This window comes from Silvania confinis (assembly GCF_025564085.1).
Taxonomy (GTDB): domain Bacteria; phylum Pseudomonadota; class Gammaproteobacteria; order Enterobacterales; family Enterobacteriaceae; genus Enterobacter; species Enterobacter confinis.
Genome location: NZ_JAMGZJ010000076.1, coordinates 1 through 56,777 on the forward strand (window position 1 = coordinate 1; position 56,777 = coordinate 56,777).

Annotated in this window: 55 protein-coding genes and 1 tRNA gene (1 of these 56 running past the window's edge); 24 read left to right on the forward strand and 32 right to left on the reverse strand. The window is 56.8% G+C overall.

What is annotated here, in order from left to right:
- Window positions 1–167 precede the first annotated feature (167 nt).
- From M8013_RS12355 to trmB, 3 genes are read right to left on the reverse strand one after another with little or no spacing between them, the layout of a single operon-like run.
- Window positions 168–887 (reverse strand): YggN family protein, encoded by a 720-nt coding sequence (locus tag M8013_RS12355; protein ID WP_271268104.1) that lies wholly within the window; start codon window positions 885–887, stop codon window positions 168–170.
- Window positions 888–939: 52 nt separating this feature from the next.
- Window positions 940–1,266: a YggL family protein gene (locus M8013_RS12360; protein ID WP_271268105.1), complete on the reverse strand. Its 327-nt coding sequence runs from the start codon at window positions 1,264–1,266 to the stop codon at window positions 940–942.
- Entirely contained in the window at window positions 1,266–1,985 is a 720-nt protein-coding gene (trmB, locus tag M8013_RS12365; RefSeq protein WP_271268106.1) for a tRNA (guanosine(46)-N7)-methyltransferase TrmB, read from the reverse strand. The genes M8013_RS12360 and trmB overlap by 1 nt, the downstream gene beginning before the upstream one ends.
- A gap of 144 nt (window positions 1,986–2,129) precedes the next feature.
- On the opposite strand from trmB, the gene mutY reads away from it, so the two are divergent.
- The 4 genes from mutY (at window position 2,130) to M8013_RS12385 (ending at window position 6,167) form a co-directional block, all read left to right on the forward strand.
- Window positions 2,130–3,182, forward strand: coding sequence for an A/G-specific adenine glycosylase (gene mutY / locus M8013_RS12370; protein ID WP_271268107.1), 1,053 nt, complete (start codon window positions 2,130–2,132; stop codon window positions 3,180–3,182).
- Between the two features lie 26 nt (window positions 3,183–3,208).
- A complete protein-coding gene (locus tag M8013_RS12375) occupies window positions 3,209–3,481 on the forward strand; it encodes an oxidative damage protection protein (protein WP_271268108.1) in 273 nt (90 codons plus the stop codon).
- 124 nt (window positions 3,482–3,605) lie between these two features.
- Window positions 3,606–4,685, forward strand: coding sequence for a membrane-bound lytic murein transglycosylase MltC (gene mltC, locus M8013_RS12380; RefSeq protein WP_271268109.1), 1,080 nt, complete (start codon window positions 3,606–3,608; stop codon window positions 4,683–4,685).
- A 225-nt stretch (window positions 4,686–4,910) separates the two neighbouring features.
- Window positions 4,911–6,167: a nucleoside permease gene (locus tag M8013_RS12385; RefSeq protein WP_271268110.1), complete on the forward strand. Its 1,257-nt coding sequence runs from the start codon at window positions 4,911–4,913 to the stop codon at window positions 6,165–6,167.
- Between the two features lie 39 nt (window positions 6,168–6,206).
- Here the strand turns inward: M8013_RS12385 and M8013_RS12390 are convergent, their stop codons facing one another.
- Window positions 6,207–8,342, reverse strand: coding sequence for an ornithine decarboxylase (locus tag M8013_RS12390; RefSeq protein ID WP_271268111.1), 2,136 nt, complete (start codon window positions 8,340–8,342; stop codon window positions 6,207–6,209).
- Window positions 8,343–8,740: 398 nt separating this feature from the next.
- On the opposite strand from M8013_RS12390, the gene M8013_RS12395 reads away from it, so the two are divergent.
- Window positions 8,741–9,451 (forward strand): DUF554 domain-containing protein, encoded by a 711-nt coding sequence (locus M8013_RS12395; RefSeq protein ID WP_271268112.1) that lies wholly within the window; start codon window positions 8,741–8,743, stop codon window positions 9,449–9,451.
- Window positions 9,452–9,546: 95 nt separating this feature from the next.
- Window positions 9,547–9,622 (forward strand) — tRNA-Phe (locus M8013_RS12400).
- Between the two features lie 62 nt (window positions 9,623–9,684).
- Here the strand turns inward: M8013_RS12400 and M8013_RS12405 are convergent.
- The 5 genes from M8013_RS12405 to M8013_RS12425 all read right to left on the reverse strand — a co-directional run bounded on the left by M8013_RS12405 (window position 9,685) and on the right by M8013_RS12425 (window position 13,004).
- Window positions 9,685–11,025 carry a type II toxin-antitoxin system HipA family toxin gene (locus tag M8013_RS12405; RefSeq protein WP_271268113.1) on the reverse strand — a complete coding sequence of 447 codons (1,341 nt, stop codon included), beginning with the start codon at window positions 11,023–11,025 and terminating at the stop codon, window positions 9,685–9,687.
- Complete coding sequence (locus M8013_RS12410) at window positions 11,015–11,356, reverse strand: helix-turn-helix domain-containing protein (RefSeq protein ID WP_271268114.1); 342 nt, start codon at window positions 11,354–11,356, stop codon at window positions 11,015–11,017. Before M8013_RS12410 ends, M8013_RS12405 begins: the two co-directional genes overlap by 11 nt.
- A 118-nt stretch (window positions 11,357–11,474) precedes the next feature.
- Entirely contained in the window at window positions 11,475–11,663 is a 189-nt protein-coding gene (locus M8013_RS12415; RefSeq protein WP_271268115.1) for a hypothetical protein, read from the reverse strand.
- A gap of 57 nt (window positions 11,664–11,720) precedes the next feature.
- Complete coding sequence (locus M8013_RS12420) at window positions 11,721–12,062, reverse strand: TehB family protein (RefSeq protein WP_271268116.1); 342 nt, start codon at window positions 12,060–12,062, stop codon at window positions 11,721–11,723.
- A 102-nt stretch (window positions 12,063–12,164) separates the two neighbouring features.
- Entirely contained in the window at window positions 12,165–13,004 is an 840-nt protein-coding gene (locus M8013_RS12425) for an alpha/beta fold hydrolase (protein ID WP_271268117.1), read from the reverse strand.
- Between the two features lie 190 nt (window positions 13,005–13,194).
- On the opposite strand from M8013_RS12425, the gene M8013_RS12430 reads away from it, so the two are divergent.
- Both M8013_RS12430 and M8013_RS12435 read left to right on the forward strand, forming a co-directional pair.
- Window positions 13,195–15,894 carry an autotransporter family protein gene (locus M8013_RS12430; RefSeq protein ID WP_271268118.1) on the forward strand — a complete coding sequence of 900 codons (2,700 nt, stop codon included), beginning with the start codon at window positions 13,195–13,197 and terminating at the stop codon, window positions 15,892–15,894.
- A gap of 116 nt (window positions 15,895–16,010) precedes the next feature.
- On the forward strand, window positions 16,011–16,637 hold the full coding sequence (locus M8013_RS12435) for a DUF2238 domain-containing protein (protein ID WP_271268119.1): 627 nt from the start codon (window positions 16,011–16,013) through the stop codon (window positions 16,635–16,637).
- 4 nt (window positions 16,638–16,641) lie between these two features.
- On the opposite strand, the gene cobT is transcribed toward M8013_RS12435, so the two are convergent.
- The 10 genes from cobT to M8013_RS12485 all read right to left on the reverse strand — a co-directional run bounded on the left by cobT (window position 16,642) and on the right by M8013_RS12485 (window position 26,590).
- Entirely contained in the window at window positions 16,642–17,691 is a 1,050-nt protein-coding gene (cobT, locus tag M8013_RS12440; RefSeq protein WP_271268120.1) for a nicotinate-nucleotide--dimethylbenzimidazole phosphoribosyltransferase, read from the reverse strand.
- Between the two features lie 11 nt (window positions 17,692–17,702).
- The gene (cobC, locus tag M8013_RS12445) at window positions 17,703–18,302 is read right to left on the reverse strand and encodes an alpha-ribazole phosphatase (RefSeq protein WP_271268121.1); all 600 of its coding nucleotides are present in this window, start codon (window positions 18,300–18,302) and stop codon (window positions 17,703–17,705) included.
- 2 nt (window positions 18,303–18,304) lie between these two features.
- A complete protein-coding gene (cobS, locus tag M8013_RS12450) occupies window positions 18,305–19,063 on the reverse strand; it encodes an adenosylcobinamide-GDP ribazoletransferase (RefSeq protein ID WP_271268122.1) in 759 nt (252 codons plus the stop codon).
- Complete coding sequence (gene cobU / locus M8013_RS12455) at window positions 19,060–19,605, reverse strand: bifunctional adenosylcobinamide kinase/adenosylcobinamide-phosphate guanylyltransferase (RefSeq protein ID WP_271268123.1); 546 nt, start codon at window positions 19,603–19,605, stop codon at window positions 19,060–19,062. Before cobU ends, cobS begins: the two co-directional genes overlap by 4 nt.
- A complete protein-coding gene (locus M8013_RS12460; protein WP_271268124.1) occupies window positions 19,602–21,125 on the reverse strand; it encodes a cobyric acid synthase in 1,524 nt (507 codons plus the stop codon). The genes cobU and M8013_RS12460 overlap by 4 nt, the downstream gene beginning before the upstream one ends.
- Before the next feature lie 66 nt (window positions 21,126–21,191).
- Window positions 21,192–22,169 carry an ABC transporter ATP-binding protein gene (locus M8013_RS12465; RefSeq protein WP_271268125.1) on the reverse strand — a complete coding sequence of 326 codons (978 nt, stop codon included), beginning with the start codon at window positions 22,167–22,169 and terminating at the stop codon, window positions 21,192–21,194.
- Entirely contained in the window at window positions 22,166–23,143 is a 978-nt protein-coding gene (locus tag M8013_RS12470; protein WP_271268126.1) for an ABC transporter ATP-binding protein, read from the reverse strand. The genes M8013_RS12465 and M8013_RS12470 overlap by 4 nt, the downstream gene beginning before the upstream one ends.
- Window positions 23,136–23,981: an ABC transporter permease gene (locus M8013_RS12475; protein ID WP_271268127.1), complete on the reverse strand. Its 846-nt coding sequence runs from the start codon at window positions 23,979–23,981 to the stop codon at window positions 23,136–23,138. Before M8013_RS12475 ends, M8013_RS12470 begins: the two co-directional genes overlap by 8 nt.
- A gap of 5 nt (window positions 23,982–23,986) precedes the next feature.
- On the reverse strand, window positions 23,987–24,940 hold the full coding sequence (locus M8013_RS12480) for an ABC transporter permease (RefSeq protein ID WP_271268128.1): 954 nt from the start codon (window positions 24,938–24,940) through the stop codon (window positions 23,987–23,989).
- Between the two features lie 60 nt (window positions 24,941–25,000).
- Window positions 25,001–26,590, reverse strand: a complete 1,590-nt coding sequence (locus M8013_RS12485) for an ABC transporter substrate-binding protein (RefSeq protein WP_271268129.1) — start codon at window positions 26,588–26,590, stop codon at window positions 25,001–25,003.
- A gap of 256 nt (window positions 26,591–26,846) precedes the next feature.
- On the opposite strand from M8013_RS12485, the gene yghU reads away from it, so the two are divergent.
- The 3 genes from yghU to fucR all read left to right on the forward strand — a co-directional run bounded on the left by yghU (window position 26,847) and on the right by fucR (window position 29,579).
- Entirely contained in the window at window positions 26,847–27,716 is an 870-nt protein-coding gene (gene yghU, locus M8013_RS12490; RefSeq protein ID WP_271268130.1) for a glutathione-dependent disulfide-bond oxidoreductase, read from the forward strand.
- Window positions 27,717–27,882: 166 nt separating this feature from the next.
- Complete coding sequence (locus M8013_RS12495) at window positions 27,883–28,866, forward strand: sensor domain-containing diguanylate cyclase (RefSeq protein WP_271268131.1); 984 nt, start codon at window positions 27,883–27,885, stop codon at window positions 28,864–28,866.
- Window positions 28,863–29,579, forward strand: a complete 717-nt coding sequence (gene fucR, locus M8013_RS12500) for an L-fucose operon activator (protein WP_271268132.1) — start codon at window positions 28,863–28,865, stop codon at window positions 29,577–29,579. Before M8013_RS12495 ends, fucR begins: the two co-directional genes overlap by 4 nt.
- A gap of 20 nt (window positions 29,580–29,599) precedes the next feature.
- Here fucR and M8013_RS12505 read toward each other — a convergent pair whose 3' ends face one another.
- On the reverse strand, window positions 29,600–31,150 hold the full coding sequence (locus M8013_RS12505; RefSeq protein ID WP_271268133.1) for a methyl-accepting chemotaxis protein: 1,551 nt from the start codon (window positions 31,148–31,150) through the stop codon (window positions 29,600–29,602).
- Window positions 31,151–31,653: 503 nt separating this feature from the next.
- Here M8013_RS12505 and M8013_RS12510 point away from each other — a divergent pair.
- Window positions 31,654–34,248 (forward strand): autotransporter domain-containing protein, encoded by a 2,595-nt coding sequence (locus M8013_RS12510; RefSeq protein ID WP_271268134.1) that lies wholly within the window; start codon window positions 31,654–31,656, stop codon window positions 34,246–34,248.
- 41 nt (window positions 34,249–34,289) lie between these two features.
- Here M8013_RS12510 and yghX read toward each other — a convergent pair whose 3' ends face one another.
- Window positions 34,290–35,177 carry a YghX family hydrolase gene (gene yghX, locus M8013_RS12515; protein WP_271268135.1) on the reverse strand — a complete coding sequence of 296 codons (888 nt, stop codon included), beginning with the start codon at window positions 35,175–35,177 and terminating at the stop codon, window positions 34,290–34,292.
- Between the two features lie 83 nt (window positions 35,178–35,260).
- Here yghX and M8013_RS12520 point away from each other — a divergent pair, with 83 nt between their 5' ends.
- Entirely contained in the window at window positions 35,261–36,301 is a 1,041-nt protein-coding gene (locus tag M8013_RS12520) for an aldo/keto reductase (RefSeq protein WP_271268136.1), read from the forward strand.
- Between the two features lie 79 nt (window positions 36,302–36,380).
- On the opposite strand, the gene M8013_RS12525 is transcribed toward M8013_RS12520, so the two are convergent.
- A complete protein-coding gene (locus tag M8013_RS12525; RefSeq protein ID WP_271268137.1) occupies window positions 36,381–36,878 on the reverse strand; it encodes a TIGR00645 family protein in 498 nt (165 codons plus the stop codon).
- Between the two features lie 81 nt (window positions 36,879–36,959).
- On the reverse strand, window positions 36,960–37,463 hold the full coding sequence (locus M8013_RS12530; protein ID WP_271268138.1) for an ESA_00282 family adhesion-associated protein: 504 nt from the start codon (window positions 37,461–37,463) through the stop codon (window positions 36,960–36,962).
- A gap of 103 nt (window positions 37,464–37,566) precedes the next feature.
- On the opposite strand from M8013_RS12530, the gene M8013_RS12535 reads away from it, so the two are divergent.
- From M8013_RS12535 to M8013_RS12545, 3 genes are all read left to right on the forward strand, one after another.
- Complete coding sequence (locus tag M8013_RS12535; RefSeq protein ID WP_271268139.1) at window positions 37,567–37,971, forward strand: hypothetical protein; 405 nt, start codon at window positions 37,567–37,569, stop codon at window positions 37,969–37,971.
- On the forward strand, window positions 37,964–38,416 hold the full coding sequence (locus tag M8013_RS12540; protein WP_271268140.1) for a cytoplasmic protein: 453 nt from the start codon (window positions 37,964–37,966) through the stop codon (window positions 38,414–38,416). Before M8013_RS12535 ends, M8013_RS12540 begins: the two co-directional genes overlap by 8 nt.
- Before the next feature lie 97 nt (window positions 38,417–38,513).
- On the forward strand, window positions 38,514–39,410 hold the full coding sequence (locus tag M8013_RS12545; RefSeq protein WP_418939536.1) for an SDR family oxidoreductase: 897 nt from the start codon (window positions 38,514–38,516) through the stop codon (window positions 39,408–39,410).
- A 103-nt stretch (window positions 39,411–39,513) separates the two neighbouring features.
- Here the strand turns inward: M8013_RS12545 and exbD are convergent, their stop codons facing one another.
- A complete protein-coding gene (gene exbD, locus M8013_RS12550; protein WP_271268141.1) occupies window positions 39,514–39,939 on the reverse strand; it encodes a TonB system transport protein ExbD in 426 nt (141 codons plus the stop codon).
- Between the two features lie 6 nt (window positions 39,940–39,945).
- Complete coding sequence (gene exbB, locus M8013_RS12555; protein ID WP_271268142.1) at window positions 39,946–40,677, reverse strand: tol-pal system-associated acyl-CoA thioesterase; 732 nt, start codon at window positions 40,675–40,677, stop codon at window positions 39,946–39,948.
- 251 nt (window positions 40,678–40,928) lie between these two features.
- Between exbB and metC the strand changes: the two genes are divergently transcribed.
- Window positions 40,929–42,116, forward strand: coding sequence for a cystathionine beta-lyase (gene metC, locus M8013_RS12560; protein ID WP_271268143.1), 1,188 nt, complete (start codon window positions 40,929–40,931; stop codon window positions 42,114–42,116).
- Window positions 42,117–42,257: 141 nt separating this feature from the next.
- Entirely contained in the window at window positions 42,258–42,917 is a 660-nt protein-coding gene (gene yghB, locus M8013_RS12565; RefSeq protein ID WP_271268144.1) for a DedA family general envelope maintenance protein YghB, read from the forward strand.
- 48 nt (window positions 42,918–42,965) lie between these two features.
- Here the strand turns inward: yghB and M8013_RS12570 are convergent, their stop codons facing one another.
- The gene (locus M8013_RS12570; protein WP_271268145.1) at window positions 42,966–43,865 is read right to left on the reverse strand and encodes an AraC family transcriptional regulator; all 900 of its coding nucleotides are present in this window, start codon (window positions 43,863–43,865) and stop codon (window positions 42,966–42,968) included.
- The gene (locus M8013_RS12575; RefSeq protein WP_271268146.1) at window positions 43,862–44,080 is read right to left on the reverse strand and encodes a hypothetical protein; all 219 of its coding nucleotides are present in this window, start codon (window positions 44,078–44,080) and stop codon (window positions 43,862–43,864) included. The genes M8013_RS12570 and M8013_RS12575 overlap by 4 nt, the downstream gene beginning before the upstream one ends.
- Here M8013_RS12575 and yqhD point away from each other — a divergent pair.
- Both yqhD and dkgA read left to right on the forward strand, forming a co-directional pair.
- Window positions 44,060–45,223 carry an alcohol dehydrogenase gene (yqhD, locus tag M8013_RS12580; protein WP_271268147.1) on the forward strand — a complete coding sequence of 388 codons (1,164 nt, stop codon included), beginning with the start codon at window positions 44,060–44,062 and terminating at the stop codon, window positions 45,221–45,223. The two genes, M8013_RS12575 and yqhD, sit on opposite strands and share 21 nt — an antisense overlap.
- Window positions 45,224–45,328: 105 nt before the next feature.
- Window positions 45,329–46,156, forward strand: coding sequence for a 2,5-didehydrogluconate reductase DkgA (dkgA, locus tag M8013_RS12585; protein WP_271268148.1), 828 nt, complete (start codon window positions 45,329–45,331; stop codon window positions 46,154–46,156).
- Between the two features lie 32 nt (window positions 46,157–46,188).
- Here the strand turns inward: dkgA and M8013_RS12590 are convergent, their stop codons facing one another.
- From M8013_RS12590 to M8013_RS12610, 5 genes are all read right to left on the reverse strand, one after another.
- Window positions 46,189–48,360, reverse strand: a complete 2,172-nt coding sequence (locus tag M8013_RS12590; RefSeq protein WP_271268149.1) for a YgiQ family radical SAM protein — start codon at window positions 48,358–48,360, stop codon at window positions 46,189–46,191.
- A gap of 161 nt (window positions 48,361–48,521) precedes the next feature.
- Window positions 48,522–49,934, reverse strand: coding sequence for a cell division protein FtsP (gene ftsP, locus M8013_RS12595; RefSeq protein ID WP_271268150.1), 1,413 nt, complete (start codon window positions 49,932–49,934; stop codon window positions 48,522–48,524).
- A 59-nt stretch (window positions 49,935–49,993) separates the two neighbouring features.
- Entirely contained in the window at window positions 49,994–50,731 is a 738-nt protein-coding gene (gene plsC, locus M8013_RS12600; RefSeq protein WP_271268151.1) for a 1-acylglycerol-3-phosphate O-acyltransferase, read from the reverse strand.
- A gap of 121 nt (window positions 50,732–50,852) precedes the next feature.
- On the reverse strand, window positions 50,853–53,111 hold the full coding sequence (gene parC / locus M8013_RS12605; RefSeq protein WP_271268152.1) for a DNA topoisomerase IV subunit A: 2,259 nt from the start codon (window positions 53,109–53,111) through the stop codon (window positions 50,853–50,855).
- Between the two features lie 118 nt (window positions 53,112–53,229).
- Window positions 53,230–53,634, reverse strand: coding sequence for a YgiW/YdeI family stress tolerance OB fold protein (locus tag M8013_RS12610; protein ID WP_271268153.1), 405 nt, complete (start codon window positions 53,632–53,634; stop codon window positions 53,230–53,232).
- A gap of 150 nt (window positions 53,635–53,784) precedes the next feature.
- Here M8013_RS12610 and qseB point away from each other — a divergent pair, with 150 nt between their 5' ends.
- From qseB to M8013_RS12630, 4 genes are all read left to right on the forward strand, one after another.
- Window positions 53,785–54,444, forward strand: coding sequence for a quorum sensing response regulator transcription factor QseB (gene qseB, locus M8013_RS12615; RefSeq protein ID WP_271268154.1), 660 nt, complete (start codon window positions 53,785–53,787; stop codon window positions 54,442–54,444).
- Entirely contained in the window at window positions 54,441–55,790 is a 1,350-nt protein-coding gene (qseC, locus tag M8013_RS12620; RefSeq protein WP_271268155.1) for a quorum sensing histidine kinase QseC, read from the forward strand. Before qseB ends, qseC begins: the two co-directional genes overlap by 4 nt.
- 106 nt (window positions 55,791–55,896) lie before the next feature.
- On the forward strand, window positions 55,897–56,478 hold the full coding sequence (locus tag M8013_RS12625) for an NAD(P)H-dependent oxidoreductase (RefSeq protein WP_271268156.1): 582 nt from the start codon (window positions 55,897–55,899) through the stop codon (window positions 56,476–56,478).
- A 29-nt stretch (window positions 56,479–56,507) separates the two neighbouring features.
- A protein-coding gene (locus M8013_RS12630; RefSeq protein ID WP_271268157.1) for a putative quinol monooxygenase crosses the window boundary here: on the forward strand, window positions 56,508–56,777 show its 5' portion. Its footprint extends 45 nt past the window's final position; only the first 270 of its 315 coding nucleotides appear in the window; its start codon is at window positions 56,508–56,510; the stop codon falls past the right edge of the window.

Sequence of the window (56,777 nt, forward strand, 5' to 3'; positions counted from 1 at the left end):
GTACGTAATGACATGGTATCTCTCGCATCCCACGGCATAAGCGACTCCATATACGGGTTCTTATGCCTTAGTTGTAAGTGTCTACCATGTCCCCGAACAAGCGTTCACTATGTCCCCAGTCTGTACATGGGGAGAGGGCCGGGGTGAGGGACCCCGACCGCACTAAACTACTTCAGCGTCCCGACCAGCCCTTTGCGGCTCTCTTCCAGCGATACCACGCGTTTGCACACGTCTTTGCCGAATGCCTGGAAGTCCGCTTCCTGGTTTTTCCACTCGTTCTGAATCGAGGTTTGCAGGCCGCCCAGGCTACCCAGCACACCCTGCAACGGGTTACCGCCGCCTTTCAGCACCGCTTTGGCACCCATTTCGTTGATGCTGTCCTGCAAAATGCCGCCCATCGCCTGGTTCACCAGCTGCTGTCCGTCGGCGCGAACCTGATCAATCGCCTGATAGTGGAACGTCAGGCCATCGGTGCGGCGCTCGATAATCCGGTTCATCTGCTCTTTGAGCTGCGCGTCCAGTTTGGTCAGGCGCGAGCGCATATTGCTGCTCTCCCCCACCTCTTTGGCGATGATTTTATCCAGCGCGACGCGGCCTTTTTCAACCCGGGTCAGTGCGCCTTCATTGATCCACGGCAGTGCGCTGCGCAGATCGGCTTGATAATCCTTTGCCTGCTCGCGCTGGGCAGCGCTCAGGGTGTACTGCTTGCCGTTAAACATGACGTTGCCATCCGGGGTAATCACCAGATTGCCGTTCTCGCCTTTTACCTGCACGGTTTGCGGGCTCAGAATCACATCGTCGCGCGGCGTGACTTCGCATTTGTATTCCGCGTGAGCCGTCAGAGCGGTGGTCATTAAAGCCGTCGCGAGCAGCGTTTTGCGCATCATAAAAACTCCCTCATACAAAACGGGCCAGCAATTGCTGGCCCCTGATGCTTTATTAGTCCCACCAAATGTCGAAAAGTTCGCTCACGCGCACCTCTTCGAATTTGTGGTCTTCCAGCCACTTACGCACGATAGCTTGCTGCTCTTCGGTACATTGACCGATTTCTTGCTTGCAGATCAAACCTTCCCACGCCAGATAGCCACCGCCGTCAAAGGCCAGTTTATTCGGCTCAATGACTTCATCGATGAAGGCATCAACGTCCTTATCGATCTGTTCTACACTGGTGCCTTCCGGGAAACGCCATGCGACGGAAAATCCAATTTCCTGGAATTCCTCGATGTGCATTTTCTTACGCAGACGACGGCTACGATTCTTTGCCATTATTTCACCCTCTCGAACATTAAGTCCCATACACCGTGACCAAGACGATGGCCACGCTGTTCAAATTTCGTCACCGGACGTGAGTCAGGACGCGGTACGTAGTCATTGCTTGCCGACTGGTTTTTATACCCGTCGAGCGCCGACATCACTTCCAGCATATGCTCCGCATACTGCTCCCAGTCGGTCGCCATGTGGAAAACACCACCCAGCTTCAGCTTGCTCTTTACCAGCTCGGCAAAGGGTGCCTGAACGATACGGCGTTTATTATGACGTGCTTTGTGCCATGGGTCAGGGAAAAAGAGCTGAACCATGTTCAGAGAATTGTCAGGGATCATCTTGTGCAGCACTTCTACCGCATCGTGACACATGACGCGCAGGTTCTCTACGCCCTCTTCATGCGCCGTCGCCAGGCAGGCGCCCACCCCCGGAGAGTGAACTTCAATACCGATAAAGTTCTGTTCAGGGCGCACCTTCGCCATCGTCACCAGCGAGGTGCCCATGCCGAAACCGATCTCCAGCGTGACAGGTGCGTCGCGGCCAAAAAGCTCAGCGAAATCGAGCGGCTGTTCGGTGAACTCAACGCCCATCACCGGCCAGTAGTTATCCAGCGCGTGTTGCTGCCCTTTAGTCAGACGGCCCTGACGGCGGACAAAGCTGCGAATACGGCGCAGTGGGCGGCCGTTTTCATCAAATTCCGGTGATATGACGTCGTTTTTCATAAAAGAGTTGTCTGCTTGTGAGAATGTTCGGGAAACGGGCATTATCCAAAGTTAAAGGTCGGATGCAAGCATGGGAAAGATCCGGTTTACAGCCGAATGCCTCTGTGCTGCAATCTGCGTCCCTGATATCGCGAAGCGAAGACCATGCAAGCCTCTCAATTTTCAGCCCAGGTGCTGGACTGGTACGACAAATACGGGCGTAAAACCCTGCCCTGGCAAATTGAAAAAACGCCGTACAAAGTATGGCTCTCTGAGGTGATGTTGCAACAAACGCAGGTCGCGACCGTTATTCCGTACTTTGAGCGCTTTATGGCGCGTTTCCCAACGGTCAGTGATTTAGCCAACGCCCCGCTCGATGAGGTACTGCACCTGTGGACCGGGCTCGGCTATTACGCCCGCGCGCGCAATCTGCATAAAGCCGCGCAGCAGGTGGTCAGCCAACATAACGGTACCTTCCCGGAAACCTTCGAAGAGGTTGCCGACCTACCGGGCGTCGGGCGCTCGACCGCCGGGGCGATTCTCTCTCTTTCGCTGGGCAAGCACTTCCCTATTCTCGACGGCAACGTGAAACGCGTGCTGGCCCGCTGTTCGGCCGTGAGCGGCTGGCCAGGTAAGAAGGACGTTGAAAAGCGTTTATGGGAAATCAGCGAAGCGGTCACGCCTGCCAAAGGCGTGGAACGCTTTAACCAGGCGATGATGGATTTAGGGGCGATGGTCTGCACCCGATCCAAACCCAAATGCGAGCTTTGCCCGCTGAATACTCTCTGCGTGGCCTACGCCAATCACAGCTGGGCGCAGTATCCGGGTAAAAAGCCAAAGCAGACGTTACCGGAACGTACCGGCTATTTTCTGCTGATGCAGCACGACGAGACGGTGTTCCTTGCGCAGCGTCCCCCGAGTGGCCTGTGGGGAAGCTTGTTCTGTTTTCCGCAATTTGAAGATGAGGCCAGCCTGCGGGACTGGCTGGCGCAACGCGGTATCAGCGGCGATACTCTCAGGCAGTTAACCGCGTTCCGCCACACTTTTAGCCACTTCCACCTGGATATCGTGCCAATGTGGCTTCCCGTGTCCTCATTCACCGCGTGCATGGATGAAGGCAACGCTCTCTGGTATAACTTAGCGCAACCGCCGTCAGTGGGACTGGCGGCACCTGTAGAGCGCCTGTTACAGCAATTACGTGTCGGAGCAACGGTTTAGCTCCGGGGCGACAAAGAGGAATGAGTATGGCCAGAACAATTTTTTGTACCTACCTGCAACGCGACGCGGATGGTCAGGATTTCCAGCTTTATCCGGGCGATCTGGGTAAGCGCATCTATAACGAGATCTCTAAGGAAGCGTGGGCACAGTGGCAGAAAAAGCAAACCATGCTGATTAACGAGCAGAAGCTCAATATGATGAATGTTGAACACCGCAAACTGCTTGAGCAGCAGATGGTCGATTTCCTGTTTGAAGGGAAAGACGTGCACATCGAAGGCTACACGCCGCCAGAAAAATAATACTCTACGGGCTGATGCCCGGCGGCGCTACGCTTGCACGGGCCTACGGCTTGTAGGCCGGGTAAGCGTAGCGCCACCCGGCGAAAGCAGCAGCAAAACAAACACAACACGCACACCCGGAATGATGAAAAAATTTTTAGCGCTGGCTCTTGTTGCACCGTTACTTGTTTCGTGTTCTTCCAATAAAAAAGTCGATAGCTATAACGACGCCTGGGTGAAGGACACTAACGGTTTTGACATTCTGATGGGGCAGTTTGCCCATAACATCGAAAACATCTGGGGATTTAACGAAGTCCTGATTGCAGGTCCAAAGGACTACGTTAAGTACACCGACGCTTATCAGACCCGCAGCCACATCAACTTTGATGATGGCACCATCACCGTCGAAACCATTGCCGGCACCGATCCCACCGCGCGTTTACGCCAGGCGATCGTTAAAACCCTGCTGATGGGCGACGATCCGGGCTCTATCGACCTCTATTCCGACGTCGACGACATTACCATCTCCAAAGAGCCGTACCTGTACGGTCAGGTGGTGGATCAAACCGGCCAGGCCATTCGCTGGGAAGGTCGCGCCAACACCTTTGCTGATTATCTGCTGCAAACGCGCCTGAAAAGCCGCAGTAACGGCCTGCGCATTATCTACAGCGTCACCATCAACCTGGTGCCGAATCACCTCGACAAACGTGCACATAAATACGTGGGGATGGTCCGCCAGGCGTCACGCAAATACGGCGTCGATGAGTCGCTGATCCTGGCGATTATGCAGACCGAGTCGTCGTTTAACCCGTATGCCGTGAGCCGCTCCGATGCGCTGGGCCTGATGCAGGTTGTCCAGCACAGTGCCGGCAAAGATGTGTTCCGCTCGCAGGGGCGTTCCGGCACACCGAGCCGTAACTATCTGTTCGATCCCGCCAGCAACATTGATACTGGCACCGCGTATCTGGCGATGCTGAACAACGTCTACCTGGGTGGCATTGATAACCCAACCTCGCGCCGTTATGCGGTGATCACCGCCTATAACGGTGGCGCGGGCAGCGTGCTGCGGGTCTTCTCCAGCGACAAAATAAAAGCGGCCAGCATCATCAACAGCATGACCCCAGGGGATGTTTACCAGACCCTGACAACCCGTCACCCGGCAGCGGAATCACGCCGCTATCTGTACAAGGTCAACACGGCGCAGAAGAACTACCGTCGTAAGTAATCCCCTTCGTTTCACCCTCTCCTGCGGGAGAGGGTGCTTGCACCCGCACGCCATCCATACGAAATTGTTATTTGCATCACAATCCAGACTGCAAATTAATAAGGATTGCATTTTTTTGCGGGAGGTAACAAAACATCACGCCACTCGCTGATAGAATTGCATCAAATACCGTAGACAAATGTTTTTAATTCAACACACAGCCCGCTCTCTTGTGAGGATAGTTACATGAACCTTAAGCTGCAGCTTAAAATCTTATCGTTTCTGCAGTTCTGCCTATGGGGGAGCTGGCTAACCACGCTTGGCTCCTACATGTTTGTCACGCTCAAGTTCGATGGCGCATCTATTGGTGCGGTCTATAGTTCTTTGGGTATCGCCGCCGTCTTTATGCCGACGTTACTCGGGATCGTGGCGGATAAGTGGATCAGCGCAAAATGGGTGTACGCCCTTTGCCACCTGGTCGGGGCAGGTACGCTGTTTATGGCAGCCGAGGTCACCACGCCTGGGGCGATGTTTATGGTTATCCTGCTTAACTCGCTGGCCTATATGCCAACGCTGGGCCTGATAAACACCATCTCCTACTATCGCCTGAAAGAAGCCGGAATGGATATCGTTAACGATTTCCCCCCAATCCGTATCTGGGGCACCATCGGCTTTATTATGGCGATGTGGGCTGTGAGCTTCTCCGGCTTTGAACTGAGCCATATGCAGCTGTACATCGGTGCGGTGCTGTCCGTGGTGCTGGCCCTGTTCACCCTGACTCTGCCGCATATCCCGGTCTCAAATCAACAGAAAAACCAGAGCTGGAGCAGCATGCTCGGCCTGGATGCATTCGCGTTGTTTAAAAACAAACGCATGGCGATCTTCTTTATCTTCTCCATGCTGTTGGGTGCAGAACTGCAGATCACCAACATGTTCGGCAACACCTTCCTGCACAGCTTCGATAACGACCCGCTGTTCTCCGGCAGCTTTATCGTTGAACACGCCTCGGTGATGATGTCGATTTCGCAGATCTCTGAAACGCTGTTTATCCTGACCATTCCGTTCTTCCTGAGCCGCTACGGCATCAAGAACGTCATGATGATCAGTATCTTCGCGTGGATGTTGCGCTTCGGTCTGTTCGCTTACGGTGACCCTTCAGCGTTCGGTACCGTGCTGCTGGTGCTGTCGATGATTGTCTACGGCTGTGCTTTCGACTTCTTCAACATCTCCGGTTCGGTGTTTGTCGAAAAAGAAGTGCGTCCGGAAATCCGCGCCAGTGCCCAGGGTATGTTCCTGATGATGACCAACGGCTTCGGCTGTATTCTTGGCGGGATCGTGAGCGGAAAAGTGGTTGAGATGTACACCACCAACGGCATCACTAACTGGCAGCCAGTGTGGTTGATCTTTGCAGGTTACTCGCTGGTTCTGGCCTTTGCGTTCATGGTGCTGTTCAAGTACAAACATGTTCGTACGCCAACTGCTACACAGCCTATCGCACATTAATCGCATTAACGTCCCCCTCCTGTCGGAGGGGGAATTCTTTTACTTCAGTACATATCCGTACAAGCGCTTGATCCCGTCCGCATCCTTCTCGCTATAGACGCCCTGCAACTCCGGTGAAAACCCCGGCAACAGGTTGACGCCCTCTTCCAGCGCCAGGAAGTAGCGTTGCACCGCCCCGCCCCACAGCTCGCCCGGCACGACGCACAGAACGCCCGGTGGATAAGGCAGCGCGCCTTCAGCGGCAATGCGCCCTTCAGCTTCGCTGATGCGCACCAGCTCGACGTTACCGCGAATAAAGGCCTGGTTGGCATCCTGCGGGTTCATCGCCACCGCGGGCAGGCTCTCCTGGCGGAACATCGCTTTTTGCAGATCTTTGACGTCAAAGCTGACGTACAGATCGTGCATCTCCTGGCAAAGCTGACGAATCGTGTAGTCCCGGTAGCGCACCGGGTATTTCTTCCAGATGGTCGGCAGAACGTCCGCAAGCGGGGTGTCGTCTTCGATGTGCTGTTCAAACTGACCGAGTATCGCCACCAGCTGCGCCATCTTCTCTGCACTCTCTGCCGGGGTCAGCAGGAACAGAATGGAGTTGAGATCGCACTTCTCCGGCACAATGCCCTTCTCGCGCAGGTAGTGCGCCAGAATGGTCGCCGGAATACCAAACTCGGTGTATTCCCCACTCTCGGCATCGATCCCCGGCGTGGTCAGCAGCAGCTTGCACGGGTCAACAAAATACTGATCCCGAGCATAGCCTTCAAACCCATGCCATTTCGCTCCCGGCTCAAAGCTGAAGAAACGCAGCTCGCGGGCAATAGTCTCAGTAGCATGATCCTGCCACGGACGCCCGGCCACCACCGGCGGGATAAACGGCTGAATCATCTTACAGTTAGCGATAATCGCCTTGCGCGCTTCAATGCCGAGCGCCACACACTCTGCCCACAGCCGACGTCCGCTCTCCCCTTCGTGGATTTTGGCGTTAACGTCCAGCGAGGCAAACAGCGGGTAAAACGGGCTGGTTGAGGCGTGCAGCATAAACGCATTATTGAGACGCTTATGCGGGCAAAAACGCGCCTGACCGCGAAGATGGTTATCCTTTTTATGGATCTGCGAGGTTTGCGAGAACCCGGCCTGCTGTTTGTGCACCGATTGAGTGACAAAGATCCCCGGATCGTTCTCATTAAGTTCCAGCAGCAGCGGTGAGGTGTCTGCCATCATCGGGATAAACTGCTCGTAACCCACCCATGCGGAGTCAAACAGGATGTAGTCGCACAGCTGGCCAATCTTGTCGATCACCTGGCGGGCGTTATAAATCGTGCCGTCATAGGTGCCAAGCTGGATCACCGCCAGGCGGAACGGGCGCGCTTCATCGGCCTTTTTCGGGGCTACCTCGCGGATCTGTTGGCGCAGGTATGCTTCATCAAAGCAGCGATCGTCGATGCCGCCAATAAAGCCAAACGGATTACGCGCCGCTTCAAGATACACCGGCGTGGCCCCGGCCTGGATTAGCGCCCCATGGTGGTTGGATTTGTGGTTGTTGCGGTCGAACAGCACCAGATCGCCACGGGTCAGCAGCGCATTGGTCACCACCTTGTTGGCGGCGGACGTGCCGTTCAGGACAAAATAGGTTTTGTCGGCGTTAAACACCTTCGCCGCGAACTTTTGCGCGTGCTTGGCAGAGCCTTCGTGGATCAGCAGATCGCCGAGCTTTACATCGGCGTTGCACATATCGGCCCGAAAGAGATTCTCACCGAAGAACTCGAAGAACTGACGGCCTGCGGGATGCTTTTTAAAGAAAGCCCCGTGCTGATGCCCCGGACAGGCAAAAGTGCTGTTGTCCATCGCCACGTACTGGCTCAGGGTGTCGAAAAACGGCGGCAGCAGATTCTCTTCATAGCGACAGGCGGCCGATTCCAGCTCAAGCCACTCCTGCGCTTTACCGTTGATCGTCGCGTCAACGCCAGCGGGCGCCTCTACTGGCTCTTCTGAGAACATAAAAACAGGGAGCTGAAAGCCCGTACGTTTCAGTAAGGCGAGGATGCCGCTGTAACTCTCAGCGACGGTAATGACGACTGCCGCCACGTCCGTAAAATCGGTGTTATCCAGCGTCACCACTTCGCGGTGCGTAGACAAGGCGGATGCCAGCTCGCGGCTGACGGCAATTTTCATTGATTTCATAAGCGCAAATACCCGTGCAAGGCGAGAAAAGCCCCGGACAGGAAATCTTCCCTGCCCAATGAATGTGTCTGACCGGAGTTCAGCTCCGACCGCCAGACATCAGTAAAAGCAGAACGCGTCTGGTTTTACTGATGTCCTGCAGTGAGCCTGCGTTACCCTCACCGCACGGTGAGCGTAGACCAGGAAGCGTCGATACGTTCGGGCAATTGCGCAGCAATAAAGACGTTGTTCATTGGCGGCCCCGTATCTGAGAGGAGAAAATTCGCGCAATAATGTCACTTTTCGCCAGAGGGCGCAAGACGCGAACATTATGCAAAAAAAGCGTTTTAGCATCGCTATCGCACGCGGATAAGCGCAATAATAATGCAATATCAGTGAGTAAATAACAGGAGTTTATCTTGGTTATTGGACCCTTTATCAATGCAAGCGCCGTTCTGCTGGGCGGTGTCCTTGGCGCGGTACTCAGCCAGCGTCTACCGGAGCGTATTCGCACTTCCATGCCCTCAATTTTTGGCCTGGCCTCGCTTGGGATCGGTATTCTGCTGGTGATTAAATGCGCCAACCTGCCAGTGATGGTGCTGGCTACGCTTGTCGGCGCGCTGATTGGCGAGTTCTGTTATCTGGAAAAAGGCATCAACAGTACCGTCGGCAAAGCCAAAAACCTGCTCTCACGAGGCCAGGGGAAAGGCGGCTCGCACGACACATTTATCCAGAGCTACGTGGCGATCATTATTCTGTTCTGTGCCAGCGGCACCGGGATTTTTGGCTCTATGCAGGAGGGAATGACCGGCGACCCCAGCATCCTGATCGCCAAATCGTTTCTCGATTTCTTTACTGCCACTATCTTTGCCACCACCTTAGGGGTTGCTGTGGCGGCGATTTGCGTGCCGATGCTGGTTATCCAGCTGACGCTGGCCACCTGCGCCGCGCTGATTTTACCGCTCACCACCCCGGCGATGATGGCAGACTTCACTGCCGTCGGCGGCCTGCTGCTGCTGGCCACCGGGCTTAGGATCTGCGGAATCAAGATGTTTGCGGTGGTGAACATGCTGCCCGCGCTGGTTATCGCGATGCCGCTCTCCGCCCTGTGGACAGCCTTTTTTGCCTGAGAAAGCAGCAAGCTGGCGACAGAGTGTGCGCTTAGTAGCGAATTCAGCAATTTTCGTTGACGACGCGGAGCGGATCGGTTTTAATGCGCCCCGTTGCCCGGATAGCTCAGTCGGTAGAGCAGGGGATTGAAAATCCCCGTGTCCTTGGTTCGATTCCGAGTCCGGGCACCACTATTTAGAAGAACCAGCCTACGGGCTGGTTTTTTGCTTTCTGGGGTTTGGTGAACTTTCGGTTAACAGATCCCTGACTCATCTCCCCCCAGATCGCGAGCATGCAAAAATGCGGAACTGACCGCATCAATATCGTTTCCGGCCACGCCATGCTCCTCAAAATGATTTCGCCATTCCCTGACTACCCGCCAGATACGGTCAATTTCCGCAATCGCATCCCCCCGGTTTAAACCAAAACGCTCACACCACGAGAGCGCATTAACCAGCGTGGCTTCTTTACCAAATGCGCCAACGCCAAGGTGCAGACGACGATGGTGGGAATGAACGGGGCGAGGAACGACATCGTATAAGGGGCTAATACGCCATTCGAGATTGACAGCATGTTGAGGTTCTTGTGCCCCTCTGACAGGTGTTTGCTCTGGTGATTCCATCAGGATAAAGCCGTGATTGCGTAAATGGTCATCATCGTTGTTGACCAAAATATTGAAGACCATCCGGCGGTAAAGTTCTTTCAAATCATCAGCGAGGCTGGCCGCAGCAAGGTGGCGGCGCATGACATCTGCGAGATCAGCATAACTGCTTTCTATCGATGCCATTTCATGGATGTTCATCAATGTCAGTGCCGACACAAAATGGCGTCGCCCTGTGGTCTCCCCTGCCCCCACACGGTCAAAACGCTTAATCAGCATCGCGAAATGTCCCGTACCGATCTCTTCGAGGCGCGTCTCAGGGACATCAAGCCCCGCCGCATGTGCAAGCCTTAAGGCTGCATGTTCAATTGCCGGATAACAAAAACCCCGATCGCTACGGGAAGAGAACTTCGCCAGCCAGTGACTGCCATCTTCTATCAGGACAGTCGCTTTAGGGCGCATTCCACCCATGCTGGACCCGGCATCAAATATCCCATGAAGATTTGCAGGTAACGGCAATCCATTCTCAATCCTCTCGGCTGCCTCGAACAGATAACCTAGTGATTTGATATCTGTTGAAGCCCCTAATGCTCTTGCGGATTCACCATCGGGAGTGATATCCAATGCCCCGGTTCGGTTTGGCCCTGCTTCAAGCAGATAAACTGACTCCGGTAAAGCGTTCGCCGGCGCCCGTTTTTTAGCTTCAATGACGCGGCGGCCCCATGCATCAGGCGCGGCATCACGGATCCCACCAAACAGCGCAGACTCTTGCGCAAACAACGCCTGCCCGGCCACCCGCTGTCCTTGTAGCATCCCCAGCCCAACGGGATCGATTTCAAGTGCCCCATTGCGTTTCAGGTACTTCAAGCCATAGACAAAACGCGATGCCCGAAGCGCAATGCCTTCTTCCTGCATCTGCAATTTACCGGCAGGAACAGACTGAGTTGCTCCCGGCAAAAACGCATGCACCATTAGCGTCTGTTCAGAAGTCATAGTCTTCCAGTTCCTGCTTACTTAACGGTCTTGCACGGCGGGGACGGTTCGCGGACTCTAGAGCATCAACCACGTTATCTTTCCTGGTCAACACATCTGCCAGCGTTGCGCCTGGGCGAATGACGTCGAGATAGCGCAGGATCTGGCCGATGGCAATGCCTGCATCGCCGTTTTCAATGCGGCTTACCGTGTTACGGCTGAGATTCGCCCGTACAGCAACCTCTGCCTGCAGCATTTTGCGGGCAATTCTACTTTGCGCCAGCGTTCGGCCCAATGTGGCTAGCTGGAGAAGTTGTTCTGAAGAGAGAAGTTCCTGCTGCGTTCGCTTCATCGCGCACCTTAAAACACTCAATAAGATATTTAAGCTATATTTTAGGTGCGCGTGAGCAAATTTCAACCTGTTCCTGATGACCGTCAGGATTGCTGACGAAAACGATCATAAATGCTTTTTAAAGCGGGCTTTTACTCTCAAGGGCACCAACGACTGTCAGCATCTCAGCGTTCATCACCGGGCAAAACTGCACATCGCAGGACAGGTATTCCTGATATTCAGCTACGTGCAGCAGGGCCTGTTCACAACAAGATTCCCTCTCACCGTAGTCGACCTTCGTTGAAAACTGCGTAAAGAAATTCATCATAAGGCGTTCCCACCGTCTGAACAGGCTCCCCCATTGAAGAATAAGGGAGCCATGGGTTTAGGCTTTTTTCGCGCTGTACACTTCATCGCCCGAGAACGTTGGTTCAGCCCAGAAATTGATATTGAACTGCGCGTCGTCGGTAATCTCAATACGATGCCAGTACTGCGGCGGACTGGTCGCAAAGTTTCCTGCGTTAATCACCACTTTCACTTCCGGCTCTGTCGCTTCTTCATTCGCGAAACCGTAGTAGGTCACCGTTCCTTCCATCACGCACAGCTGACCAAAAATACCGGCGGCGGTATTGTGATGGCTCAGCAGCGCGGCAGGGACGTTGTCTTTGGTAAAGAAAGGGGTTGAACGTTTGATGGTCCAGTTTTTAGGAATTCTGAGATGGCTCATGATGGTCTCCGGCTCTAAACATGTATTTAAAATACATCTTTAATTTTGACCCGTAAAGCAGTTTTGATAATAAATCTCATTACCATCTTTAAGCCGTTTTCCTTAGCAGCCAGGCAGCCCCTTCGCCAGTAGCTGTGGCCACACTGCCGCCCAGTCCGAGCCGTGTGCAATTCCCTCCAGGGTCTCAACCTGAACGCATCGCCCGCCAACGGCTTGCTGAAAACGCCGGGCAACCGCAGATGGCACGGTGTTATCCTCCCCGCCGCTGTAGTGAATCTGCGGCAGCGCGCGAAGTGCCGAAGCCCTGTCGATGGCGCTGAGCGCCGCAGGCATGGGGGTAACACGGTGAATCTCATTCACATACGCCACGTCGAGACTGCCCGCCACGGTGCGCAGCGAGCGCACATCGTCGCGCGTTGCTGCCAGCAGCGCGGCAATATTCCCGCCACCCGAATAGCCAACCAGATCGACCTTCACCCCCGGATATCGCTGCACAACCTGATTGAGCGCCGCGTTCATCGTCTCAACCACCGCAGGCGAGAAACGCTCGCTCGTCCACATGTTAACGCTGCACGAGGACGGTAACGGCGGCCCGATAAACTGGCACGGCCGGGCGAGATACAGCACATTTTCACCATTATCCGCTGCGGCAAGCGCCAGGCCGACAGGGTTACGCGGGGTGGGGTTATCGGAGGGCTGGGTACGGCTTTTCCAGGCAAAACCGTCGCCCTCAATATAGACGCGGAGTAAATGCACCGGGGGGGTTATTCGCTGCCAGGCGGCAATCGGAAAAGACGGCGTATCAATTTTTTCACTGATCAGACCACCCTGTGCAGCGATCGCCCTTCCCTCGCGATAAGGATCATGCGAAACACAGCCAGAGAATAATAAAGATAAACTAATCAATAGCGTTCCCTGCAAAATGTGAGGATATATCTTCATAACCGCTACCAGCCTTAAATCAAATCGTAAACACTACAAAAATTAAGGGTTTGTTTCAGCAAGCAATAATTAAGTAACTCTTATTGTTTTTAGCAACCAATTGTATATTCTTCGCGCGAAGATATCGGATTAATCCGAAGAAAATCACACCTGCTATTTGCACAACTCTCGCAACGTTATGACGGACACCATGGAAAAGAAACGACTTAGCCAGCTTATTTCCCTGCTGCTAGCCTCAACGGCAGCGCAGTCTTACGCAGCCACAGACATGATCATCGACTCCCCGGTCAGCAACGTTCAGATTGCTAACGCAACGGATTGGGTACATATCACCGGGCAGGGCTCGATTACCGGCAGACCTGCCCCGGCGTTATCGGTTAATCATGGCGTCACCGTCAACACTCTGACCAACGATGGAGTCATCAGTAATACTGATACATTCCTGCTGTTTACCAGCAACAATACGGTTCAGATTGATGGCACGGTCGACACGTTTAATAACAACGGAACCATTACCAATAATAATCAATATCAATCTGGCCATGTCGTGGCGTTGAACGCCTCCGGCGTGGTGAATAATTTCACCAACAGCGGCACCCTTCAGGCGAGTTCAACCTATTTCTACGGCGCCTCGGGGATTTATAACCAGGGCACGATGACGTCGCTCATCAATGATGGTGAGATAAATGGCGGCGGGTATGGCGTGTATAACTCGGGTGCCATCGACAGCCTTGAAAATAATGGCCAGATAACCGCCACAGAGACTGCAATCTACAGCAACAGCAATAATGGCAGCACCGTCGGTACTATCGTTAATAACGGTGTGCTCAACGGTGGCTGGAGTGGTATTTATCTGTGGAACTACAATAACCAGGGTCCGTCCACGCACATCGTAAACAACGGTCTGTTAACCGGCGGGAGCTTTGCCCTGTTTGTTAACAGCAACTCCAGCGAGGCGGTGACGATCACCAACGCCGGTGTTATCCGCGGGGATATTTATTCCACCAGCGATATGCCGTTCGTTATTAACGGCGGCACCACCACGCAGGGTACGCTGACCGGCCTCAATGACGCGACAGGCACCCTCACCAGTTCCAACGTGGTATTCGGCACCGGCTCACTGCTGTTGAACGATAACGTCAATACCGCAGGCGGCATGATCATGAACCTGGCTTCGCTGAATATGGGTGAGCCGGTGAACATGACAACCGGTACTGTGGTGAACGAAGCGGCTTCATTGCAGGTCAACAACAACATCACGATTACCGGCGATTACCATCAGAAAGCGGCCGCCACGCTGATTTCTGGCGTAGCCGATCTGACTACCGCCAACGGCGATGTGCTGACCGATAGCGGTTATGGCCGGCTGAACGTCACCGGCAATGCTACCGTCGATGCAGGCTCCAGCATTAACCTGCTGCGCACCGGCAGTAGCTACAAGTTTGCTGAAGGCCAGCGCTATGTGGTGATCGCTGCCGCAGGTAGCGACACCCACTACAACGCCGAGAGCCTGAACTACAAAGCCGTGGGCTACGACGGTGAGGTGAAAGGTTCTGTCTACGATGAAGCGGAAAGCAAGGCGCTGGTATTAACCCTGACCACCGCGCCGGTTATCCCTGAGCCTCAGCCTGAGCCGCAGCCAGAAGTGACTCCACCAGTCATGACACCACCCGATGTCACGACCCCGATTGTCACGGAGCCAACGCAGCCTGCGCCAGCGGATCCAACGCCTGCCCAGCCTGGCAAACGCAACTGGGCAACCATTCCGAGCGCCACGGCGGCACTGGGTGGTCTGGCGAGCTACACCGGCATTTCTTCCCCGCAGCTGCTGGATCTGTACAACGCCTCACTGGCCGTTGAAGGTCAATCCGAAGCGAACCGCGCAGGCGAACAGCTCTCCACCAGCCAGAACCTGAACGCCAGCTCGGCGGCAACCGTTGCCACCTCTACCGCGCAGGCCGTGGTGGGTGCTCACATCGATGCCGTACGTAATCCTCAAGCCGCAGGCACCAGCGGTGTGGCAACCGGCGACGACTACGCCAGCAACTGGATCGTCTGGGGCCAGCCGTTTGGCGGCTATGCCCGTCAGGACAGCAGCGATCAGGTCAGTGGTTACACCGCTAAGTTTGGCGGCCTGATCATCGGTGCCGACCGTGCGCTGGGCGATGACTGGCGTCTGGGTGCCGCAGTGAACTACAGCAACACCTCGGTTCACGGCAAAGACAACCTGAGCGGCAATACCTCCACCGCCGATAACTACGGCGTGATTGGTTACGCAGGCTACACCGGCGATCCGTGGTACCTGAACCTCTCGGCAGGTCTGAACCGTCAGAACTACAGCTCCGTGCGTCGCGCTGATTTCACTGGCTTCTCCGGGGCAGCACACGGCAAGTTCAACGGACAGTCGGTGACCCTGCAAACCGAGTTCGGCTATCCGTTCACACTGCCAGCAGACGTGGTTCTGACGCCGCTGGCCGCGCTGACTTACGGTTATCAGCATGTTGATGGCTACAACGAAACCGGCGGCAACGGTATGGCGCTGGATGTTGGCAGCACGCACGCCCAGTCGGTCGTCAGCGATATCGGTGCCCGCATCGAGAAAACCTTCGCCACTGGCCTGGGTAGCCTGACGCCGTTCGCCCAGGTCTCGTGGATCCACCAGTACGACAACCGCCAGGTCAGCAGCCATGCGACCTACGCCGCGGACGCCGTCGGTGAAACCCGCTTTATCACCAAAGGCGCCTCGCCGGTTAAAGATATGGCTGGTCTGGCGATCGGCAGCACGCTGTACGATGCGAACGAGCTGAGCGTCGACGCGCGCTACGATCTGCAGGCAGGCGAGCGCTATCAGGCGCACACCTTCAGTCTGCGCTTACGCAAGTCGTTCTAATCATTAATGACGCTAAACGGGGCCGCACAGGGACCCGTTTTTTTCCTTCTCGACAAAGGATTGTCTTTTTCACCTGCCAGGGCGATAGTGCTCATTTTCCTGCTAAGTAAAATGACATGACTCACTCTCTTGCCTTAAAAGGCGGCGCGCTGCTTCTGCTGCTGGGACTGATTTATACCGGCCTCTACACCGCAGACCGTATCACCTGGCTGATGGAAGTCACGCCGGTGGTCATTATCGTGCCCCTGCTGCTCGCCACCCAACAGCGCTACCCGCTGACGCCCCTGCTCTACACTTTGATTTTCTGGCACGCGATCGTTCTGATGGTCGGCGGCATGTACACCTATGCCAAAGTGCCGGTCGGTTTTGAGGTGCAGGAGATGTTTAATCTGAGCCGCAACCCGTACGACAAGCTGGGTCACTTCTTCCAGGGGCTGGTGCCCGCGCTGGCTGCCCGGGAGATCCTGGTCCGCGGCGGCTACGTTAACGGCCGCAAAATGACCGCCTTCCTGGTGTGCTGTATTGCGCTGGCGATCAGTGCCACCTATGAGCTGATCGAGTGGTGGGCAGCGCTGGCGATGGGGCAAGGCGCGGACGATTTTCTCGGCACTCAGGGCGATCCGTGGGATACCCAGTCCGACATGTTCTGCGCCCTGCTTGGCGCGCTCACCACAGTGCTGATCCTCGGGCCATGGCATCAGCGCCAGCTGGCACGCCTCAGCCAGGCCAGAATCTCAGGCTGATACCCTACGCCTGCAAACTAATCCCGCTTTCCGCCAGCACACCCATCTCGCAGTACATGGCGCAGGCGGCGCTGATAATCGACATCGCCAGCGCCGCCCCGCTCCCCTCGCCGAGACGCAAATCAAGATACAGATACGGGGTTAAGTTGAGGTGCTCCAGCGCGCGCCGGGAGCCTTTTTCCGCCGAGAAGTGCGACGGAATGCAGTACTGCTTCACCTCGGGTGCAATCTGGCAGGCAGCTATCGCCGCGGCATAGGAGAGAAAACCGTCCAGCACCACCGGCAATCCGCACGCGCCCGCGCCGAGGATCACCCCGGTCATTCCCACCAGATCGTACCCGCCCACTTTTGCCAGCACGTCGATGGCATCCGTAGGATCGGGCTGGTTAACCTCAATGGCCTGGCGGACCACCGCCTCTTTATGCTGCAGGCGCTCCGCAGGCAGGTTTGCGCCTATCCCCACCACCTCATGCGCATCGCAGCCGGTCAGCACACTGATGATCGCCGAGGCGGGCGTGGTGTTGGCCATCCCCAGCTCGCCGGTGCCAAATACCGCAATGCCCTCTGCCGCCCGTTGCTGCACCAGCCGCGCGCTGCACAGCAGTAACAGCTCGGCATCGGCACGCGACATCGCTGGGCCCCGGGTGATATTGCCGCTCCCGCGCCCCACCTTCAGGGTCAGCATCGCCTCTATCGGTTCGCAGTCGATGCCAATATCCACCGGTAGCACCGAAGTGTGGTTACTTTTCGCCAGCACGCAGACGCCGGAGGTGCCTTTTTGCATATTCAGCGCCTGCAGATGCGTTACCTGCTGTGGGCTGATAGCCACGCCCTCTTGATACACGCCGTGGTCGGCGCACATCACGATAATCTCTTTTTGCAGATTTTCCAGCGTTGTCAGCCCGGGCATCCCCGCCAGCTGCACGGCCAGCGCTTCCAGCCGTCCGAGGCTGTTTAACGGTTTTACCAGGCCATTAATATATTGAACGGCCTCGGCCTGCTTGTTCTCATCCAGTGGCCTGATGGCCGCCACCAGTTGCGCGATGGTTTGCATGTTCGTTGTTCTCATTCATCTGACCGAAAAGGGCTTCGGTCGTTAAAGGCGCGTAACACCATAAATCCGTCACGATTTTCCACCATCGTGTAAGCATCCTGCTTAAACGGAAAATGCCATAAAGACGCGGTCGGCATACCCAACCAGCGCGTCAGCAGCAGGCTAAGAACCCCCTGGTGCGCCACAATCAACATGTCGCCCGGTTCCTGACGCAGCGATAATTCATCAGCCACCGCCCTCACCCGTTCGGCAAAGCGGGGAAACGCCTCGCCATCACCCGGCGTGGCGTTTTGCCAGTCATCCACCCAGAGCTGCCAGGCGTCAGGCTCCTCTGCGGCAATGCTGCTGAAGTGGCGCATCTCCCAGCGACCAAAATCCATTTCATTGAGCCGCGGATCGCGCTCTGCAAGAGGCACAATCAGCTGCGCGGTATGCTGCGCGCGCTGCAGCTGGCTTGTGAGCGCAGCGCTAAACGACACCTGTGCCAGTAAACCGGCGACCCGCGTGCTCTGCTCAACCCCCAGCGGCGTCAGGGGAACATCAGTACTGCCGTAGAACAGACCGCTTTCATTGGCGGCGGTTTGTCCGTGACGAACCAGAAAAATGCGCATCTTCAGACCCACAATAAAGCCACCAGAAACACCATCTCGGCACTTTCTGCCAGCGCCCCCAGCGTATCGCCGGTTTGTCCACCCAGCCGGCGACGCAGATAGTGCACCAGACCATATATTACCCCGTAGGTGACCAGAATGGCCGCCAGCCCGTGCAGTCCGCCGACAAGCCCTACGGCGATCGCCCCACCCAGCAAGGTCATCGCCGTTTCGCGAAAACTGACCTGGCCGATATACAGACTGCCCATCCCTTCCCCCTCGCGAGCGTAACGTTGGCCATACATGCCCAGCACCAGCGTCGCACGCCCGGCAACCGGGGCGCAAACCAGCAGCGCGAACCACTCTCTGACCGGAAGATGCGCCAGGCCGATGACGGCGAAGACTTTGATAAGAATGGCGAACACCAGCGCCAGGCCACCAAAGGTCCCCAGTCGGCTGTCCTTCATGATCTCCAGCATCCGCTCCCGGCTGCGGGCGGAGAAAACTCCGTCACAGGTGTCAGCCAGCCCGTCGAGATGAAACCCGCCGGTCAGCAGCACCAGCGCCAGCACGTAAGCAGCTGCACCCACATAAATGCCCCCGCCGGTCTGACTCACCACCAGCGCCACCAGGGCGGCAAGCGTGCCAATAATGGCGCCAATCAGCACAAACCACGGCACACCCCGGGCGAGGTTGCGAAATTCCACGCCGTCGGCCCATTTTTCCGGCACCGGGATACGGCTCATCAGGCGCAGCGTGGCCCACAACAGGCTTAATCTCATTTAATTTTGACTCCTATCCCTGATACCACCAGCCAGACTTCCTCTGCCACCTGAGCCAGGCGCTGGTTCGCCCGGCCCGCAATATCGACAAAATGGCGCGCCAGCCGGTTTTCCGGGGTGATACTCATCCCCAGCTCGTTAGTGACGATGTACACCGGCACCCCGCTCTGCTGGCAGGCGTCGATCAGCCCGTCGATCTGCTGGTGCAAAAACGCTTCCAGCGGCGCAAAATCCAGCGTATCGGGATCGGCCCCGCCCGATTCGTCGTACAGCAGATTCGCCAGCAGAGTGGTGATGCACTCCAGGATCACCGCCTCCCCCGGCTGCACCTGCGCCAGGATCAGCGGCCCGAGATCGCGATACGCCTCGAGGGTGCGCCAGTGCGCAGGCCGCTGGGCGCGATGGCGGGCAATACGCGCCGCCATCTCATCGTCGGTAAGGGTCGAGGTGGCAATGTACAGCACCTGCGAATACTGCCGGGCGACCAGCCCCTCGACGTGGGCGCTTTTACCGCTGCGCGCCCCGCCGGTCACTAAAATCATTCCGTTAACTCCTGATGCTCGCGCATGATCTGATAGATTTTTTGTATATCGATGTGCTGCCGCAGGGTCTGCGCCAGGGTATCAAACTGCTGCGCTTTGTACGCGGCGTAATCGGATGTCACTACCCGCGGAGGCAGCCCTTTACGCGCCCGCAGGCCATCCACCAGCGCACGGGTAAAGGCGTCGCTGTCGAACAGGCCGTGCAGATAGGTCCCCCACACCTGCCCGTCGTCGCTCACCGCGCCGTCGGCAATATGCTCGTTCTCTTTTTGCAGCCACAGGGCCGGTTGCGCCCCCTCGCCGAGCACGGTTTGCCCCATGTGGATTTCGTAACCAGAGAGCGGGATCCCGGCCAGCGCCGCCAGCCAGCCGGGGAGCGACGCCGCCATGCAGGCGTTCACCTGGGTGGTGGTTTTGTGGCGGGCAAAGCGGGTGGTGGTGTTCAGAAGCCCGAGGCCCGGCATGCGACCGAGGCCGGATTCCACCTCATCAATCAGGGTCTCGCCCAGCATCTGATAGCCGCCGCAGATCCCGAGCAGCGGCACGCCGTCCCGGTGACGGATCAGCAGCGCGTGCGCCATCGCGCTCTCGCGCAGCCAGGTCAGATCGCTGAGGGTATTTTTACTGCCGGGCAGGATTATGAGGTCGGCACCGTCCAGTTCCTGCGGCTGGCTGACGTAGCGCACCCGCACGTCCGGCTGCGCCGACAGGGCGTTGAAATCGGTGAAGTTGGCAATGTGCGGCAGATGCACCACCGCGATGTCAACATCACGCGCAGGCTGGCGCAGGCGGTTCTCGCGCTGCAAGGCAACCCCGTCCTCCTCGTCCAGATCGAGTGTCAGCCACGGCATGACGCCGAGCACCGGCACGCCGGTGAGCGCCTCAATCTGTTCTAATCCGGAGGCAAGCAGCGACACGTCGCCGCGAAATTTATTGATGATCACCCCTTTGACCCGCCAGCGCTCGTGCGTCTGCAGCAGGGCCAGGGTGCCGTAGATCGCCGCAAACACCCCGCCGCGATCGATATCCGCCACCAGGATCACCGGGCATTCGGCGAGCTCCGCCATCCCCATATTGGCGATATCCCGATCGCGCAGGTTGATCTCGGCCGGGCTGCCGGCCCCTTCCAGCACCAGCACCTCATAGTCCTGCGCCAGGCTGCGGTAGACTCCGGCAACCTGTTCGCGCAGGCGCGGTTTAAAATCGTGGTATTGGGCCGCATCCATCGCGTTTGCGACCTCGCCCATCAACACCACCTGCGCCTGGCTGACGTTAGTGGGTTTGAGCAAAATGGGGTTCATCCGCACGTCCGGGGCGATCCCGGCGGCTTCGGCCTGCATGATTTGCGCCCGGCCCATCTCTTTGCCATCCGGGGTGATCCCGGAGTTAAGGGCCATGTTTTGCGCCTTAAACGGGGCGGTGCGCCAGCCATCCTGATAAAAAATGCGGCACAAGCCCGCCGCCAGCACGCTTTTGCCCACATCGGAGGCGGTGCCCTGCAGCATAATTGCCAGCGTCATGGCGACTCCTGTAATCATTCACTATACGAATTGAATGTTAAGGCTTTCTCGCCGCCAGGAACATCCTCACACCTTAAATAACCAACACGCCGCGAAATGGCCGGGGGCAATCTCCTCCATCGCCGGCTCTTCGCGCCGACATACCGGCATCACGTGCGGGCAGCGGCTGCAAAATTTACAGCCCGGCAGCACCGAGGTCGGGCCCGGGATCTCCCCGCGCAGCGTCGCCTGTTCCAGATTACGGATCCGCGGGTCCGGCTGCGGTACCGCGGCCAGCAGCGCTCGGGTGTAAGGGTGCGCCGGGTGCTGATACAGCGCATTCGCCGGAGCCACTTCTACCAGCTTGCCGAGGTACATCACCCCGATCCGCGTCGAAATGTGGCGCACCATCGACAGATCGTGGGCGATAAACAGATAGGTCAGCCCCAGCTCCTGCTGGAGATCCTGCAGAATGTTCACCACCTGCGCCTGCACCGACACGTCCAGCGCCGACAGCGGCTCATCGCACAGCACAAACTCCGGGCGCACCGACAGCGCCCGGGCAATGCTGATCCGCTGGCGCTGGCCGCCGCTAAACTCGTGCGGGTAACGCTGCAAGTGTTCCTGTCTGAGCCCCACTTTATAGAGCAGGGTTTCAGCACGCTCCCGCTGCTCCTCGCGGCTGTAGCCGTGGATCTGCATTGGCTCCGCCACCAGCTGCTGCACGGTCATCCCCGGATTGAGCGACGACCAGGGATCCTGGAAAATCGCCTGCATGCGCTTACGCAGCGGCTTGAGCTGTTTTTCGTTAGCCTGGGCGATCGCCTGCCCGGCAAAATAGATCTCGCCCGAGGTGATATCAAACAGGCGCAGAATGGCGCGCCCGAGAGTAGATTTGCCGCAGCCGGACTCGCCCACCAGGCCAAAGGTCTCCCCCGGCTGGATATCAAAACTGACGCCATCCACGGCTTTTACCGCCACGCCTTTGCGCAGCAGGCCGCCGTTTAGGCTGTAGTGTTTTCGCAGATCCCGCACGCTCACCAGCGGGGCATTGTGTTCGCTCATACCTGAACTCCCTTATCCTCTAACAGCCAGCATGCGGCACGATGCCCTGCGCCCTGGCTGTAAAACGCCGGACGGCGGGCGCACTGCGGCATCCGCTGCGGGCAACGTTCGGCAAACGGGCAGCCAGGCGGCGGATTCAGCAACCCCGGCGGCGATCCTTCGATGGGCGACAGGCGATGGCTGACCTGCTCTGGGTGCGGTAACGACGCCAGCAAACCCTGGGTATACGGATGCTGAGGTCGGTAAAAAATGTCCTCCACGCTGCCCTCTTCCATCACCAGCCCGCCGTACATCACCACCACCCGGCTGCACACCTGCGCGACAACCCCCAGATCGTGGGTAATCAGCAGGATTGCGGTGTGGGTCTTCTGCTGCAGACTTTTGAGCAGGCGCAGGATCTGCGCCTGAATGGTGACATCCAGCGCGGTTGTCGGCTCGTCGGCAATCAGCAGTTGAGGGTCGCAGGAAAGTGCAATGGCGATCATCACCCGCTGGCGCATCCCGCCGCTGAACTCGTGCGGGTACTGATCGTAGCGCCGCGCCGCCTCGGCGATCCCGACCTGCTCGAGCATGCCGATACTGGCGGCCTTAGCCGCTTTTTTGCTTAAGCCTTTATTGCGGACCAGGATCTCCGTCATCTGCTTGCCGATGGTCAGCACCGGGTTGAGCGCGGTCATCGGATCCTGAAAAATCATCGCAATCTGGTTCCCACGGATGGCTCGCATCTGCTGCGGGGTTTTCTGCGCCAGGTCGTCATCATTAAAGCGGATCTGGCCGCCAGTGATGCGCCCGTTACTGCCCAGCAGCTGGATGATCGACTTGCAGGTGACGCTTTTGCCGCAGCCGGATTCACCCACAATCCCCACCAGCTCGCCAGCCTGCACGTTGAAGCTCACTCCGCGTACCGCATGGACATCGCCATCGTGTGTACGGAAGGTGGTTTGCAGGTTATCAAGTTCGAGTAAGTTACTCATTACGGTTCGCTCCCGGCTCAAAGGCGCTGCGGAAGACGTCGCCGAGCACGTTAAAACTGAATACCGTCAGCAGGATCAGAATGCCGGGGAACATCGCCAGCCACGAGGCCTCGCCAATATACGACTGGGCGTTATTGAGCATACTGCCCCACGAAGCGGCAGGCGCTTGTACACCCAACCCGAGGAAGCTGAGCGTCGATTCCATCAGGATCGCCGAGGCAATATTCAGCGTGGCGGCGACGATAATGGTCGGCAGCACCCCGGGAATAATGTGACGCACGATGATCCGCAGGGGATGCGCGCCCGAGGCGCGGGCATAGAGCACATACTCGCGCTCTTTCACCGACAGGGTTTCGGCACGCACCAGTCGGGACATGCTCATCCACGTCAGCAGACTGATGATCATGATGATGTTATCCACCCCCGGCTTGAGGTACGCGTTTAGCACCAGCAGCAGGAAGAAGGCCGGGATCGCCATCAGGATATCCACTGCGCGCATCATCAGGTTATCCAGCCAGCCGCCGAAGTAGCCGCTGACCGTCCCGACGACGGTGCCAATCAGGGTGGAAAAGACCATCGCCAGCCCGCCCACCATCAGCGAAATCTGCCCGCCGTACAGGGCCCGGGTGAAGTAATCCCGACCATACTCATCGGTGCCGAACCAGTGCGCACCGTCGGGTGGCAGGGTGCGCGCCCCGAGCGACATCTGATCCGGATCGTACGGACTTAAGCCGGCGCACAGCGCAGCGGCGAGGAAAATAAACAGAATAAATAACGAAAATTGCGCCGGACGATTGCGGCGAAACTGGTGACCAACCTGTTGCCAGCGTCTGCTCATCCGGGTTACCTCAGGGTACGTATGCGGGGATCGGCGAAGCGATACAGCAGGTCGGCGATCAGGTTACCGACGATCAGCATCAGCGACGAAAGCATGATGATCGCCATAATCAGCGGGTAGTCCAGTGAGGTGATCGACTGGATCCCCAGCAGCCCCATCCCCGGCCACGAGAAGACGCTCTCGGTGACGTAGGCACCCACCACCAGCTCGCCAAACGACAGGCCAAACAGGGTGATCACCGGCAGCAGCACATTTTTCAGCACATGACGGAACAGGATGCTGGTGCGCGTCGCGCCATAGGCCAGCTGGGTTTGCACGTAATCGGCCGAGAGCTGAGAAATGGTATTCGAGCGGATATAGCGCACGTAGCTGGAGAGGTTATAGAAGGTCAGCGCGATGCACGGCAGCACACCATGGCGCACCACGTCCAGCCAGTTATCCTCCATGCCGATGGTGCGCATTCCCATGCTGGGGAACCAGTTGAGCTGCACGGCAAAGACGGTGATCAACAGGATCCCGAACCAGAAGATCGGCACCGAAATGCCAATATAGGCAAACACATTCAACAGATGATCCAGCCAACGGTGCTTAAACGCGCCCGCCAGCAGACCCAGCGGAATAGCGAATACAATCGCCATCAGCAGCGAGGCACCCATTAAGCCCAATGTCGCCGGAATGCGCTCGGCAATCATCGTCAGCACCGGGCGGTGATAGATCAGCGAATAACCGAGATCGCCCTGCAGAACATTTTTCAGCCACAGAAAATATTGCGTAACCAGCGGTTTATCCAGCCCCAGGCTCTGGCGGATCCGCTCGATATCCTCGGGGGCCATGCGCGGAGTGATGTACGCTGCCACCGGATCGCCGGGGGCGAGTTTGACCAGCAAAAACGCCACCAGCGAGATAAAGAACAGCATCGGTATCAGTTGCAGCAACCGACGCATCAGTAATGAGTTCACGACTTGCCCTTACACGACTTACCCGTACAAAAGCCCCGGCCAGCAGACCGGGGCCAGGGTTTATTTTTGATAGATTTTCGACAGATCCTGGAACATGTACACCGGCTTCGGTTCCGCTTCCTGCGTACCGCCAAAGCGTTTATCCACCGCAACGGTGGCGTTGGTGTAAGCGATCGGGTAGTAGGTCATGTCGCTGGCGACCGTCTGCTGGATCTGTTTGTAGGTCGCGGCACGCTTAGTCGCGTCGGTCTCTACCGCACCCTGATCCCACAGGGCATCGAACTGCGGGTTCTTATAGTGGGCGTAGTTATAGGCTTCGTTGCTCATAAACAGCGATTTGTAACCGTCCGGCTCGGCACCCATGATGTAGCCGCCGAGGTTCAGCTCCCACGCGGTGTTGTTCATGTCGAGGCTACGCTGGGACATGGCATTAGCGTCGAGCGGCATCAGCTCAACGTTTACCGCAATCCCCTTCAGCGCCTGCTGAATGTACAGCGCCTGGCTCTCCTGGGTTTTATTGGTGTTGACGTAAGCCAGGCGCAGCTTGAGGTTTTCCGGCGCGCCGGAGGCCTTCAGCAGTTCTTTGGCTTTTTGCTGGTCGAATTTGTACTGTTCCACGTCGTCGGTCTGGTACAGCGTATCCGGGGTCAGGAACGAGGTCGCCGGTTTGGCGTAATCCAGCGAGGTGAAGGCGGTCTGGGTCAGTTCGTCCTTATTGATGGCGTACGCAATGGCCTGACGCAGCGCCTTGCTTTTCATCACCGGCACGTTCTGGTTGAAGGTCATGTAGGCCAGACGCCCTTCCGGGTACACCACGAAGTCAAACTTACCGGTGTTTTTCAGGCGCGACACGTCCTGCGGATCGACCATCTTGAGGTTGATTTCGCCGTTTTGCAGCGCAAGGTTGGCGGAGTTGCTGTCTTTGGCAAAACGATAGGTCACGGAATCAAGCTTCGCTTTGCCGTTCCAGTAGTCGTCAAAACGGGTCAGCGCGTAATACTGTCCGGTGCGGTACTCTTTAAATTTGAACGGCCCGGAGCCTACTGGCGCATCGTTTTTAGTGCTTTTTTCCAGATCGCCTTCATTGGCAAAGACGTGCTGCGGGATCGGGTAGATCTGCACCAGAGTGCCGGTAAAGGCCGCACTCACCTGCGGCAGGGTGAACTTGACGGTGCGATCGTCCACTTTGCTGACCGCAACGGGCTTGCCGCCGTAGGTGAACATGCTGCGGAAGAAGCTGTGCTGCTTCTCATCCAGCAGTTTGTTAAAGGTAAACACCACGTCATCGGCGGTCAGCGGCTGGCCGTCCTGCCATTTGAGATTCGGCTTTAAGGTCAGGGTGTAGCTGAGATTATCCGCAGAGGGCGTCAGGCTTTCGGCGAGGCCCCATTCGATTTTACCGTCGTTAAAGCTGTACAGCGGGGCATACAGCGCCTGCATGATGGTCAGGGTGGTTCGGTCGCTGGCGTACAGCGGGTTCACCGCTAACGGGTCGCCGGAGGTAATGCCGATAATCAGCGAGCCACCCTCTTTTGGCGCATCGCTTTTGGCCGCCGGGGCCGCTGCGTTGTCTTTATTTTTGGCATCATCACAGCCGGCGGCGAGCAACGCCAGAGCGACCAGAACAGCAGATACTATTGGCTTACGCATATCTCACTAACTCCTTGCCTTGAAAGTTTTTTTAACTGCAGATTGTTATTTTAACGATCTCTGAGTGCGCATCATATTCAGCTTTAGGGGCAGACGCATTAACAATGAAAATGCGATTTTTGATTAAGCTTATAACGATTTAGATATATATAAGCTTATTAAGGAATGGCTCATATCCTTATGCGCTCAGTTCGTTAAACCGTTCACGGAATGCCTGCTAAACTGCCTCAACACATCACGTAAAAGGCAGATCAGCATGTCAGATGAATCTTATCAGCCAGCAAAAGTCTGGGAATGGAAGCAGAATAATAACGGTGGCGCGTTTGCCAGTATCAACCGCCCTATTTCTGGCGCGACGCACGAGAAAGCGCTGCCGGTCGGCTCGCATCCGCTGCAGCTCTATTCCCTGGGCACGCCAAACGGCCAGAAGGTGACGATCCTGCTGGAAGAGTTGTTGGCGATTGGGGTAACGGGCGCGGAATATGACGCGTGGCTGATCCGCATTGGTGAGGGCGATCAGTTCTCCAGCGGATTTGTTGAGGTGAATCCGAACTCCAAAATTCCGGCCCTGCGCGACCACTCCACGACCCCGCCGACGCGCGTCTTTGAGTCCGGCAACATCCTGCTTTACCTCGCCGAAAAATACGATCACTTCCTGCCAAAAGATCCGGCAGGCCGGGTTGAAACCCTGAACTGGCTATTCTGGCTGCAGGGATCTGCCCCGTTCCTCGGCGGCGGTTTTGGTCACTTCTATCACTACGCGCCGGTGAAAATTGAGTACGCAATTGACCGCTTCACCATGGAAGCCAAACGACTGTTCGACGTGCTGGATAAACAGCTTTCGCGCAGCCGCTACCTGGCGGGTGAAGAGTACACCATCGCCGATATCGCGGTGTGGCCGTGGTTTGGCAGCGTGGCACTCGGCCAGGTGTATGGTGCCGCCGAGTTCCTCGATGCAGAGAGCTATAAGAACGTGCAGCGCTGGGCGAAGGATGTCGCCAGCCGTCCGGCAGTAAAGCGCGGTCGCATCGTCAACCGCACCAACGGCGAGCTGAACGAACAGCTGCATGAGCGTCATGCCGCCAGCGACTTCGACACCCAGACCGAAGATAAACGTCAGGGTTAATTTCCGTGCCGGGCAGTTTGCTGCCCGGCTTTTGGTCATTCATTATCTCTGCTCAGACTTAGCGCATCTGATATTTTCCTGACGCAAACCCTTGTCTTTTTTCAACAGCATATTTACTTCCGTCCGTTAAACTGGCATCAATATTTTTTTTATTCAGATAAATCGCATGTCAGAAAAGTCGCTGAAACAGCAGATCCAGAATCTGAAAAAACATAATACCCGGCTTGCCAGGCTGGCGCGCGACGCCCGCAGCAAGCTCAGTGCTGCGCTCGACGGGACGGGATTATGTTTGTGGCAGCTCGACGTTCCGAGCGGCAAGCTGATTATTTATAACCGCCGCTGGGGATCGATGCTGGGCTATCAGCCCAAAGAGTTGAACGCCCAGTTTGAAGTCTGGCGGGAACACTTGCACCCGGATGATAAGCAAAACGTCCTCGATGCGTTTTACGATCACCTGCACGGCAAAACCCCTTTCTACGAAGCGCTGCACCGTATGCAGCACAAAAACGGCACCGTCAGTTGGGTGCTGGATCGCGGCCGCGTCAGCGAGTGGGATGAACATGGCAACCCGCTTAAGGTCACCGGCACGCACATCGACATGACCAAAGAGAAGCAGTACGAAGAGCAGCTGGCGCTGCTGGCGAATCACGACCCGCTCACCGGGCTGGCCAACCGCCATGCGCTGATCAAACACTTCACCCAGCTTAAAACGCACGGGCCGCTGTGCGTCGCCTTTATCGATCTTGACGATTTTAAAACGGTTAACGACACCTTTGGCCACCGCAGCGGCGATGAGCTGCTGATCCAGCTCAGCCAACGCCTGCGCAACACCTGCCCGCCGGGGGCGATAGTCGGACGGCTGGGTGGCGATGAATTTGTACTGCTGCTGCCCTTCCCACTCGCCAGTTTGCTGATCAACCAAACCGCGCACAGCTGCCTGAACGCGGCGCTCACCCCATTCGAACTCGACAACGGACAGGCGCAGGTAGGGGCATCGGTGGGGATTGATGAGGTCCAGCCGCAGGATGATTTCATCAATGCCCTGCGACGCGCCGATCAGTCGATGTACCAGATTAAGCACACCGGCAAAAACGACGTGGCCATCGGCCAGATGCTGCTTTCGGTGTCGCGCAGCGGAACCCAGCCATGAAAAACAGCCGCCAGCAGGAGATTCTCCGCCAGCTGGCGGCGTGCGACGGCCTCACGACAGACGCGCTTGCCGCATCTCTTGCGGTGAGCAAAGAGACGATTCGCCGCGATCTGCAACAGCTTCAGCAGCAGGGGAAGATCGTCCGCCATCACGGGCGCGCCAGGGCGATCCATCCGGATCATCGCGACGGCGGCGAGCCGTTTGGCGCACGCCTGAAAAGCCACTACGCGGATAAAGCCGATATTGCCCGCCATGCGCTGGACTGGGTCAGCGAAGGGATGATCCTGGCGCTCGATGCCAGCTCGACCTGTTTTCACCTTGCGCGGCAGCTACCGGACATCCCGCTGACGGTGTTTACCAACAGCCTGCCCATTTGCCACGAGATGGCGAAGCGTGAACGCGTGACCCTGATTTGCTCGGGCGGGACGCTGGAACGTAAGTACCGCTGTTATGTGAATCCGGCGCTGGTCACCCAGCTGAAATCGCTGGAGATCGACCTGTTTATCTTTTCCTGCGAAGGGGTGGATGAACAGGGCGTGATGTGGGATCCCGCCCCGCACAATGCCGGATTTAAGACGCAGCTGCTGAGCCGCGCCAGCCAGTCGCTGCTGCTGATCGACAAAAGTAAGTTCCGGCGCTCCAGCGAAGTGAAGATTGGTGACCTGTCTCAGGTGACGCAAATCATTACCGACGCTCAGCTTTCCAGACGGTAGCCGGCCATAAAATAGCGCAACTACTGAGCCGAAAGCCGGAACTTCTGTACCGATCGCTGCAGCTCTTCGGTCTGACGCTCCAGCGCCAGCGCCGCCGCTGAAACCTGTTCCACCAGCGAGGCGTTCTGCTGGGTCACACCGTCCATCTGGGTGATCGCCACCCCCACCTGCGAGATGCCTTTACTCTGCTCTTCCGAGGCGGCGGCAATTTGTTTCATGATGGTGGTCACTTCACTGACGTCGCGCAGTACGGCTTCCATGGTGGTGCCAGTGTCGTTCACCAGTTTTGCTCCCTGCTCCACGCGCGAGACCGAATCGGCAATCAGCCCTTCAATCTCTTTGGCCGCGTTTGCGCTGCGGCTTGCCAGATTACGCACTTCGCCCGCAACCACCGCAAAACCACGCCCCTGCTCGCCCGCGCGGGCGGCTTCCACTGCGGCATTCAGGGCCAGGATATTGGTCTGGAAGGCAATACTGTTGATGACGCTGGTGATCTCGGCAATTTTTTGCGAGCTGACGGAGATACCGTTCATGGTGCTGACCACTTTTTCCACCAGCACCCCACCGCGGCTGGCGGAGGTCGAGGCCACGTCGGCCAGCTGGCTTGCCTCGCGGGCGCTGTCCGCATTCAGCTTCACCGTGGCGGTGAGCTGCTCCATGCTGGCGGCGGTCTCTTCCAGGGCGGCGGCCTGCTCTTCGGTACGTGAGGAGAGATCGTTATTGCCACTGGAGATCTCGGTGGCACCGCGCCAGATATTCTCGCTGCCAGAGCGAATCGTGCTCACCGCTTCGCGCAGGCTGTCCTGCATGGCACTCAACAGCGGCACCAGTTGCCCCACGCAGTTGCGGCCAAACGGCGCAATAGGCTGGCTGAGATCGCCTTGTGCAATCTGGCGAAAATGCTCGCGGATGCGATCCAGCGGCTTCACCAGCATCGCGACCAGATAACGGTCGGTGAACAGCAGGATCAGCAGGCCAATAATCGTCGCCGTGATAATGGCCGTGCGGGTGAAGCTGGTCAGGCCATCCACTGCCACGCGGGTGCTGTCGAGGATGGTGTCGGCGGCTTTGCTGAACTGTTCAGCGCTGGCACCAAACGCACGACTCAACGGCGGGGTGACGCTGTTCGCCTGCTGGCGATAGCCGTCAACATTCCCCTGCTGCGCCAGCTGCATCTGCGGCCTGACGCCGTTCTCCAGCAGCGCCTGCCAGCTGGCGATCACCTGAGCGGAAATCTGGGCATCCATTGGCCCCGGCGAAATCGCTTTCAGTTCATCGAGCTTGCTGGCCATGTTGTCCTGCGCCTGCTGTACCGACGCGAGGTCAGCCGTGCCACCCGCCGCCTGCGCGTCCATCGCACGGCTCAGACGGGTGACAAAGCGGAAGTATTGATCGTTGCCCTGGCTCAGCACCGTCATCTGTTTTACCAGTTGCCGATCCACTTCATTACCGTCCGCAACGCGTGACAGCGCCCAGGTGCTGTACAGCCCAACTCCCGCCCACATTAAACAAAAGATCCCCAGTATCGTCAGCATAACGAACCGGATCGTGAAATTACGAAGCACTTGCATAATCGTTTCCTTGCCGTGAGGGAGATCTCGCCTGCAGGCGAGTCTTATCCTCGTTATCGGCAATAAACAGCGAAGCCATACCTTTTTAGGTTAATTTTAGAAAACTTTTCATTTCCGTTTAGCGAAGCGGAAAATGATAATCAGGCTGGGCAGATACCCCTGGAAATAACGTGTTTTTAGATTTCATACAGTTTGTAAATGTAAATCACTCTCTCCATTCATTACCCATATAATCCCTAAGGGTTAGATAGCTGTTCGCTATCAGCAATCAATCGCGCCTCCTTGCGTCAAAACTCCCACTTTTTGTACGTAAATAAAACTGTAATATTCACACCATAAATGTATTTAAAAATATCAATTAAATATCTCTATTTAATCGGTTGATTATTCGCTGGATATTTTTTCAAATTTCATTACATCCTTTTCGCCTGAGAAAGTTCTTAATTGCGCAAATTTAATTTAAAAAGAGGCCACTTCATTCGAGATATTTAAGAGATTATCAAATGCGTAATTTAACAAAACGGACTTTGCTGTCGCAGTGTGTATTACTGGCATTAACCTCCTTTGCCGCTCAGGCACAAAATACCCCCGCTACGTCTTGTCAAAATGGCGATACGACCCAGACCTGCGGCCTGTCGAAATATACCGATGGTAGCTTCTATCAAAACTCGGGCGTCACCGACGCCGTGATGGCCGATGCCACGGCGACTAACATCTACATGGACGGCCACCGCACGGCGGAGGATACCCAGACCTTAACCGTTTCCGGCACGGACATGTCGGGCCATTATATTCAGGGCAGCAACGGCGGGACGGTGAATATTAACGTCACCAACAATGCGACCGTGGATATGATTGAAGTCGGTAACAAAGATGCCACTACCAATACCAACGTCAATGTCGATCACTCCACGCTGGACGGTGAAAACAGCGATGGAACCTATCAGCGAAATAAAGCCTATATGATGGGTGCCGCCATCTATCTCGATCCGCTTGATGCGGGCTACCACACTGTGGATATCAGCAACGGTAGCGCGCTTCATGGCAGTATTATCAGTGCCGGTGCAGGAAGCCAGAGCATCGCCATCAGCGACAGCGTCATGGATAACGGCGGCATTTACGTCGGCAGCGATAAATCAGATACCACCATTAACCTGACCAATGCCACCGTGGATGCGACCAACAGCCTGGTGGCAAAAAACCTCGACACCGTGGTTGAGCAACTGAGTCATTACGAACCGTTCAAAAATATTAACATCGATGCTTTTGGCGACGTGGCGGTGGCGATGTACGGCACCACTCAGGACACGCTGGCGCTGAATAACAGCACCGTGACCGGCGATGTCGGGGTCATCAACGAGAAAGGCCAGACCAACCTGTCGTTCAGTAACAACAGCGTGGTGAACGGCAATGTGACGCTCGACGGAAATTCCACCAATACCGTGCTGGTGGATAACAGCACCATTAATGGCGACGTGAACGCCAGCCAGAACAGCGGCGATACCACCATCACCCTGCAAAACAGCGCCAATGTGAACGGTGATATCACTACCGGCAAAGGCAATGACACCGTGGTGCTGGTGAATGACTCGCACGTCAGCGGCAATGTGACCGGCGGCGACGGCAACGATACGCTTTCGATGGATGCAGGCAGCTCGATTAACGGACAAATTAATCAGTTTGAAACGGTGAATACCACCAGCGATAACAGCATCACCCTCGACACCATCAACGATGCTACCAGCTGGAATCTGCAAAACGGTTCCACGCTCACTGCCACCACCACCGGCAGCAATGCCGAAGTGACCATGAGCACCGACAGCCAGGTCAACTTTGGCGAGATCACCGGCTCCCGTAATTCCGTGGTGGTGGATAACATCACTGCTTCAGCCCTCAATCAGCAGAACCGCGTACTGGGTACTTTCACTACCACCACCGCCACCAGCACGCCGCAAAATGCCGCCAACGCGACCTTCAGCAACGGTCAGCAGCAGGTCGAAAACCGCAGCGCAGCGTACAACTACAACAATGACCTGAGCATTGTTGCCGCCGATACGGCACCGCAAACGCTGCTCACCGCGGACAACAGTCAGGACTGGAATATTGTCTTTAACAGCTCGCGCGGTGAACTGGCCAGCGACGTGCAGGGAATGGTTGCCGGACTGGATGCCGCCGAACAGGCCGGTCATCAGGTGACTGATGACATCACCAGCCATCTGGATCGTCTGCACTTTGCTGGCCTGATGGGCAATCAGCAGGAAGGCGCTCAGCTGTGGGGGGATTTCCTCTATCAGAACGGCAACTTCAGCAACGATGTGGATTACAAGAGCATCACCCAGGGCGCGCAGGGCGGCGTTGACTGGACGGCGTACCTTGCCAACGGCGATAGCGTGACCGGCGGTGTGGCGCTGGCCTGGACCCGCAGCCGCGTACAAGATACCGACAACGGCCCGGACAGCTTCAAGGACACCGTTTACGGCAACTACTACAGCCTGTACGGCGGCTGGCAGCAGGCGCTGGACGGCCGTCAGTGGGGCCTGTTCGCTGACGGCAGCTTCAGCTATGGCGATATGCGCTACTCGCTCTCTGCCCACAACGTTACCGGCGACACCAGCGGGATGACCGAAGCCCTGCACGGCTCCACCGACGGAAGCCTGTACATGGCTCAGGCGCGTACCGGGGTGAACGTGTTGCTGCCGGGCGAAACCGTGCTGCAACCGTACGCCATCCTCGGCTGGGATCAGACCAAGGCCAACGGCTTCTCCGACAGCGAAGTGACCTTTGCTGACAGCCAGGTCTCCTCATGGAACGGCGGTGCGGGTCTGCGTTTAACCACCACCCTGACCGATCTGAACAAAAACGTGCAGGTCATGCCATGGCTGGATGTGCGCGTGCAGAAAGAGTTCAGCGATGATACCGATATCCAGGCGGCGGATTATCACAACACCGCCGGTCATAACAACAGCATGGGGATGTTTGGTGCGGGCGTGAATGCCACTGTCGCGCATAACTTCTCGGTGAATACCGGCATTTACTACGGCACCGGCGACGTGGATAACGACGCCAGCGTTCAGGCAGGTATGAGCTACAGCTTCTAACCACGCGTGCCCGGCAGCCTGAGGCTGGCCGGGCATTTTTATTAACTCAAATACTTCTCGAACCAGCCTAACGTCCGTTTCCACGCCAGCTCCGCAGCCGGTTCGTCGTAGCGCGGGGTCGAATCATTGTGGAACCCGTGGTTCACGCCGGGGTAGATCCAGGCTTCATACACTTTCCCATTCGCTTTCAGCGCAGCTTCGTACGCCGGCCACCCTTCGTTAACGTTCTTATCCAGCTCCGCATAGTGCAGCAGCAGTGGCGCCTTTATTTTGGCGACTTCGGAAGCAGGTGCTTGTCGGCCATAAAACGGTACCGCGCAGGCCAGCTCCGGCCAGGCGACTGCCGCCGCATTCGAGACGCCGCCGCCGTAGCAGAAGCCGGTGATCCCCACTTTGCCGGTGGCATCCGGGTGCTTTTGCATAAAGTCGATGGCGGCAAAGAAGTCGTTCATCAGCTTCGTAGGATCGACCTTCTGCTGCAGCACCTTCCCTTCTTCATCGTTACCGGGATAGCCGCCCACCGAGCTTAAGCCGTCCGGTGCCAGCGCAATGTACCCCGCCTTCGCCACCCGACGGGCGACATCTTCAATGTACGGATTGAGGCCGCGGTTCTCGTGCACCACCACCACCGCCGGGACTTTACCGCTGGCTTTGGCCGGTTTCACCAGATAGCCGCGCACCTCGCCATGCCCGTCCGGCGAGGGATAGGTGATGTACTCGGGGAGGATCTCGGGGTCGGTGAACTTCACCTGCTCGGCGAGAGCGTAATTGGGTTTGAGCATATTAAACAGCGCCAGCGCCGTCATGCCGCCAACGGCATAGCGACCCGCCAGATTGAGGAACTCACGCTTGCTTATTTTGCCGTGAGCGTAATAGTCGTAGTAGTCGAGCAATTCCTGAGGAAAGTCTTTGGCGGTCATACGCGTCATCGCATATCTCCATGAATTGTGAACAAACTAAGGATAGAATAGAAACGCTGTTTCGAAAGTTAATCACTAACAAAGGAGACATCATGCCCTGGAACGCTTCCCCTGACCGCTACGAGAATATGCAATACCGCTACTGCGGAAAAAACGGCCTGCGCTTACCCGCACTCTCCCTCGGTTTGTGGCACAGTTTCGGCCACGTCCAGCCCCTCGATTCCCAGCGCGCCCTGCTGCGCAAAGCCTTCGACTGCGGGATCACCCATTTTGATCTCGCCAATAACTATGGCCCACCGCCGGGCAGCGCGGAAGAAAATTTTGGCCGCCTGCTGCGCGATGATTTCGCGGCCTATCGCGATGAGCTGATTATCTCCACCAAAGCGGGCTACGACATGTGGCCGGGCCCATACGGCGCGGGCGGTTCACGCAAGTATCTGCTCGCCAGTCTGGATCAGAGCCTCAAGCGCATGGGGCTGGAGTATGTGGATATCTTCTATTCACACCGCGTGGATGAAAACACGCCGATGGAGGAGACGGCCTCTGCGCTGGCGCAGGCGGTGCAGAGCGGCAAAGCGCTGTACGTCGGTATCTCGTCCTATTCCCCGGAACGTACGCAGAAAATGACCGAACTGCTGCGCGAATGGAAGATCCCTTTGCTTATCCATCAGCCGTCTTACAACCTGCTTAACCGCTGGGTGGATAAGAGCGGCCTGTTGGATACGCTGGCGGCCAACGGCACGGGCTGTATCGCGTTTACGCCGCTGGCGCAGGGGCTGCTGACTGGAAAATACCTGAACGGGATCCCGGACGGTTCACGCATGCAGCGCGAAGGCAAGAAAGTGCGCGGCCTGACGGAGACGATGCTGACCGAGGCCAACCTGAACAGCCTGAGGATGCTGAATGAGATGGCGCAGGAACGCGGCCAGACCATGGCGCAAATGGCGCTGAGCTGGCTGTTGAAAGACGACCGCGTGACCTCGGTGCTGATTGGTGCCAGCCGCACGGAGCAGCTGGAAGAGAACGTACAGGCGCTGAACAATCTGCACTTTAGCGAGGACGAGCTGCAGCGGATTGACCAGCACGTGGCGGACGGACAGCTCAATTTATGGCAGGCGTCATCGGATAAGTAGTGAAAATGTCGGGTGGCGCTGCGCTTACCCGACCTACCGATCCCCGTAGGCCTGATGAGCGCAGCGCCATCAGGCGATGTTAATATTTACTGCTGCGACTCAGCTTATCCAGATACCCCATCACAAACGCCGACAGCACAAACGTCAGGTGGATAATCACATACCACATCAGCTTGTTATCGGGGATGTTTTTGGCATCCATAAATACCCGCAGCAGGTGAATCGACGAGATCGCGACAATCGATGCGGCCACTTTGTTTTTCAGTGACGAGGCATCCATCTTACCGAGCCAGCTCAGCTTCTCTTTTTCCGGATCAATATCCAGCTGTGAGACAAAGTTCTCGTAGCCCGAGAACATCACCATCACCAGCAGCCCACCCACCAGCGTCATATCCACCAGTGACAGCAGGACCAGGATCAGATCGGATTCAGCGATGCTGAAAATATGCGGCAGGACGTGAAAAATTTCCTGAAAGAATTTGATACAGAGAGCTATCAGCGCGAGTGAGAGCCCAAAATAGACCGGGGCGAGTATCCAGCGGGAGGCATACATTGCGTTTTCAAAAAAGCGTTCCATAGTGTCCTGTCTGCAAACGAAACCAGCGCGCAGTATATCTCACTGACCCAAATTGTTTGCAACAACAAAACAACAAAAACATTACACTTCCTGTGGCTTTACGATGGGGCGTTCGTACTCCGGCCACACCAGTACCACCAGAGACGGATAGGCTTCGAGGCTGAACTCACGAAAACACTGGCGTAGGTTCAATACCTCCAGGTCGGAGTGCGATACCTTCTCGCCGTTCAGGCAGCGTTTCTTGATATTGTCGTAATATTTGTACACCGCCGAGTTCAGATCGCTGCAACGACGCTGGGCATCAAACAGATCGGGAATGCTATTTATTTCTACCATATTCATTCGTTTAATAGTGGCATGGAGAAAATCAATATATTCATGATTGACGCGCCAGTACCAGACCGGCGTAATCGCATTCATCAGCACTGAAAAATGGTCTTCGCCCTCTTCTTTGGACATCCGCTCTGACGGAGTCGGGCTGTGCGCATTCTGCGCCTCGCTACTTTTATTGAACTCACGCATCAATAAAAGAATCCCGGCGGTAAGCAATAACAATGTAATGACAGTATAAAAAATGCTGTTCATAGGCAGGCTCCATTTTTTTTGATTTTAAATTTGCCTCATGTTATTGTCAACGAATCTCACACTCCAGACAACCCCACCCCGTTGAAATTAAAGGAAATATAAAATGTTGCCCGACAATCTGGTTCCGGCCAAGTTTCACATTTCTTCCGTGGAACCTAAACCGCCAGAAGCAGAAAGCAATGCAAATTTCACTAAGGGGAAAAGAACGCTCGCAGATTTGGCACCCGATATATTAATTGGTGTTACCCGTACTGGCAACTCGCGCAATATGTTGCTTGAAGAGCACGACCGGCATATTAAGGACCGGTTATTCCGGGTGGTTAAAATCGAGGTGTTCGCCCGCCTGCTCAATGACCTGCAGGCGGAAGGCGAAATAGATGCGCAGGCACTAAGTCAAATATTGACAGAAAAAACGGATGAAATAAATGAAGCGGGCAATGAAATCTGGTTAAATCTAATTACCTGCGAACGAAATTCACCTGTTTTTTATAAGCTGGAGGATGAATGACGTGAAGGAAATTGATAATAATAACGTTTATTTGACTTTAGATGACAAGAAAAGCGATGAGTTTATCTTAGAGCAAAACCTTGAGGCGCTTAAACAAATTAAGAACGGTGAACTGCAGCGCATTGCTAAAGAGTTGCTGTCGATCCCGGCAGGTCTGGTGCGGCTGAAATGGCAAAACCGGCGTGAGATTTATCCCTTACAGATTAAAGAAGAGATCTACGGCGCGACGATCAATGCGATCATGGAGCAACGCCCGGAATTAAAAGAAAAAATCCTCGCCCGCCTGGAAAGTAATTACCAGTATTTACTGGCACGTGAAACCGCCACCCTGCGCGTAACCCGCAAGCTGGCCGAAGAAGGTTATCGGACCTCCAGCGTCACCTCCGTCGCACTGGATGAAGAGGCGCTGGTCGCCAAAATCACCCCCACCCCAGTAAAGCCCTAACCTCCCCCTCCGCGTTCAGGAATATCCTGAATGATCCGCCCCACCCCGGCGACTCTCCTAAGCTTAAAGCCTGACAATGCAAGCAAGGAGAACATGAATGACCACTTCGCAGAGCAAAATGCAGGATCCCACCACCCAGTATTACACCGGTGAATACCCGCAGCAGATTCAGCCCGCGCCTGGCGTACAAAGCAAAATGGATCCGGTACCGGACTGCGGTGAGACGAGCTACAAGGGTAGCGGCAGACTCCAGGATCGTAAGGCACTGGTGACAGGAGGCGACTCCGGGATTGGACGCGCTGCCGCCATCGCTTACGCGCGTGAAGGGGCAGATGTCGCCATTAACTACTTGCCCGCCGAAGAAGAAGACGCACAGCAGGTCAAAAGGCTTATCGAGGAAGCGGGACGCACGGCGGTGCTGATCCCCGGCGATCTGAGCGATGAAACCTTTGCCAGAAAGCTGGTGCATAACGCGCACGCGGCGCTGGGCGGATTGGACGTGCTGGCGCTGGTGGCCGGAAAGCAGGTCGCCGTAGAGAAGATTGCCGATCTGACCACCGAGCAGTTCAAAGAAACCTATGCGGTGAACGTGCTGGCGCTGTTCTGGATAACCCAGGAGGCGCTGCCGCTGCTGCCTGCCGGAGCCAGCATTATCACCACCTCGTCAATTCAGGCTTATCAGCCGAGCCCGCATCTGCTGGACTATGCGTCCACGAAAGCGGCGATCCTGAACTACAGCCGCGGGCTGGCGAAACAGGTGGCGGAAAGCGGGATACGCGTCAATGTGGTCGCGCCTGGCCCAATCTGGACGGCGCTGCAGATTTCCGGCGGCCAGACCCAGCAAAAAATCCCCCAGTTTGGTCAGAAGACGCCAATGAAGCGCGCAGGACAGCCTGCAGAGCTGGCGTCGGTGTATGTCTATCTGGCGAGTCAGGAATCAAGCTACGTGACGGCGGAAGTGCACGGCGTGTGCGGAGGGGAGCATCTGGGGTAGTGTTGCGTTATCGGTAGCTGCGGCCTGATGCCCTCACCCCGGCCCTCTCCCACGGGAGAGGGTGAAAGCATTAAAAAAGGCAACTTACGTTGCCTTTTTGCCTTTATTTGGCGACAGTCTTCTCTTCGCCGACCAGACCAATCTTCAGGTAACCCGCCTGATGCAGCGTGTCCATTACCTTCATCATGGTTTCATAGTCGACCGACTTATCGGCACGGAAGAACACCGTGGTGTCTTTCTTGCCTTCGGTCAGCGCAGTCAGCGCCGGGATAACCGACTCCTCGGTCACCGGATCGTTACCAAGGAACATCGTTTTGTCCGCTTTCACCGACAGATAAATCGGCTTTTCCGGACGCGGCTGCGGCTGGCTTGAAGAAGCCGGCAGATTGACTTTGACGTCCACTGTCGCGAGCGGCGCGGCAACCATGAAGATAATCAGCAAAACCAGCATGACGTCGATAAACGGCGTCACGTTGATTTCGTGCATTTCGCCATTATCGTCCAGGTTTTCATTAAGACGCATTGCCATGACGAATCAACCTAAATGTAATTTCTGAGCCGAACGGACCGGTTTCGCGGAGCTGGCACTCAGGTCCAGATCGCGGCTTTGCAGCAGCAGGACCTGCGCGGCAACGTCGCCGAGGGTCGCTTTGTAGCTGCCAATCATACGGGCGAAGATGTTATAGATAACCACCGCCGGGATAGCCGCAACCAGACCAATTGCCGTCGCCAGCAGGGCCTCGGCAATACCGGGTGCCACAACGGCGAGGTTAGTGGTTTGCGTCTGGGCAATACCGATAAAGCTGTTCATGATGCCCCAGACGGTGCCGAACAGACCCACGAATGGCGAAATCGCACCGATGGTGGCGAGGAAACCGTTACCCCGGCCCATGTGACGACCGATAGCCGCAACGCGACGTTCCAGACGGAAGCCGGTACGCTCTTTAATGCCTTCGTTGTCTTCACTGCCAGCAGAAAGTTCGAGCTCGTTCTGAGCTTCATTGATTAGCAGGGTGGTCAGGCTTTTTGCCTGGAAGGAAGAAGCCATGTCGCTCGCCTGATTCAGGTTGCGGGCTTCGGCCAGCTGCTGCTGCTCGCGCTTAAGACGGCGTTTGTGCGTAATCAGCTCAACACTCTTGCTAAAGAAAATAGCCCAGGTGACGACAGACGCCAGAATCAGGCCGATCATCACAATCTTCACCACGATGTCGGCATGCTGATACATACCCCAGACGGAAAGATCCGTCTGCATCAAATTATTACCCACTCGGTATCTCCAGGACGCAAATCACAAAATCTGAGCATAATAATATCAAAAACGCGTCGAATTGATAGTAGTTCTCATTAGTATTTACATGGTGCCGTAATTTCGTTTAATTTTCCTTGCGCTTACGCAGTAAAAAATTCCCGGACACAAATTTTAAGAAATTTTCGTCTTAATGTACCAGCCTTCTCGTGACCATTTTTACTTTCATGGTAGTCTGGACGTCCAGACGTATAAAAACAGGTTGCGCAAACATGAAAGAGAAGCATCTTGATACCACGCTTGTCCAGGCGGGACGCAGTAAGAAATATACCCTCGGCTCGGTGAACAGCGTGATCCAACGCGCGTCGTCGCTGGTATTTGAGACGGTCGAAGCCAAAAAGCACGCCACCCGCAACCGGGCCAAAGGCGAGCTATTTTACGGTCGCCGCGGGACGCTGACCCACTTCTCTTTGCAGGAAGCGATGTGCGAGCTGGAAGGCGGCGCAGGCTGTGCGCTGTTCCCCTGCGGGGCGGCCGCAGTGGCCAATACCATTCTGGCGTTTGTCGAACAGGGTGATCATATCCTGATGACCAACACCGCCTACGAGCCCAGCCAGGACTTCTGCACCAAAATTCTCAGCAAACTGGGGGTCACCACCGGCTGGTTCGATCCGCAGATCGGCGCGGACATCGCCGACCTGATTCAGCCCAACACCCGCATTGTATTCCTGGAATCTCCTGGCTCGATCACCATGGAAGTTCATGATGTGCCTGCCATCGTTCAGGCGGTGCGCAGTAAGGCGCCGGAAGCCATTATCATGATCGACAACACCTGGGCGGCGGGCGTGCTGTTTAAAGCGCTCGACTTTGATATCGATATCTCGATTCAGGCCGCCACCAAATACCTGATTGGCCACTCTGATGGCATGATCGGCACGGCGGTGTCCAATGCCCGCTGCTGGGATCAGCTGCGCGAGAACGCCTATCTGATGGGGCAAATGGTGGACGCCGATACCGCCTATATGACCAGCCGCGGTCTGCGGACGCTGGGCGTACGCCTGCGTCAGCACCACGAAAGCAGCGTGCAGGTGGCCGAATGGCTGGCGCAGCATCCGCAGGTGGCGCGCGTTAACCATCCGGCGCTGCCGGGCAGCAAAGGCCATGAATTCTGGCAACGGGATTTTACCGGCAGCAGCGGTCTGTTCTCCTTCATTCTTAATAAGCGTCTGAGTAATGATGAGCTGGCGGCGTATCTGGACAACTTCTCGCTGTTCAGCATGGCTTACTCATGGGGCGGCTTTGAATCGCTGATCCTGCCGAACCAGCCAGAGCAGATTGCCGAGCTGCGCCCGGGTGGCGAAGTGGACTTCACCGGCACGCTGATCCGCCTGCATATCGGGCTGGAAAACGTTGACGATCTCATCGCTGATTTAGCGGCAGGCTTTGCGCGCATCGAGTAGTTAAGGAAGACCAAACAACATTGAGGACACTTTTCTTCTTATTGCCTACAGAAAAGTCTTAATTGTTGCGCCTGCGATCAAAGCCCGCAGGCGAAATAGGGAGTACACTAGGTTCATACACGCTGTTCCACAGGAAAGCCCATGGCTGTTATTCACGATATTATCGCTGCACTCTGGCAACACGACTTTGCAGCACTGGCGGACCCACATGTGGTCGGGGTGGTTTACTTCGTTATGTTCGCCACCCTGTTTCTGGAAAATGGATTACTGCCCGCCTCCTTTTTACCCGGCGATAGTCTGCTGCTTCTGGCGGGCGCGTTGATTGCGAAAGGGGTCATGGACTTTACCTCCACGATGGTGATCCTCACCTCCGCCGCCAGCCTGGGCTGCTGGCTCAGCTATCTGCAGGGTCGTTGGCTTGGCAACACGCGGCTCGTGAAAAGCTGGCTGGCGCAGCTGCCGTATAAGTACCATCAACGGGCGACCTGCATGTTTGATCGCCACGGCCTGCTGGCTCTGCTGGCCGGACGCTTTCTGGCCTTTATACGTACACTACTGCCCACGATGGCGGGCATCTCAGGCTTGTCTAACCGCCGCTTCCAGTTCTTTAACTGGTTGAGCGCGCTGCTGTGGGTTGGCGTGGTGACCACGTTTGGCTATGCCCTGAGCATGATCCCCTTCGTGAAGCGCCACGAAGACCAGGTGATGACCTTCCTGATGATCCTGCCGATGTTCCTGCTGGTTGCAGGGCTGGTGGGCACCATCGCGGTGGTGATTAAGAAGAAGTATTGTAGCGCCTGATGTTCTGAGGCCGGGCGGCACCGCGTTTGCCCGGCCTACGTCCAACCATCATATCCCCTGCATTGTCCTGATCCGCGCCGCATCCTCCCCCGGTGTGACGCCAAAGTAGCGTTTAAACTCCCGACTGAACTGCGACGCACTTTCATAGCCCACCCGCAGCGCCGCCGCGCTGGCCTTCATCCCGTCGTGGATCATCATCATCCGCGCTTTGTGCAGGCGATAGCTTTTGAGATATTGCAGCGGCGAGGTGCTGGTGACTGACTTAAAGTTATGGTGGAACGCCGAAACGCTCATATTGGCCTCGGCCGCCAGCTGATCCACGCTCAAGTTTTCGGTGTACTGGCTCTCGATGCGCTTCAGTACCCGGCTGATCAGGCTAAAGTGAGTCTGACGGCTGACCAGCGCCAGCAGTGCCCCGCCGCCCGGCCCCAACAAGACGTGATAGAGGATCTCGCGGATAATCTGCTTGCCGAGGATCCGCGCATCCAGCGGGCGCGCCATCACGTCCAGCAGGCGCTCAATGGCGCAGAGGATCTCATCCGACAGGGTGGCGGAGTTGATGCCGCTGGCCGCCATCGACGGGCAAAACAGTTCGTCTTCGCCAATGTCCATCAGCAGCTCCTGCAGCTGCAGAATATCAATATTTAAGCGAATACCGGCCAGCGGCACCGCGTCTGTCGCGAAGGTTTCACATTCGAAGGGTAAAGGTACTGTCAGTAGCAAATATTCACGGGTGTTATAGCGGAACACCCGCTCATTGATATAACCCGTTTTATGACCGGAAAAGAGAAAAATGATACCGGGCTGATACATCACCGGCGTGCGCGGGGCGGGCTGCGTGCCGTACAGCAGGCGAACGTCCGGTAGCAGATCGTTAAGAATATTTTCATTATCTTTCAGTGTGTTAATTTGCGCAGTTAGCTGCAAACACGTCTCTTCGCGGTTCATCTTTGCTGTATCCGGGTACGGTTTCCGATGATGACAGTGTGCGCAGATTTACCCATTTTCTCCAGCACTGTGTAGAAATGGGCAAGACATCGGCAGAAATGTGCATTGAGAGGATCGTCTGCGCTCGCCACAATGAGCACCATCAGGCAGCCCTCTGCGCCGCCACGTTTTTCACCCACCAAAGGGAACGAGCAATGAACAATTTTAATCTGCATACCCCAACCCGCATTCTGTTTGGTAAAGGCGCTATCGCCGACCTGCGCGAGCAGATCCCAACCGGCGCTCGTGTGCTGATCACCTACGGCGGCGGCAGCGTGAAGAAAACCGGCGTGCTGGATCAGGTGTATGCCGCGCTGGACGGTCTGGACGTGCGTGAGTTCGGCGGCATCGAGCCGAATCCGTCTTACGAAACGCTGATGAACGCGGTGAAAATTGCCCGCGAAGAGAACATCACTTTCCTGCTGGCAGTCGGCGGCGGTTCGGTGCTGGATGGCACCAAGTTTATCGCAGCAGCCGCCCACTACCCGGACGGTATCGACCCGTGGCAGATCCTGCAAAACGGCGGCAGCGACATTAACAGCGCCATCCCGATGGGTTCAGTATTGACCCTGCCGGCCACCGGTTCGGAATCCAACAAAGGCGCAGTGATCTCGCGTAAAACCACTGGCGACAAGCAGGCCTTTATGAACGAACACGTTCAGCCGGTCTTTGCGGTGCTGGATCCGGTTTACACCTACACTCTGCCGCCGCGTCAGGTGGCGAACGGCGTGGTGGATGCCTTTGTGCATACCGTTGAGCAGTACGTGACTTACCCGGTCGATGGCAAAATCCAGGATCGCTTCGCGGAAGGCATTTTGCTGACCCTGATCGAAGACGGCCCGCTGGCCCTGAAAGAGCCAGAAAACTACGCCGTGCGTGCCAACGTGATGTGGGCCGCCACCCAGGCGCTGAATGGCCTGATCGGTGCAGGCGTCCCGCAGGACTGGGCAACCCACATGCTGGGCCACGAGCTGACCGCGATGCACGGCCTCGATCACGCCCAGACGCTGGCGGTGGTTCTGCCTGCGCTGTGGAACGAAAAACGCGACACCAAACGCGCCAAACTGCTGCAGTACGCCGAGCGTGTGTGGGGGATCACCGCCGGTTCTGAAGACGAGCGTATCGATGCCGCAATCGTGGCGACCCGCAACTTCTTCGAGCAGATGGGCGTGCCGACGCGCCTTTCCGGTTACGGTCTGGACGGCAGCACCATCCCTGCCCTGCTGGCAAAACTTGAAGAGCACGGGATGACGCAAATCGGCGAACATGGCGACATTACCCTCGACGTCAGCCGTCGCATTTACGAAGCCGCTCGCTAAGCGATTTTCGATCTTACCTTTCGTTTTTCGGCATTTAGGCCAGGCTTAATGCACATACGCCACCGGGGGCTTGCTCCCGGTGGATGAGCAAATGAAGGAGGAAAGATGGCAAACCCAACCGTAATCAAGCTTCAGGACGGTAGCGTAATGCCCCAACTGGGGCTCGGCGTATGGAAAGCCGGTAACGACGAGGTCGTGTCCGCCATTCATAAGGCGCTGGAAGTCGGCTACCGGTCGATTGACACCGCTGCTGCATACAAAAATGAAACCGGCGTGGGAAGCGCACTGGCCAGCGCCGGTCTGCCCCGCGATGAGTTATTTATTACCACCAAGCTGTGGAACGACGATCAAAAACGTCCGGCTGACGCGCTCCAGGAGAGCCTGGATAAGCTGCAGCTCGATTTCGTCGACCTGTATCTGATGCACTGGCCGGTTCCGGCTATCGATCACTATGTCGACGCCTGGCATGGCATGATCGACCTGCAAAAAGCCGGTCTGGTGAAGAGCATCGGGGTGTGTAATTTCCAGATCCACCATCTGCAGCGGCTGATTGATGAGACGGGCGTCGCCCCGGTGATCAACCAGATCGAACTCCATCCGCTGATGCAGCAGCGTCAGCTGCACGCCTGGAATGCAACCCACAAGATCCAGACCGAATCCTGGAGCCCGCTGGCGCAGGGCGGCGAAGGCGTTTTCGATCAGAAAATTATTCGCGAGCTGGCCGATAAGTACAGCAAAACCCCGGCGCAGATTGTCATTCGCTGGCATCTGGACAGTGGTCTCGTGGTGATCCCGAAATCCGTGACCCCGTCGCGCATCGCCGAGAACTTCGACGTGTGGGACTTCCGTCTGGATAAAGACGAGCTGAGCGAGATAGCGAAGCTGGATCAAGGTAAGCGTTTAGGGCCGGATCCAGATCAGTTTGGCGGTTGAATAAAAAACCCCGGCGAGCCGGGGTTTTTCTTTTACGCTTTGCGATTCACGGGTTTCTTCGCACCTGCCGTCCCGTTCGAACGCTGATGCACAATCGGCGTGTGTTTGGTCAAGGCCGGACGCGTATTGCGGTTCTGGCGACGCGCTTCGCGCATCTCATCAAGCGTAGGCGAAGGCACCAGGCAGTCGCGACGTGAACCAATCAGATGCTTTTTACCCATATCTTCCAGCGCCTGACGGATCAGCGGCCAGTTTTTAGGATCATGATAACGCAGCAGCGCTTTATGCAGACGACGCTGTTTGTCACCTTTCGGCACCACCACATCTTCACTCTTATAACCAATCTTACTCAGCGGGTTCTTGCCGGTGTAATACATGGTGGTCGAGTTCGCCAGCGGCGATGGGTAGAAGTTCTGCACCTGATCCAGACGGAAGCGACGCTGTTTCAGCCACAGGGCCAGGTTCACCATATCTTCATCACGCGTACCCGGGTGCGCAGAGATAAAGTATGGGATCAGATACTGCTCTTTCCCGGCCTGTTTGGAGTAAGTGTCGAACAGCTCTTTAAAGCGATCGTAACTGCCCATGCCCGGCTTCATCATCTTCGACAGCGGGCCTTCTTCAGTATGCTCCGGGGCAATCTTCAGATAGCCGCCCACGTGGTGGGTTGCCAGCTCTTTGATGTAGCGCGGATCTTCTACTGCGATGTCATAGCGCACGCCGGAGGCGATCAGGATCTTCTTGATACCCTTCAGGTCTCGGGCGCGGCGGTACAGGTTGATCGTCGGCTCGTGGTTGGTGTCCATGTGCTCGCATATGCTCGGATAGACACAAGAGAGACGACGGCAGGTCTGCTCCGCACGCGGCGACTTACAGCGCAGCATGTACATGTTGGCGGTTGGGCCGCCGAGATCCGAGATAACGCCGGTAAAGCCCGGAACCGTGTCGCGAATGGCTTCGATCTCGTTGACGATCGACTCTTCGGAACGGCTCTGGATAATGCGCCCTTCGTGCTCGGTGATGGAGCAGAAAGAACAGCCCCCGAAGCAGCCGCGCATGATGTTGATCGAAAAGCGGATCATCTCATACGCCGGAATACGGCTATCACCATACGCCGGGTGCGGAATGCGCTTGTACGGCAGAGCGAACACGCTGTCCATCTCTTCAGTCGACAGCGGGATCGCCGGGGGGTTAACCCAGATATAGCGCTCACCGTGCTTTTGCATCAGCGCGCGCGCACAACCCGGGTTGGTTTCATGGTGCAGAATACGCGACGCATGGGCGTACAGCACTTTGTCGCCCTTCACTTTCTCGAAGGACGGCAGAAGCACGTAGGTTTTTTCCCACGGCTTGGGACGCGGCGGCTGCACGACAACGGCTTTCGCTTCGGCTTTCTTCGGCTCGACCGGTTTGTTATCCGCACACGGCAGATCGTCGCCATAAGGATGTGGGATCGGATCGATTTTGCCCGGCATATCAATGATGCGCGAATCGACGCCGCTCCAGCCCGGGAGCGCTTCTTTGACCATGATCGCCGTGTTACGCACGTCGCGAATGCTGGTTACCGGCTCACCCTGGGACAAACGGTGCGCCACTTCTACGAGCGGTCGTTCACCGTTGCCGAAGATCAGCATGTCAGCTTTGGAATCCACCAGCACCGAGCGGCGCACGGTGTCAGACCAGTAGTCGTAATGTGCGGTACGGCGCAGGCTCGCCTCGATGCCACCCAGGATGACCGGCACGTCATTCCATGCTTCTTTACAACGCTGGGTGTACACCAGTGTGGCGCGATCCGGACGCTTGCCCGCCAGGTTATCCGCGGTGTAGGCGTCGTCATGACGCAGCTTGCGGTCGGCGGTGTAGCGGTTAATCATTGAATCCATGTTGCCCGCGGTCACACCGAAGAACAGGTTCGGTTTGCCGAGGCGCATAAAATCATCTTTGGTGTTCCAGTCCGGCTGGGAAATGATCCCGACGCGAAAACCCTGGGCTTCCAGCATACGGCCACAGATCGCCATGCCAAAGCTCGGGTGGTCGACGTAGGCGTCGCCCGTCACCAGAATAATGTCGCAGCTGTCCCAGCCCAGTTGGTCCATCTCTTCACGGGACATCGGCAGGAATGGCGCCGGTCCAAAACAGGCTGCCCAGTACTGGGGCCAGGAGAAGAGGTCTCGATCCGGCTGGATCAAGGATATTGCGCTCATAATGCTTCCGAAGAAAAAATAATCAAAAGGGCGGGGATTATACGCTGGATCAATACGGGAATTGAAGGAGTATTGTGCGGGATTGTTTGTGCCCGGTGGCGCTGCGCTTACCGGGCCTACGGGCCTGTAGGCCGGGTCAGGCGAAGCCGCCACCCGGCGATTTACGGTGCCGGATTGACCAGCAGCTGACCCACCGAGCCCCGGTCCATCATCTCCAGCGTCTGGCTGTGGAACAGGAACGGGAAGTGCGGCCACGACGGTTGGCCATAATAAACCAGCAGTTCGACCTGCCCATCGATCCAGACGGTGTCTTTCCAGCCTCGGTCTTCCGGGAACGGCATCGCCCCGTTGACGTTGCGCACGAGGAAGCTGACCCCTTCGATATGGAACGCCTGCGGCATTTCGGCGCGCACGGTCCAACGCTCCCACGTGCCCTGTTGGGCAGTGATATCAATGCGGTTGACGTCCCACAGCTGGCCGTTAATGCCCGGATCGTCGCCGAGGCTGATATCGCGGCTGCGTACCGGGGTACCGCTTAGGATCTCTTCCGGCAGCAGGCGCAGCGGTAGGGTGTCAGTCACCAGCGGCAGCAGGCCGGTTGGACGCAGGGTCAGCACCAGCGTCGAGACCAGAATGCTCGACGGCTCAAAGAAGCCGCGCAGCCGGTCAACGATGCTCGCCGCTTCGCCACAGGTAATCGACACTTCATCGCCGTTGGTCATATCTACCAGGATTTCGCGTCGCTCGCCCGGAGCCAGTGCCAGCTGTTTCACCGGGACGGGGGCGGGTAAAAAGCCCTGATCGCCAGCGATCACGTGCAGCGCACGGCCGTCACTCATCTGCAGTTGATAGCGACGCGAGTTAGAGGCATTCAGCAGGCGCAAACGCACCCAGCCGCGGGAGACTTCGACATACGGACTTTGCGCGCCGTTGACCAGCAGCGTATCACCGACAAACCCGCCGCTGCCCGGCTCGCTGTACTCCGGCGTACCGAAGTTATCCAGACGCTTATCCTGAATAATGACCGGGAAGTCGTCCACGCCGTAGTGGTTGGGGATCGGCAGCGATTTACTGATCTCATCCTCCACCAGCCACATGCCCGCCAGGCCGTTGTAGACCTGCTGCGCGGTGCGGTTTGGGGTGTTGGCGTGATACCAGAGGGTGGCCGCGTTCTGGCGAACGGGCAGGACCGGCGCCCAGTCGGCGCTCGGGGACATCATACGCGGCGCACCGCCCTTGAGCGGGCCAGGCACCTGCAAACCGCTGATGGTCATGGCGACGTTTTCCGTCAGGCGGTTGCTGTAAATCAGCTTTACGTCATCGCCTTTCCAGACGCGGATCGTCGGGCCGAGGTAGCGCCCGTTAATCCCCCACGCATAAGCGCGCGTCCCCTGGGTAAAGGTCCAGTGGGTACGCTGCATCGTCAGGAACAATGGCTGTCCACGACGGGATTCGAGTAACGGCGGAATGGGCAGCGGCTGTTGCTGCCCGGCGGCGTTTGCCCTCAGCGGAACCGCACCTGCACATAGGGCGATCCCCGATGCCTGAATAAACTGACGGCGACTGAGTGACATATTAGCTCCATGTATAAACGTACTAACCACGCGGGAATTCGTTTTCCCTTCTTGCCGGCTTAAACCTTGCCAGCGGCTTCGCGCTCTGCGACTTCTTTATCAAGCTCAGCGATTTTATTGAGCATGATTTCACGGCAATGCGCCGCCAGCTCCCGCACCTGGTCTTTACCGTACTGGCTGACATCAACCGGCGGCAGCATCTCAACAATCGCCAGGCCATTGTTCAGGCGGTTAAGATTAATCTTATTCGATGTGGAGGAAACACACACCGGAATAATCGGTACGCCGGCTGCAATTGCGGCATGAAACGCGCCGGTTTTGAACGGCATCAGGCCACGCCCACGGCTGCGGGTGCCTTCCGGGAACATCCAGATAGAAATTCTGCGCTTCTTAAAATGGTTAACCACTTCGGCGATAGTGCTATGCGCTTTGGTGCGGTTGTTACGATCGATCAGCAGGTTGCCGGTCAGCCAGTAGAGCAGGCCGAAGAACGGTACCCACAGCAGACTCTTTTTGCCCACGGTGACGGTTGGTGGCAGTACGATTTTTGCAGCGGTGACCATATCGTAGTTATTTTGATGGTTACAGATATAGATAGCGTTGCCAAACTTCTCTGCCCCTTCCGGCAGTCGGGTCTCGACTTTCAAACCAAACAGCGGTGCCATACGGCCAAACATACGGCCAAAGGTGGAGACGTGCTTCGGATTACGCGGACTGAACAGGCAGTAAATGCAGCCGAAGAAACAGACCAGGATGCAGTAGATAACAACCAGGATTAAACGAACGATTAATAGCATAGCGACCTCTAAAACCCGAACAGCTGACAATTATACTGCAACTGTATTCGGGTAACTGCTTTGTTTTTATAACGGATGTGTTGACGACAACCCCCGCCTGAACGGCGGGGGAGAAACGAGATTACGCGTCGTCTTCGCTCGCTGTGCCGCGATGTGGAGAGTCGATCTCCAGTCGATCAATACGCTGCAAACCGCGCATCAACGAACCTTTACGTCCACGTTCGCCCGCCACTTTCTGCAGCTCTTCCGGGCGGAGTTTGATTTTGCGTTTACCCACGTGAAGGGTCAGGGTGCTCTGCGGTGGCAGAATCAAGAGATGCGCCAGACTGTCTTCTCCTGATGCGGCGTCCGCCGTAGCGATGTTGATGATCTTGTTGCCTTTGCCTTTCGACAGCTGCGGAAGATCGCTCACCGGGAACATCAGCATCCTGCCTGCGGCCGAGATCGCCAGCAGCATGTGGCTCTCGTCCTCAATCAGTAGCGGCGCCATCACGCGGGCGTTATCCGGCAGGCTGATTAACGCCTTGCCCGCGCGGTTACGCGACACCAGATCGTTAAAGGTACAGATAAAACCGTAGCCCGCATCGGAGGCCATCAGCAGCTTCTGCTCATCACCTTCCATCAGCATATGTTCAACCGTTGCACCCGGCGGCAGCGTCAGCTTGCCGGTCAGCGGCTCGCCCTGCCCGCGCGCCGACGGGAGCGTAATCGGATCGATGGCGTAGCTGCGCCCGGTGGTGTCGATAAACGCCACCGGCTGGTTGCTCTTGCCTTTCACTGCGGCTTTGAAACTGTCGCCCGCTTTGTAGCTTAAGCCCGGCGCGTCGATATCGTGACCTTTGGCGCTACGTACCCAGCCGCTTTGTGACAGCACAATGGTCACCGGCTCGGATGGCTGCATGTCATGCTCGCTCATCGCTTTCGCTTCTTCGCGCTCGTGCAGCGGAGAACGACGATCGTCGCCGAAAGCCTCAGCATCGGCCTGCAGCTCTTTCTTCAGCAGGTTACTCATCTTGCGCTCGGAAGCGAGGATCGCCTGCAGCTGATCGCGTTCTTTCTCCAGCGCGTTCTGCTCGCCGCGAATTTTCATCTCTTCCAGTTTGGCGAGATGACGCAGCTTCAGTTCGAGGATCGCTTCAGCCTGGGTTTCGCTGATGCCAAATCGCGACATCAGCGCCGGTTTTGGCTCATCTTCACCGCGGATGATCTCAATGACTTCGTCGATATTGAGGAACGCCACCAGCAAACCTTCGAGGATGTGCAGGCGCTTGAGCACTTTCTCCAGACGATAGTCCAGACGACGACGCACGGTATCGCGACGGAACGCCAGCCATTCGGTGAGGATCTCCAGCAGGTTTTTCACCGACGGGCGACCATCCAGGCCGATCATGTTCAGGTTGATGCGGTAGCTTTTTTCCAGATCGGTGGTGGCGAACAGGTGATTCATCACCGGCTCCATGTCCACGCGGTTAGAGCGCGGGACGATCACCAGCCGGGTTGGGTTCTCGTGATCGGATTCGTCACGCAGATCGTCGACCATCGGCAGCTTTTTATTACGCATCTGGGCGGCGATTTGTTCCAGCACTTTGGCACCGGAAACCTGATGCGGCAGCGCGGTGATCACGACCGCGCCGTCCTCTTTGGTCCACACCGCGCGCATGCGCACCGAACCGCGACCGTTCTGGTAGATTTTGCGGATTTCGGCTCGCGAGGTGATGATTTCGGCTTCGGTCGGGTAGTCCGGCCCCTGTACAATATCCAGCACTTCATCGAGAGTCGTGTTCGGTTGTTCGATCAGGGTGATCGCCGCTTTCGCCACTTCGCGCAGGTTGTGCGGCGGGATATCCGTCGCCATACCGACCGCGATACCGGTGGTGCCGTTCAGCAGAATGTTCGGCAGGCGCGCAGGCAGCATTTTCGGCTCCTGCATGGTGCCGTCGAAGTTTGGCACCCAGTCGACGGTGCCCTGGCCCAGTTCACCGAGCAGCAGTTCGGCATATTTGGACAGACGGGATTCGGTATAACGCATTGCCGCGAACGACTTAGGATCGTCCGGTGCCCCCCAGTTGCCCTGGCCGTCGACCAGCGGATAGCGGTAGGAGAACGGCTGTGCCATCAATACCATCGCTTCGTAGCAGGCGCTGTCGCCGTGCGGATGGTATTTACCGAGTACATCACCCACGGTACGGGCGGATTTCTTGAATTTTGCGCTGGCGCTCAGACCCAGTTCGGACATCGCATAAACGATGCGGCGCTGAACCGGTTTCAGGCCATCGCCGATAAACGGCAGTGCCCTGTCCATGATCACGTACATGGAATAGTTCAGATAGGCGTTTTCAGTAAATTCATGTAGCGCGAGGCGCTCTGCCATATCGCTCATTAAATGGGATCCCTCAACTCAGAAACCAGTTGGTTTCAGGCAATATTGCCGCAGATACTACCCTATCTGGCGAGTTGAGTCACAAAGAAAAGGGCCGCGAAACCGGCCCTTTCTCAGCTTATTTATTCACTTTGGTGATCTGTTTCACTTCGATTTCAAACTCGTTCCAGTCCTTATCGACTTTGCCCTGGAGCTCGACCTGAGCCTGCGGGCTGACGGTCTGACCATTCCAGTGTTTGGTGTCGATTTCGACTTCGACCGTGCCGCTGGCGTCGCGGAACAGGTAACGGTCATCAGACAGGCGCTCGACGATATTGCCGCGCAGTTTCACCCAGCTGTTGTCTTTCAGATCTTTGGCTTTTACCGCCGTGGTCAGATTGGCGTTGGCGTCAACGAAGCCGCCCGGTTGGGTCGCGGTTTGCGTGGATGGTGCAGCCGACGGACCGGTAAATCCGCCCTGAGCGGCAAACACCGGCGCGGTGGTGATCATCATAATGGCAGCCATTGCAGCGAATTTTTTCATCGGTAATTCTCCCTTTCAACGTGTTTAGATGTCCATTACACAGGGTAAACCTTAACGAATTCTTAAGCCGAAAATTTAATTTTTTTTGCTGTACAGCGATGACTCCGCAGAGGTTTACTGCCCTGTAAATGGCGATCATAAGGAGAGGGAATGCGTATTTTACTGGTAGAGGACGATCGGCTTATCGGCGACGGCATTAAGGTCGGGCTGAGTAAAATGGGCTTTCTCGTCGACTGGTTTACCGACGGCCCCACCGGCAAAAGCGCCCTCTTCTCTGCGCCCTACGATGCGGTGGTGCTGGATCTTACCCTGCCCGGACTCGATGGGCTGACGATCCTGCGCGAATGGCGCGAGAGCGGGCGCAGCGAACCGGTGCTGATCCTCACCGCCCGCGACGCGCTCGACCAGCGGGTGGAGGGGTTGCGCCTTGGGGCCGATGATTACCTGTGCAAGCCGTTTGCCCTGATCGAAGTGGCCGCCCGCCTGGAGGCGCTGGTGCGCCGCAGCCACGGTCAGACCCGCCGCGAACTCCAGCACGGCAAGGTGAGGCTCGACCCGGTCGCCATCACCGCCACCCTCGACGGCGAGACGCTGACCCTGAAACCAAAAGAGTTCGCCCTGCTGGAGCTGCTGATGCGTAATGCCGGGCGCGTGCTGCCGCGCAAGCTTATCGAAGAGAAGCTCTACAGCTGGGATGACGATGTCTCCAGCAACGCCGTGGAAGTCCACGTTCATCATCTGCGCCGCAAGCTCGGCGCGGGCTCTATCCGCACCGTGCACGGTATCGGTTATACCCTGGGAGAGGCATGAAACTGACGCAACGTTTGAGCCTGAAGCTGCGCCTGACCCTGCTGTTTTTACTGCTGGCGCTGGGGGCGTGGTGTGCCGCCAGCGTGGTGGCCTGGCAGCAGACCAGCCATAAGCTCGATAAGCTGTTCGACACCCAGCAGATGCTGTTTGCCAAACGGCTGATGGCGATGGATCTCAGCACCCTGAACGGCACCGTTCAGGTACGCGACATGCCGAAGAAGGCCAAAAACGGCCATCTGGACGATGACGCGCTGGCGTTTGCTATCTATTCCCGCGACGGAAAAATGCTGCTGCATGACGGAGAAAACGGCCGGGATATTGCCTGGCACCCGGGTCGCGACGGCTTTGATGACGGCTACTTGCAGGGGGATAACGACGAATGGCGGTTTCTGTGGCTGACAGCGCCCGACGGCAATACCCGCATCGTGGTCGGTCAGGAGCGCGAGTACCGTCAGGAGATGGCGCTGGATATCGTTACGTCGCAGCTGACGCCGTGGCTGGTGGCGCTGCCGGTGATGCTGTTGCTGCTGGTTGTGCTGCTCGGCCGCGAGCTACGTCCGCTGAAAAATCTGACGCAAAACCTGCGCCACCGCGCCCCGGATGCCACCGACCCGTTGACCACCACGGGACTGCCGGGCGAGGTGCGCCCGCTGGTGGAGGCGCTGAACCATCTTTTCACCCGCACCCGGGAGGCGATGCTGCGCGAGCGGCGCTTCACCTCCGATGCCGCCCACGAACTGCGTAGCCCCCTGACGGCGCTGAAGGTACAGACCGACGTCGCGCTGCTGTCGCAGGACGATCCGCAGGCGCAGGAAAAAGCGCTGATGCAGCTGCACGCGGGTATCGATCGCGCATCCCGGCTGGTGGAGCAGCTCCTGACCCTGTCGCGGCTGGACTCGCTGGCGAATCTCGACGAAATCGAGCCGATCCCGATGGCCGATCTGCTGCAATCGGCGGTGATGGACAGCTATCATCCGGCGCAGCAGGCGGGTATTGAGATCCGCCTGACGCTCAACGCCCCGCAGGCGCGACACGTCGGGCAAGCGCTGCTGCTGAGCCTGCTGGTACGTAATCTGCTGGATAACGCCGTCCGTTACAGCCCGCGCGGTAGCGTGGTGGATGTCACGCTCGACACGCACAGCTTTAGCGTGCGGGATAACGGGCCGGGGATCGCTCCCGAAGCCCTTGCGCGCGTTGGCGAGCGCTTTTATCGCCCGCCGGGCCAGCAGCAAACCGGCAGCGGGCTGGGTTTATCCATCGTCAAGCGGATTGCCGCCCTGCACCGGATGACGGTGTCGCTTAGCAATATCGACCGCGGGGGGTTTGAAGCGCGGATTGGCTGGTAGGGTGATTATTGCGCTCAGAGCAAAAGACTTTACACATTTTGCTCATTTTACCGCCCCGCTGTCGCGCGTAGAATCGTCGCCATACTCTTTCCTGCAAGGTCACATTATGAGCAACATTCTGATTATCAACGGTGCGAAGAAATTCGCGCACTCCAACGGCCAGCTGAATGACACCCTGACCGAGGTCGCGGACGGGTTCCTGCGCGACGCCGGACATGATGTTAAGGTCGTGCGTACCGACGGCGAGTACGATATCAAAGCCGAAGTGCAGAACTTCCTGTGGGCTGACGTGGTTATCTGGCAGATGCCGGGCTGGTGGATGGGCGCGCCGTGGACCATTAAAAAATACATGGACGATGTCTTTACCGAAGGTCATGGATCGCTGTACGCCAGCGATGGCCGCACCCGCTCTGACGCCTCAAAAAAATACGGTTCAGGCGGCCTGATTCAGGGTAAAAAATACATGCTCTCCCTGACCTGGAACGCCCCGATGGATGCGTTCACCGATGAAGACCAGTTCTTCCACGGCGTGGGCGTTGACGGTGTCTATCTGCCGTTCCACAAAGCCAACCAGTTCCTCGGAATGGAAGCGCTGCCGACCTTTATCACCAACGACGTGATCAAAATGCCGGACGTGCCGCGCTATATCGCAGAATACCGCAAGCATCTGACGGAAATTTTTGCTTAACTGGAAGCTGGAATCATAAGGAGTGGACCATGCTTACCGTAATTGCTGAAATCCGTACCCGCCCTGGCCAACATCACCGTCAGGCGGTGCTGGATCAGTTTGCAAAAATTATCCCGGCCGTTTTAGACGAAGCAGGCTGCCACGGCTACGCGCCGATGGTCGACACTGCCGCAGGCGTCAGCTTCCAGACCACCGCCCCGGACTCAATCATCATGGTTGAGCAGTGGGAAACCGTGGCCCACCTGGAAGCCCACCTGCAAACCCCGCACATGAAAGCGTGGAGCGAAGCGGTGAAAGGG

Bases quoted from the DNA above. Each gene is read 5' to 3' on its own strand.
- M8013_RS12410 (WP_271268114.1), bottom strand. From the start codon at position 11,356: ATGAAGCGAACGCAGCAGGAACTTCTCTCTTCAGAACAACTTCTCCAG.
- yghX (WP_271268135.1), bottom strand. From the start codon at position 35,177: ATGACGCGTATGACCGCCAAAGACTTTCCTCAGGAATTGCTCGACTAC.
- M8013_RS12575 (WP_271268146.1), bottom strand. From the start codon at position 44,080: ATGCAGATTAAAATTGTTCATTGCTCGTTCCCTTTGGTGGGTGAAAAA.
- plsC (WP_271268151.1), bottom strand. From the start codon at position 50,731: ATGCTATTAATCGTTCGTTTAATCCTGGTTGTTATCTACTGCATCCTG.
- M8013_RS12590 (WP_271268149.1), bottom strand. From the start codon at position 48,360: ATGAGCGCAATATCCTTGATCCAGCCGGATCGAGACCTCTTCTCCTGG.
- M8013_RS12535 (WP_271268139.1), top strand. From the start codon at position 37,567: ATGTTGCCCGACAATCTGGTTCCGGCCAAGTTTCACATTTCTTCCGTG.
- M8013_RS12355 (WP_271268104.1), bottom strand. From the start codon at position 887: ATGATGCGCAAAACGCTGCTCGCGACGGCTTTAATGACCACCGCTCTG.
- M8013_RS12520 (WP_271268136.1), top strand. From the start codon at position 35,261: ATGCCCTGGAACGCTTCCCCTGACCGCTACGAGAATATGCAATACCGC.
- M8013_RS12420 (WP_271268116.1), bottom strand. From the start codon at position 12,062: ATGAGCCATCTCAGAATTCCTAAAAACTGGACCATCAAACGTTCAACC.
- M8013_RS12425 (WP_271268117.1), bottom strand. From the start codon at position 13,004: ATGAAGATATATCCTCACATTTTGCAGGGAACGCTATTGATTAGTTTA.
- M8013_RS12530 (WP_271268138.1), bottom strand. From the start codon at position 37,463: ATGAACAGCATTTTTTATACTGTCATTACATTGTTATTGCTTACCGCC.
- M8013_RS12475 (WP_271268127.1), bottom strand. From the start codon at position 23,981: ATGAGCAGACGCTGGCAACAGGTTGGTCACCAGTTTCGCCGCAATCGT.
- yqhD (WP_271268147.1), top strand. From the start codon at position 44,060: ATGAACAATTTTAATCTGCATACCCCAACCCGCATTCTGTTTGGTAAA.
- mutY (WP_271268107.1), top strand. From the start codon at position 2,130: ATGCAAGCCTCTCAATTTTCAGCCCAGGTGCTGGACTGGTACGACAAA.
- exbD (WP_271268141.1), bottom strand. From the start codon at position 39,939: ATGGCAATGCGTCTTAATGAAAACCTGGACGATAATGGCGAAATGCAC.
- M8013_RS12625 (WP_271268156.1), top strand. From the start codon at position 55,897: ATGAGCAACATTCTGATTATCAACGGTGCGAAGAAATTCGCGCACTCC.
- M8013_RS12510 (WP_271268134.1), top strand. From the start codon at position 31,654: ATGCGTAATTTAACAAAACGGACTTTGCTGTCGCAGTGTGTATTACTG.
- trmB (WP_271268106.1), bottom strand. From the start codon at position 1,985: ATGAAAAACGACGTCATATCACCGGAATTTGATGAAAACGGCCGCCCA.
- yghU (WP_271268130.1), top strand. From the start codon at position 26,847: ATGTCAGATGAATCTTATCAGCCAGCAAAAGTCTGGGAATGGAAGCAG.
- M8013_RS12505 (WP_271268133.1), bottom strand. From the start codon at position 31,150: ATGCAAGTGCTTCGTAATTTCACGATCCGGTTCGTTATGCTGACGATA.
- mltC (WP_271268109.1), top strand. From the start codon at position 3,606: ATGAAAAAATTTTTAGCGCTGGCTCTTGTTGCACCGTTACTTGTTTCG.
- dkgA (WP_271268148.1), top strand. From the start codon at position 45,329: ATGGCAAACCCAACCGTAATCAAGCTTCAGGACGGTAGCGTAATGCCC.
- M8013_RS12405 (WP_271268113.1), bottom strand. From the start codon at position 11,025: ATGACTTCTGAACAGACGCTAATGGTGCATGCGTTTTTGCCGGGAGCA.
- cobC (WP_271268121.1), bottom strand. From the start codon at position 18,302: ATGCGCATTTTTCTGGTTCGTCACGGACAAACCGCCGCCAATGAAAGC.
- M8013_RS12525 (WP_271268137.1), bottom strand. From the start codon at position 36,878: ATGGAACGCTTTTTTGAAAACGCAATGTATGCCTCCCGCTGGATACTC.
- M8013_RS12375 (WP_271268108.1), top strand. From the start codon at position 3,209: ATGGCCAGAACAATTTTTTGTACCTACCTGCAACGCGACGCGGATGGT.
- qseB (WP_271268154.1), top strand. From the start codon at position 53,785: ATGCGTATTTTACTGGTAGAGGACGATCGGCTTATCGGCGACGGCATT.
- M8013_RS12465 (WP_271268125.1), bottom strand. From the start codon at position 22,169: ATGAGCGAACACAATGCCCCGCTGGTGAGCGTGCGGGATCTGCGAAAA.
- M8013_RS12540 (WP_271268140.1), top strand. From the start codon at position 37,964: ATGAATGACGTGAAGGAAATTGATAATAATAACGTTTATTTGACTTTA.
- M8013_RS12390 (WP_271268111.1), bottom strand. From the start codon at position 8,342: ATGAAATCAATGAAAATTGCCGTCAGCCGCGAGCTGGCATCCGCCTTG.
- M8013_RS12415 (WP_271268115.1), bottom strand. From the start codon at position 11,663: ATGATGAATTTCTTTACGCAGTTTTCAACGAAGGTCGACTACGGTGAG.
- M8013_RS12470 (WP_271268126.1), bottom strand. From the start codon at position 23,143: ATGAGTAACTTACTCGAACTTGATAACCTGCAAACCACCTTCCGTACA.
- cobU (WP_271268123.1), bottom strand. From the start codon at position 19,605: ATGATTTTAGTGACCGGCGGGGCGCGCAGCGGTAAAAGCGCCCACGTC.
- qseC (WP_271268155.1), top strand. From the start codon at position 54,441: ATGAAACTGACGCAACGTTTGAGCCTGAAGCTGCGCCTGACCCTGCTG.
- fucR (WP_271268132.1), top strand. From the start codon at position 28,863: ATGAAAAACAGCCGCCAGCAGGAGATTCTCCGCCAGCTGGCGGCGTGC.
- M8013_RS12610 (WP_271268153.1), bottom strand. From the start codon at position 53,634: ATGAAAAAATTCGCTGCAATGGCTGCCATTATGATGATCACCACCGCG.
- M8013_RS12430 (WP_271268118.1), top strand. From the start codon at position 13,195: ATGGAAAAGAAACGACTTAGCCAGCTTATTTCCCTGCTGCTAGCCTCA.
- M8013_RS12485 (WP_271268129.1), bottom strand. From the start codon at position 26,590: ATGCGTAAGCCAATAGTATCTGCTGTTCTGGTCGCTCTGGCGTTGCTC.
- yghB (WP_271268144.1), top strand. From the start codon at position 42,258: ATGGCTGTTATTCACGATATTATCGCTGCACTCTGGCAACACGACTTT.
- parC (WP_271268152.1), bottom strand. From the start codon at position 53,111: ATGAGCGATATGGCAGAGCGCCTCGCGCTACATGAATTTACTGAAAAC.
- ftsP (WP_271268150.1), bottom strand. From the start codon at position 49,934: ATGTCACTCAGTCGCCGTCAGTTTATTCAGGCATCGGGGATCGCCCTA.
- M8013_RS12545 (WP_418939536.1), top strand. From the start codon at position 38,514: ATGACCACTTCGCAGAGCAAAATGCAGGATCCCACCACCCAGTATTAC.
- cobT (WP_271268120.1), bottom strand. From the start codon at position 17,691: ATGCAAACCATCGCGCAACTGGTGGCGGCCATCAGGCCACTGGATGAG.
- M8013_RS12460 (WP_271268124.1), bottom strand. From the start codon at position 21,125: ATGACGCTGGCAATTATGCTGCAGGGCACCGCCTCCGATGTGGGCAAA.
- M8013_RS12360 (WP_271268105.1), bottom strand. From the start codon at position 1,266: ATGGCAAAGAATCGTAGCCGTCGTCTGCGTAAGAAAATGCACATCGAG.
- M8013_RS12570 (WP_271268145.1), bottom strand. From the start codon at position 43,865: ATGAACCGCGAAGAGACGTGTTTGCAGCTAACTGCGCAAATTAACACA.
- M8013_RS12385 (WP_271268110.1), top strand. From the start codon at position 4,911: ATGAACCTTAAGCTGCAGCTTAAAATCTTATCGTTTCTGCAGTTCTGC.
- M8013_RS12495 (WP_271268131.1), top strand. From the start codon at position 27,883: ATGTCAGAAAAGTCGCTGAAACAGCAGATCCAGAATCTGAAAAAACAT.
- metC (WP_271268143.1), top strand. From the start codon at position 40,929: ATGAAAGAGAAGCATCTTGATACCACGCTTGTCCAGGCGGGACGCAGT.
- M8013_RS12435 (WP_271268119.1), top strand. From the start codon at position 16,011: ATGACTCACTCTCTTGCCTTAAAAGGCGGCGCGCTGCTTCTGCTGCTG.
- cobS (WP_271268122.1), bottom strand. From the start codon at position 19,063: ATGAGATTAAGCCTGTTGTGGGCCACGCTGCGCCTGATGAGCCGTATC.